The organism is Methanoculleus sp., assembly GCF_035363275.1.
In the GTDB taxonomy this organism is placed as follows: Archaea; Halobacteriota; Methanomicrobia; order Methanomicrobiales; family Methanoculleaceae; genus Methanoculleus.
The window spans coordinates 1-49,637 of sequence record NZ_DAOSET010000016.1; the positions used below are offsets into that span (position 1 = coordinate 1).

The following is a 49,637-nucleotide window of genomic DNA, read 5'->3' on the forward strand; positions in this document are numbered from 1 at the left end:
GCCGGAGTGGAGGCGTAACCGATGCCTGGAGAGATCATCCAGTTTGAGGAGATGGGGCGGCGATGACGGCGCAGAAGAAGACGCCGACGCCCCAGCAGCGTCTCAGAGAGCTGGCTGCATTCCTTCCCCAGTTCGAACAGCCCGGCTTCTGCTTCGGCGATTGGGACTATCCCGAAGGGTCATCCCTCCCCTGGTATTCGTTCTCCCGGGTTACTAACGAGTACATAGAAGCAGCCTACGATCTCGAATGGGTCCGTCTTGACTTCGACTGGCCTACCTGGATGGAGACGCCTGAGGCAATACAACTCCGTGACGACGCCGGGGCCCTGAGCAGAGCAACTCCAGAACAGTTGTCCCGGTTGCTTACCGTACTCATCCGTCAGGATCGATACTGTGATGGAGCATTCGCCGATGCCTTTGAATCCGGTTTGCTTACTGCGATCTGTCGTCGTGCCGCTCAGTTAGAATCTGAAATAAAAGGCTGATGCAGTTCATGCGCCTCCATGAAGAGCGTGGTAGCGGCATTGACAAGATCGTATCCCGGACCTGAGTTCTAAGCTCCCGGCTCCTTTCTTCGAAGTTGCGGGAGAGGCCACCCGGTCAATCCTCTTTGCACCCCGGCCGCTCGCCAGGATGGACAAGGCCGACCGTGTGCGGGCCTGTTACCTCCATGCCTGCCTGAAATATGTCAACCGGGAATACCTGACAAACAGTTCTCTGCGTGAGCGATTCGGTATCTCCTCGAAGAATAGTGCAACAGTTTCACGGTTTATCAAAGAGGCAGTGGAGATGGGAGAGATTGTCCCCTACGATCCAGACGCAGCTCCAAAGATGATGAAATATGTCCCGTGGTGGGCGGCACCGGATGGGAGGAATACTTGATGAGCTGTATTCAGAGCGCCTGCTTCCGGAAATTAACGTCAGCGGTATTGCTGGCGATCTGTATATGTCCAGATATCTGCCGGTTTTTCCGTACTTGATGGGTACTTGATCCCGGCCCATGAAATCACCCGCATTCAGTTTCCGGTAAACGTTGCCGAGCGATAGAACAAGGGCATCGCTGTTCTCCTCAGCATGGTGAAATCGTATGCCTCGTGTCTCCCGACGTTACACAGATCCGGATGTCGAATCTTACCTATCACTCACATGTTCCCCCTTCGGGGGTCCGGCCGCCCAGACCCCGGACATCGTAGAGGCTGGTTTCCGAAAGAATGAGTTCCCGGTTGGCGATGATGTGCCGGTAGTCCCCGGTGTAGAGCACCGTGCCGTCGATCGCCACAGCAACGTCGTGGGCGTCGAGGAGCACCTCGCAGTCGTCGTAGTCGTCGATGACCGCACTGAACCGGTTCCAGATATCGCGGTAGGGCTCCGTTCGTGCATGGATGGCCAGAATTTTCCGATCCTCAAGAACCAAACGCCGCCGCCGGCAGAGTTCTTCATACCGCTCTTTCACCGCGAGGAGCGTCTTGTGGGCCGCTGCTGGCTGCTCGCTGCACGCGAGATCGCGGGAGATGCGCACTGCCATATCGACGAGCCAAGACCTTGCCGCCGGAATCCGGGGGAGAGAAGGTGGATTATGCGCCCCAGGAAACCAGGGTGTGTCGATAGTATACCCAACAGATAATGGACATTTATCAGACATATATCGGACATATCGGACACCCAATACTAAGAGGAATTTTTCAGATATACGGGCAGGCTACAAAGACAGGAACAGAAATCGTGGTTAGAGAAGAGAAATGCATGATTCCCGGAAGCCCGGGTGAACGCACCGGCGTGCTACCCCCTCCCTCACAGGATCGCCCCCTCCGGGAGTTCCTCCGGCTCCGGCGGCGGGGGAAGATCAGTCTCCACCGACCAGCCGGGGTGTAGCAGCGCCTCCGTATAGGCACACTCGGCAATCCAGTAGAGGTCGCGGTCACCATACATCCGGCCGAGCAGATGCACCTCCACCCCGCCCCGGATCCGGTCCAGCAACGCCCGGTATACCCCGCCGGGGCTGCCGCGGACCTCGTAGTTGATCCTGTCGGGAGCGTGGGGGTCGTCGCCCTCGCCCCGGACGACGATCGCGGCTCCCTCACGTTTCAGGGTTATCGTCCAGTGCGCCATAGGTGACTATGGCGCTGACGGACCCATAAGCGTATGCAAATCCGGCTAAACCGGTCGATGTGAATACGAACCGTGCCGGAGCATTACATCGTCTTAATAGATAGCGAAGGCCGGCCTAACATCGGATCGAGAGGCCCTCGCGTAATGTGCCCAAATGTTCGGAGCTTGCGATCAAATGTTCGAAGCTCCCCGGCAAATGTTCGGAGATCGGCTTCGAACAGATCCCGGGAACTCCGAACATCCACCCGCCATCGGGTGGCGGCCAGAACGGTAGGAGAACGTGCTCCGGCCCGGCCCCTTACTCATCGGAAGCCCTTTCCCGACCGGGCCGCCAAGAGCCACGGTGATGTCGTGCCGGTGCTCTTTCGTCACCTCTTTGAGCCTGCCTTCACGCATCCTCGGGAAGGAGGTGACGACCCGCTCCTACGTGAGATGCTCACGCTCGCCGAAGGTGCTCATAGCGCACCGGCGCCTGCGGGCCGGCCTCGCGAGTCCCGACCGAGAGGGCGATCTTGCCGAGGACGAAGTCCACCGCCGCGTCCACGAGGTCGAAGACCGTGCCCTTGTAGACCCGGTAGGACGGGATCGGTTTGGCGACCCCGGTGCCGTGGAAATTGGCGCACTTGATCTCGGAAGAGATCAGGAACCGTTGCGGCTGCTTCCCGAAGAGGAGGACCGCGGCGTTCGTCAGGTGCCCGTTATCAAGCAGGTTCAGGTGCTCCAGCAATTCAGTGGGAGAGGCATCGGGGGCGAGGGGGAACCGGCGGGTTGTCCTGGCCGTGCGGAGGAACCACGCCATCTGCTCCGGATCAAGGTCTTCGGATATACAGCGGGAATTTCTTCGTGCATATCCATAGAATCGAGACAAGTATATATAGAGGTTCGACCTTCCTCCGCCCACTCTGGGGGGAGAGTTTACGTCAACCTTGGATGCCGCCTCGAGCACAATGGGGGTTAAAACCACAATCTGGAGAATATTTACCGATATTTCTGCTCTTCTTTCTCATCCTCATTTTGCACTAAATTGGATCAACCATACCTTCTGGTATAAAAATTACCAGATAGACAGATTCATAGGACAAACCTGGTCAGGTATCTGGCAATGGATAAATAAACCCGTTGTGTGGCTGTTCGCAACTGCGGGGCTTGTTGTTGTTGCTGAACTTGCATATTGTTCCCTGGATCCGGGGAGCGCAACATTCGTTACATTGAATTATGCAACACTGGGCACATGCCTGAATAGAATATTCTCCCTAAACGAACTTGTGAAGATCCTTCTGGTATATTTGATTTTTGTGGCATTGTATGGGCTCGCGTCTCTTATGTATAATGACAGATTTTACGTGAAAAATTTTGTAGATCATGCTGGAACCGGTTCAACAGCCGGAATTCTCAATAATCTGCTCCTTGCGGAGTTCGACCGTATCGGAAGCCTTTATCAAGATGTCAGCGAACGACAGAAAGTAGTCTCTGAAAGGAGACAACCTGTGAGCTCTTTAGGGGATGTCTTCACGCGTCCTGACGGTATCAAGGCGGTCCCCCCACAAATAAGGCAAGAAGGATTTGTCGATTCTTCCGCCTTCATTGCCGCTCCTTCAGGATCTGCCTGTAGCATGTCCACCACGGTATCTCCGGATTATTTCCCGACAATCCGGTGTTCGGCGGTCACTTCCCCGACCTCTGCAAACATCGCGGCGATGGGGCAGAAGCGGGTTATCGTCTGATCGATGATTCCCGAGATCACCTCGTCGTCCACGGCGGCGCGGAGGGTGATCGTCAGGTGGACGCGATCGAAGAGCGCCGGCATGGTCTGTCGCCGTGTCGCATGGATCGCAATGGCCATCTCGTCGGGGACGATATCGTGATCCGAGAGAGCAAGAAGGATCTTGATGCCGACGCATCCACCGAGCGACGCGATGAGGTAGTCGATGGGGTTGGGCGTCTTCCCGCCTCCGCCCAGGTGACGGTGCGCATCGATTCGAATGCTCTCGCCGGACGGGAGGGCGGCGGAGAACCGCATTCCGCCGTCGTACGATATCGTCATATCGACCGGGTTGAACTCCATCCGGGACCTGTCCCAGGGGATCTCTGCGTTCATCATACAACCATTGCATTCCGGCCATATAATACGGAAAGCCGCACAGCTGCCATCGCAGCCAGAACGGGCTTTCCGGACGTGGATCGCGCCCGGGCATCTTCTCGGCCGATACGCGATCCGCCAGGCGATGTTCCATAGGAGTAGAACTTAAGCACCGGAGGTGCAACCCCAGGGTAAAAGCCGTTTCCCCATTCAGATCTCAGTAATGTCGGTCAGGGTATTTCCGATGCAGGGGTCATCCCAAAAGGGCCTGCAAACCATTGCTGCATGTTGATCGGAACATCTACCCACGAGATTTATACCTCCCGGACCATACTCAGTGCCGCCAGGGGGACAGTATCCACCACCCTCACGCCAGCTCGTGCTTCCGGAGGAACTCCCGGACCTGCCTCGACTCGATCCAGCCCCGGTCGAGTTCCCGGACGTAGTTGTTGATCCGCTCGACCTGCTCCCGGATCCGCTCCACGGCCACCCCTTCCTCGAGCACCTCGGTCATGCCGAGGATCACCTGGAGCGGCTGGCGGATGTGGTCGCCAAGGATTGCGAACTGCTCGATGTTCCGCTCGATCTGCTCGAACGCCTGCTGCCGGAGGTGCTCGTTCTGTTTCCGCTCCGTGATGTCCCGGCCGACCACGTGGACCCCGACCACCGATCGATCGCGGACGATCGGGGACTCGTTCAACTCTAAAAATGCTGCCGACCCGTCTTTTCGGCGAAACTCGATCCCGAGCCCCTCGACCGGCTCGCCTGCGGCTATCTTCGTTCGCCCCTTCTCCCACTCGGGGAGCGACGACGGAACAACGTAATCGCGGCACTTGCAGCCGATGAGTTCGTCGGGGGTGTAGCCGAGGATCCGCATGACAGCCGGGGATATGTAGGAGATCCCCCCTTCGTGATAACAGGTGTAGATCAGGTCGAAACTCTGCTGCATAATCTCCTGAAACTGTGATTCGCTCTTCTGAAGGTCCTCTGCCGCCTGGACGCGCTCGATCGCCCTTCCCAGGCGTCCTGCAATGGTATCTATCAGCGACCGTTCGTCGGCGAGGAACGGGCCGTCGTCCATCTCCGGTTTCTCGTGGAGGTAACAGACCTCCACCGTGCCGACCGTCTCGGCGTAGGCGACGATCGGCGACGTCTGCCGCCAGGGGGTCTCGCGGAACCCCTCCGTCTCAAACTTGCGGCCGCGCAGCGTGATCCTGGCGACGAGATCCTCCGGGAACTGCCAGCCGGAAGGGAGCGCCCGGGTTACTTCAGAGAAGATCTCGTCGAGCGACCTTCCCGGCTGCTCAACGATGCGGGAGACCGCATACAGGATTGAGAGTTCTTTCACCCGCTCGTTCAGTTCGTGCGTCCGCTTCCGCAGGGCCTCCTCCCCCTGCTTCTTTCCGGTGATATCCCGGACGACGACCGCGACCCGGGTGACGGCACCCGACGCATCCCTGACCGGGTAGAGAACGGTGCTGTACCACCTCCCCTGCCGCATCTCTTCGAACCGCATGAACTTGCCCGAGCCGGAGACCGCCTGCAGGCGTGACCTATATAACCCGACCATATCTTCGGAGAACAACTCGATAGCGTTCATGCCGATGAGGCCCTCGCGACTCATCGATACCCGCCGGAGCAGCCTATCGTTGGCGTCGATAAAGCGACAGTCCATATCCACGAGAGCGATCATATCCGCCGGGGCATTGAGGAGAGCGCGGGCGGTCGCCTCGCTCTCCCTGCGTTCATCCTCGGCGCGCTTCCGATCCGTGATGTCGTAGAGCTGCTCGATAACGAACGCCACCTCCCCCCCGGGACCAAGGATCGGGCTCGAGCGGCACTCCAGGTACCGCCCGAGTTCGGGGACGAACTTCTCGACGACCTCTCGCTTTTTGCTCGCGAGCGCACGGTCCGTCGCACAGATCGTGCAGGGTCCGGTCCGCCCGATGAGTCCGTAGCATGTCCTCCCTTTCACCTCCTCCGGCGTCATCCCGAGCATCTCGTAGCCGGCACGGTTGTAGCGCAGGATAGTATGGTCCGGCAGCTGGACGCCGACGATGTCGCCGAGGTTCTCGAAGAGCCCCTCAAGCAGGGTGTTCACCTCCTCCAGGCGGCGCCGGGTCTTCTCTTCCCGGGTGATGTCCTGCCAGGTGACGACGGCGCCGGATATCCTCTCCCCGGTTATGACGGGTGAAGCGGATACGGCTATGTGGATCTCCTCGTCGCCGGCCGCGGGGATGACGAACCGGCAGGACGTGAGCGTCTCTCCCCTGAGTGCCCGGTGCCCGGGAAGGTCCCGGGATTGGACCGGCCTGCCGTCGAGATAACGGAGCGGTGCGTCCTGCATCCCCGAGAGTGACCGGGTTATCGGGTTCTCGTCTCCCGGACCCGCCACGACCGGCCTGCCGTCGGCACCGTAGACAATCCCCTGCCTGCCGATGGCGGCGAAGAGTGCATCGCGCTCCAGATTTACCCGGGCATTCCGGGCGGCAAAGTCCCGGTTCTCAGCGAGCAGGGCTTCGATGCCGGCTCTCAGCCTCTGCCGCGACCGGTGGTCGAGAGCACCATCGACGTCCTGCAGCATATCCAGAAGGTCGGCCGGCGACGCGTTACAGAGATCCTCCATCTATCCTCCCTCTCCCTGGTGCCGCCGGAACTTCACGCATCTGCGCCCACGCCAATCTTCGTCCGGCAGAGAAAGACGGCAGGCTCCCGGAGCAGCAGAAGAGAAACCCAGGGCAGGAGCGCCCCGGCACGGCGATCGCTTGCAGAGACTACGTCATCAGGTTCGTCGAGCTGCCGGTGCATCGCCGGCGGTTCTGCAGATATGGACGTGAGATACTGAAACATCATCGGCTCCGGCAGATAAACCACCATAAATATAATTCAACTATAATAAAAATGACTGGGATCGGGGCCCTCACCCCAGAAGGCGATGACCGGGACTACCCGGCTGACCGGCCTGGAAGGCCCGATACGGTCCCGGCACGGAGAAGGCCGCCGGCCGCTGCACTATCGCCCACGCGGTTCCGGTGGTCGGGGCGTCGCGGAAACTTCCGGGGCCGGTCGGGAGGGTCCGTCGGCCCGGGCACGGCCGGAGAGCACCAACAACTATATACCAGAGAGAGCGATCTCTCCGTCCTGCGGCCGCCGATCCCTGCGATCCGCACCGGGTGCGATAATGGACCGTCGCAAAAACCGTCTCCTCCCGGCACTCTCCGGGATGGGAGTATTCTCGGCGACAAACAGCCAGTTTGTGGCCATCGCCCCCGAACTCGGGCTCATATTCCTCTTCATCGCGCTGGTATCCTGCGCACCGTTCCTGGTCGGTCTCTGGTACGGCGAGACCGGGCTCCTCCTCCCGATGGCCTCGGCGCCGGCGGGGTTCGGCATCATCGGGATCTGGCTCGCCGGCATCCCGAAGGTGGAGGGAGAGGCCCGTCTCTCCGCCGCACTCTCTGCGGTCGCCCTGATCTGGTTCGCCGCCGCCCTGATCGGTGCCCTCCCCTACACGTTCGGTCTCGGGCTTCCCTACACCGACAGCGTCTTTGAGGCGATGTCGGGATGGACCGGCACGGGGTTCTCCCTTCTCCCGTCGGTCGATACCACGCCGAAGATGCTCCTCTTCTGGCGGTCCCTGACCCAGTGGATGGGCGGGCTCGGGATCGTCGCGTTCAGCATCGCCCTCGCGGGGAGATCAGGCCTGACCCGGTTCCGGCTCTACCGCGCGGAAGGACGGTCAGAGACGTTCATGCCGAGCGTCGTTGCCACAGGCTTTGAGATGTGGCGGATATACCTGGTGCTCACGGCCCTCGGTGTCGGGCTCGTCCTCCTCTCGGGCATACCCCTCTGGGACGCCGTGAACATCGTCATGACGGCGATATCGACCGGCGGGTTTGCGGTGCATACGGCCGGTATCCTCTACTACAATAGCCCGCTCCTCGAGATGCTCATCGTCCCGGTCATGATTGCCGGGGCTCTGCCGTTCAAACTCTATTTCCTCCTCTACTACAAAAGGAGATTCGGGTTTCTCACCGACCGGCAGGCGATCCTCCTCTTTGCGCTCATCCTTGCCGGGTGCGCCGTCGTCACGTTCGACCTCGCGACCATCTCCTCTCTCGCCCCCGCCGAGGCCCTCCGGCAGGGCATCTTCATGACGGTAAGCGGCATCACCTGCACCGGGTTCCAGAACGCCGACCCCCGGAGTTGGTACGCCACCACGGTGATGGCCCTCACCGTGCTGATGCTGATCGGCGGGTCGGCGGGAAGCACCGCCGGCGGCATCAAACTCGGCAGGGTCATCCTCGGCCTCGAACTGCTCAGATGGTGGTTCCTGAGGCTTCAGGCCGGCCGGCGGGCAATCACCCCGCTCCGACACGACGGGCGGGCGATCCTCGAGCACCTCCCGGAGTACGAGGTCTCAAAGAGCATGCTCGTCGCCGTGCTCTTCATCCTGGTGGTCGCGGTCGCCACCCTCCTCCTGCTCCACCTTGCGCCGCAGGGGGGGTTCGACTCCGCCGACGTCGTCTTCGAGGTCGTCTCCGCCGTCTCCAACGTCGGGATCAGCACCGGGTTCGTGAACCCCGGCATGAGCCCCGCGGCGAAGTGGCTTTTCATCATCGTTATGTGGGCAGGGAGGCTCGAGATCGTGCCCGTCATCGCCCTGGCGGCCGGGGCGTCGCGGAGGCTGGAACACGCCGTGTTCCGGTGAAGACATTCATCGGCAGGAGAGGGGAGACACATATCAGACCGGAGATCCGGCCGAAAAAAAGAAAACGTGAAGGTGAGAGGCCTGATGCTCCTGAAGGCCTAGTTCTTCTTAGCCTTGTCCTGCTTCTCCGCCTTCTTATCCTGCTTCTTGTCCTGGGACTTGTTCTCCTTTGCCATAAATGACACACCTCCTTCCCGAGGTGGGATATTACTGATGTTAGCGATTCAAGATATATATTTTACGCTCGAACAGCCAGTTTCCCCTCAAATTACGGCAAAATTCGGCGATTTTAACCACCGCGGACCGTGGGGGAGATCGGGGGTCGCGCCGGAGCGCCGTTGCAGCACGGGATCGCAAAAATTGAGTGAGAATGGGAGCAGGAATGGGGCCTTTTATGCCCCGCGCCTGACACTGGAGAGCATGTAGAGCGCAATCAGGGAGAGCCCTCCGACCACCTCGACGCCTACCACGATGGCCACGGCCGGGACGGCCCCGGCGGCCGAGAGGATCTCCGATATCGGGCCGAGCTCGACCGGCGTCCCCACGGGCGCCGATCCCGGCTCGGCGAGCCAGTCGTAGAAGAGCCCGGCACCGACCGCAAGCATGACGGCCGCCATGAGGACGAAGATGAGCAGCCCCAGGACCTCGGTCTTTCGCAACGGTCTTCCCGCAACACGCATTGATGCCAATTTGACACCCCCGTTCTCATGCATTCGTCTCACCCCATGCCGCCCGTCGGAAAGACGGGGCTGAGAGGCTCTTGCCGAAAGTAGTCTTCTGAAGGATGCACGCTGCGTGAGTCCGCTTATCGAGCAATGCGGCGCAGGGGACCCCCCAGCCGGTGATCACGAGTCCGGGCGGGGCTCTATAGTCAATCGTCATAACAGGGAGGCCTGCTGCTATACCTGCGGTCTGTACAGCCGGCAGACGGGGGGTCACGGAATCACCCGGTACATGCGGTATCTCTCCATTCATCAGAGTAGGATCGTGGGCAGGCCGATGCCGGAGTCGCGGGCACGATTCTACATGATTGAACATGACAATACTATGAGACAGAGGATGTATTTAATGGTATGCACCCAACCCCGATGCACCCGGAGGGTCGGACCCCCGGGGGATCAGGATACGCACCGGGGATTTGACCGCCGATACGGCGATGCGCCGCCGCCTGGAGATCGGGGCGGCTGCCATCAAGGTAAAACTGCTGTTTCCGGAAGTTTGTTGCTGAAACAGTTCAGAATACACCAAGACTTTTATCCGTTTCTCCCCAACGAATATGAGAATGCCTCGCCTTTACCTCGGGAAGATCCTGCTTCGCTGGTGCGACGCCTGCCACGCTCCCGTGCTCTCCGGGGTCTGCGCCTGCGGCGCCCCGACCCACCCGGTAGCCGTCACGCCGCCGGGAGACGCACGGCCCGCGTTCCCCGACGACATCGAGCGGATCAACAGCATATTCAGCGATCACTTCGGAGCGCCGCTGATACCGGAAGGCCATATCGCACTCCTGAACAAAGTTCCTGCCGAGGACCGCATGGACGAGATCGTCCTCGGCGGCGCGGTCGTGGGCGCGGTCCGCTACATCCCCGACGAGCAGCGCTGGGAGCCCCTCCCGCGCCCGGGCGCCGCGGCGTACCTGCGGCCGACGAAGCGCTACGTCGTCGCCGACGACGGGGCGGTCCCGTCCATCCGTGACGGGGGAGCAAGCCTCCTCGCACCGGGCCTCGTCTCGATCGACCCCGCCGTCCACGAGGGCGACGAGGTCTTCATCCTGACGGGGGCCGGCGAGTGCATCGGCGTCGGCAGGGCAAAGGTCGACGCCGCTACCGCCGCGACGATGGAGCGGGGGCTTGTCGTCCGGACACGGAAGAACACACCCTCGGTCCCGGTCCCCGGCAAGGCGACCTGGGAGGATGCGATCCGGGCAAACGAAACTCTCCTCGCAGACTACGAGGCCGCGAGCATCAAGTTCGTCCGGGACGTGGCGGAACGGAACCCCGAGCGGCCCACGGTCTCCTACTCCGGCGGAAAAGACAGCCTTGCGACCCTGCTCATCGTCTTAAAAGCGCTCGGCCCGGTGCCGCTCCTCTTTGCCGATACGGGGCTCGAGTTCCCGGAGACCTGCGAGAACGTGGATGCGGTGGCGGAACGCTACGGGCTTGAAGTCTTCCGGGTCTGCGATGAAGAGACCTTCTGGCATGAGTTCGAGAAGAACGGCCCGCCGGCGGTCGACAACCGCTGGTGTTGCAAGGTCTGCAAACTCCACCCCGTCGGCCGTCTGATCGGCGAAAACTGGGGAGAGTGCCTCTCGTTCATCGGGCAACGGAAGTACGAGTCGGTGAAGCGGATGCAGAGCCGGCGGGTCTGGCGGAACTCCCACGTCCCGCAGCAGCTCTCGGCGGCTCCCATCCAGCAGTGGACGGCGATGCATGTCTGGCTCTACATCTTCCGCGAGAAGGCCCCCTACAACCGCCTCTATGCGCGGGGGCTCGACCGTATCGGGTGTTTCATGTGCCCCTCGAGCGACCTTGCGACGTTCGAGATCATCAAGGAGTCCTGCCCCGATCTCTGGGAGATGTGGCTTGGGAGACTCACCGGGTGGCAGGAGAAGCAGGGCCTCTCCTGCGACTGGATCGAGCGCGGGTTGTGGCGCAAACAGGGAGATGCGGATGAAGAAGAGGATAGTTATAATTGATTACGGTCTGGGCAACCTGCGGAGCGTCCTCCGCGGGCTCGAGCGGGCAGGAGCCGTACCGGCGATCACCGCAGACCCGGAGCTGATTGCGGCGGCCGACGGCATCATCCTCCCCGGCGTGGGGGCGTTCCGCGAAGGAATGGAGATGCTCGGCAGCCTCAAGGACACGGTCCTTACCACCGCAAACGATACGCCGCTCCTCGGCATCTGTCTCGGGATGCAGATGCTGATGGACTCAAGCGAGGAGCACGGCATCCACCGGGGGCTCGGCCTCGTGCCGGGAGACGTGAAGCGTTTTATCCCGGCCGCCGGGGAGAAGGTCCCCCACATGGGGTGGAACACCATAACGATCGAGCAGGAGACCCCGCTCTTTGACGGGCTCCGCGAGGAGGAGTACGTCTACTTCGTCCACTCCTACTACGCGGCGGCCGCACCGGCCCACACCCTCGCGAGCACCGCCTACATCCACCCCTTCGCCTCCGCCGTCGGAAACGCTCTCACCTACGGCGTCCAGTTCCATCCCGAGAAGAGCGGTGCGGTCGGTCTCCGTATTCTTGAGAACTTCATCGAGCGGGTCTGTTGAGCGGGGCCTGCAGACAGGTTTTTCGGCCGCCGATGGGGGCGGTGCTATGTTGGTGTGCTTGTGTAGCGGCGGGGTTGATAGTTATCGCATTTACTGTTAGGAGCATTTCAGAATAGCTCAGGCGCCGCGAGGCGCGGCAAACAGAGCGACCAAAACGAGGAAAACATCACGGTACAGTGGACCGTGGAGATATCGCCTCTGGGGGAACGACTGTCGAAACGGCAGGAGTTCGAGCACCGTCAGGTGCGAGTTGCGCACCATCAAACCCATAAAAAAAGGAACGGGCGGTTCAGTTCCCGTTCGCGTGTTTCCGCAGTTCCTGGTCTCGGAGGATGTTCCGCTGGATCTTCCCGGAGATGGTCTTGGGGAGCTCCGAAACAAACTCGATCGCCCGCGGATACTTGTACGGAGCGGTGCTGTTCCGGACGTGCTTCTGGATATCCTTGACCAGCGACTCGGACGGCTGGTAGCCGGGCTTCAGCACGATGAACGCCTTGACGATCATCCCCCGGATCAGGTCCGGCGACCCGACGACCGCCGACTCCTGGACGGCCGGGTGCTCCATGAGGGCGCTCTCTACCTCGAACGGTCCGATGCGGTACCCCGAGGACTTGATGACGTCGTCGTTGCGCCCGATGAACCAGAAGTAGCCGTCCTCGTCCATACATGCCTTGTCGCCGGTGTAGTAGAATCCGTTCTGGAACGATTCCCGGTTTGCTTCGAGGTTATCCAGGTACTCCACGAAGAGCCCGACCGGCCGGGGATCGAGTTTGACCGCGATCTTCCCTTCCTCCCCGACGCCGACCGGGTTGCCGTCGTCGTCGTGGAGTTCGATATGCCAGCCCGGCACAGGTCTTCCCATGGAGCCGGGCTTATGCTTCATGCAGGGGAGCGTGGCGATGCAGCAGACGGTCTCCGTCTGGCCGTATCCCTCGTAGATTGGCTGCCCGGCGCCGTCCTGCCAGACGCGGGTCACCTCGGGGTTGAGCGGCTCACCGGCGCTGCAGCAGTGCCGGAGGTCCCGGAAGTCGAACTTGTCGAGGTCGGCAAGGATCAACATCCGGTAGACCGTCGGCGGTGCACAGAACGTGGTGACCTCGTACTTCTCTATCAGCGGGAGCAGTTCGGTCGCACCGAACTTCCCCCGGGTATCGTAGACGAAGATACACGCCCCCGCAATCCACTGCCCGAAGATCTTGCCCCAGGCGCACTTCGCCCACCCGGTGTCCGAGAAGGTCAGGTGAAGATCGTTCGGCTTGAGGTCCTGCCAGAGTGAGGCGGTGATGATGTGGCCGAGCGGGTAACTCTGGTTGTGCAGCACCATCTTGGCCTCCCCGGTGGTGCCCGAGGTGAAGTAGATCATCATCGGGTCGGTCGACTTCGTCTTCTTTGCGACCGGCATGCTGACCATATGGTGCGAGACACGTGCAGGGTACTCGAGTTCGTGCGGGTAACTCGCCCAGCCCTCCCGCTCTCCGTCCGCGAGGAAGAGGGTATCGAGCAGCGGGCAGGCATCGGCGACCTCGTCGACCTTCTCGGCGTTCTCCCTGTTCGTGATGATCATCCGGAACTTGCCGGCCTGCACCCGGTATTTGATGTCCTTGGGGGTCAGCATCGTCGGGCAGGGGCAGAAGACCGCCCCGAGCTTGACGAGCGCGACGACGAAGATCCACCATTCCGGGATCCTCGGGAGCATCAGCATGACCCGGTCGCCCTTCTTGATCCCGTACTTCAAGAGGATGTTCGCGGCACCGTTGGAGAGGTTCCGGAGGTCGCGGAAGGAGTATTTCTTCTCGTTGCCCTCCTGGTCCACCCAGATCATCGCCAGTTTGTTCCGGTCGGTCTCGGCCCACCGGTCGATCACGTCGTACCCGAAGTTGAAGTGCTCGGGGATGTTGATCGTGAAATTCACGCATGCGGCCTCGTAATCGGTTATATTGGGCCCGGAACTGTTTACCGGCGGCATGCCCGCCGGAGCCGCGTCCTGCACGGCGCTGCCGTCTGATGCACCGTCGAGGTGGTTCATGCAGAGTTCATTGAGCCATTCGGACCGGGATATTCCCCGGAATTCACACATCCCGTCGATCTTCTTCACCAGGTCATCCTGCATCGTGACCGAGTATCGCACCATACATACAATTTTGTGGTGCGGTATATCATTATTTTCTTTTGTTACGCACCGGTTTTTCAGGAAGTTGACCAATCTGCGGTGCGTTTGACCCGGATACGGGCTTAACATCGATCAGATCTGCCGCCCGGGGTGGAGGAGCGCACCGGTACCAAACATTCAAGTGAGAGAGGGTGCATCCGGACCGCATATGGCGGAGCAGACCATCCTCGTTACGGGCTCAACAGACGGTATTGGAAAAGCGACCGCACGCGCCCTCCTCTCGCAGGGTCACCGCGTCCTGCTCCACGGCAGGAACCTGGGGAAGGGCCGTGCCGTCCTCGCGGAACTGGAGGCTGCCACCGGTTCCGACCGGTTGAGCCTTTTTGTCGCCGACCTCTCGGTACAGGAGCGGGTCCGGGACCTCGCCCGGGAGGTCGGCAGGGCGGTCGACCGGCTCGACGTGCTCGTCAACAACGCCGGGGTCTTCATGCCGGAGCGGGAGGTTCTACCCGGCGGGATCGAGATGACGTTTGCCGTGAACTACCTCGCCCCCTTCCTGCTCACCCATGAACTCCTCCCGCTCCTCGAGCGAAGCGTGCCCGCGCGAATCGTCAACGTCGCGTCGATCGCCCACCGGAGCGCGCAGGCACCCGACCTGGCGAACGCGCCCGGCTTCGAGGATTACGACGGCTACAAAGCCTATGCCGTATCGAAACTCGGAATCGTCGCCTTCACCACCCGCCTCGCCCGGACCCTCGAGGGGACGGGGGTGACGGCAAACTCCCTCCACCCCGGGGTGATCGATACCAGGCTCCTCCGGGCCTATATGGGGGGGCGGAGCGGCGGCGCCCCCCGGAGAAGGGGGGGGAGGTGGAGGCGCGCCTCGCCGTCTCGCCGGACGCCGGCAGGATGAACGGCGGGTACTTCGAAGAGACACGGTGGGCACGCCCGTCGTCCCTCGCCCTCGATCCCGATGTCCAGGAGAGGTTCTGGGAGATGGGGCTCAACCTCACCGGATGAGACAGGGGTGATCCGGGGGGAAAGCATATGCCGGATGAAGGAGAGCGATAGCCCATGCCCGGTGACGGGCAGCGAGCACACAGGGGGAGATCGCATGAAGCGTGACATGAAAGGCGACGAGAAAGAAGAGACGAAAGAGTACTGGTGCGAGATATGCGGAGCGGCCTGCGACGAGATCACCGAAGAGACGTTCCCCGACCTGAGAAAGGCTCGGACGCTCTGCCCGGACTGCCGGAAGTCCTACGAGGAGTCCTGTAACCTGCAGTGACGGGCAGGGATGCACGACGTGTGAATCGGGACGCACCGCCGTCCGTCCACCCGGGATGGTTCAGGAAGGACCTTTTGTAGGGCCCGAGGAGAACAGGTGCGGAGCCTTCCCGGAAGAAGGCCCGGCCAAGCCGCGCGACCGTGCTATTCATGACGCTCACGACGTATTCCGGCGGGCGCACGACCACGCTCCCGGCCCTGGCCCAGGGCGACGGGATCCTCATCGTCGACGCCGATCAGAAGATAGTGCAGGCCAATGCACCGCTGCAGGCCCTTCTCTCTGCAGCGCGGGAGGAACTTATCGGAGCGGATGCTCTCGATACCATCCGGGGCCGCCTCTCTCCCCTCCTCGCGGAGGGCGAGTCAGGTGAGCGGGTCGTCGCCCTCCTCCGGGACGGGCCGTACCCGCCGCCGATAACCATCGGCATCCTGGTCCCCGGTTCCGGTATCCGGCGGGTATCCATCACATCGAGCGTGATCGAGGGCGCGAAACCCGTGCTCCGGCTCCTCGTCTTCCACGACACCGGCAAAGGAGGTGCCGAGCCGGTCCCGGGGCCTTACCGAGACCTCCCCCCGGTCTTCTTCGGCCAGGACCGCGACCTCCGCTACACGGGGGTCTTCATCCCCGGTGACGCCGGCCCCCTCTCGACCCTCACTCCCGGAACTACGGACGCGGACCTCTTCTGTCCGGAAGAGACCGCACGGCTAACCAGACTCAAACGCCGTGTTCTGGAGGCAGGGGAGGCGGTACGGGAAGAGATCCCCCTCACCATCAACAAAACCACCTACACCATCGACCTGATCCTGGTGTCGTTGAGCGACAGTGAAGGAGAGGTGACGGGGCTCATGGGAGCCATGCTCGATGTCACGGGTCAGCGTCGGCCCAGTGAAGCACTCTTAACGAGCGAGCGGCAGCTTGCCACCCTGATGAGCAACCTCCGGGGCATGGCCTACCGGTGCAGGGCAGACCGCAAGTGGGCAATGGAGTTCGTCAGCGAGGGAGCAAAGAGGATCACCGGCTACGCACCGGACGATCTCGTCGGCAACCGGCGGGTCGCTTACGCCGACCTCATCCACCCCGACGACCGGGAACGGGTCCGGGAAGAGGTCACCGCCGGGCTCGCCGAGGGGAAAGGTTTCCAGATGACCTACCGCCTCATCACCGCCTCCGGCCAGGAGCGATGGGTCTGGGAGCAGGGGCGGGGAGTTCCCGATTCGCAGGGCGGCGCCGGGGTGATCGAGGGCTACATCACCGATATCACCGATCGGGTCAGGGCCGAGGCCGCCCTTGCAGAGAGCGAGGAGCGGTTCCGCACGATATTCGAGGAGGCCGGGATCGGCATCATCCTGACCGATACGCAAGGGAGAGTCGTCAAAGTCAACCCGGCACTCCAGCAGATCCTCGGCTACAGCGCCGACGAGTTCCAGGAGATGACGGTCGCCGGGCTGACCCACCCCGACGACGTGGAGGAGAGCAGCAGATGCCTTGCGGAGCTGGTTACAGGAGAGCGCGATCTCTACCGGCTGCAGAAACGCTACGTCACCCGTTCCGGAGGGGTCGTCTGGGCCCGAGCGACCGTGACGGCTCTTCGCGACGCCGACGGAACCGTCCGGTATACGCTCGGTATGGTGGAGGATATCACCGCACGGAAGCAGGCCGAAGAGGACCTCGCCGAGAGTGAAGAGCGGTTCCGGAGTATCTTTACCACCAGCCACGCAGTCATGCTGATCATCGACCCGGAGACAGGGGCCATCGTCGATGCGAACCCTGCAGCGAGCGCTTACTACGGCTACCCCCGCGAGGTCTTCACCACGATGCGGATCAGCGACATCAACACGCTCAGTTACGAGGAGATACTCCAGGAGATCCAGAAAGCGGAACCAGATGGCGAGCGGCACTTCTCGTTCCGGCACCGGCTGGCGGACGGCCGGGTCCGCGACGTGAACGTCTTCAGCGGCCGGGTGGTCGTCCACGGGCGGGTGCTCCTGCACTCCATCGTCCACGACATCACCGAGCAGCGACGGGCGGAGGAGCAGTTCCGGGCGCTCCTCGACGCCATACCCGATGCAGCCCTGCTCATCGACCGTAGCGGAACGGTCCTCGCCTTGAACGAGGTGATGGCGGCACGGCTCGAAAAAAGTGTCGCGGAACTCCTCAGGACGAACATCTACGATCTCTTCCCACCCGAACTGGCGCCGGTACGGCGGGAGGCGGTTGAGCGGGCGGTCCGTACAGGTAGCCCCCTCCGGCACGTCGATGAGCGCTCGGGAATGGTCCTGGAAGGCATCCTCTTCCCGATCCCGGGCAGCAGTGAGGAGGCGGAGAGGGTGGCGATCATATCCCGCGACATCACCCGCCAGCAAGAACTCGAACGAGCCCGAAAAGAGGCATTCTCCCAGATCGAGCAGAACATCGAGCAGTTTGCCGTCCTCGCCGACCATATCCGCCAGCCGCTCCAGGTGATCCTCGGCATGGCCTGCCTGGGCGAGGACGAACGGGTGACCGGAACCATTCGGGACGAGGTCGAACGGATCAACGGGTATATCCGGCAGCTCGACAGGGGCTGGATCGAGTCGAGGAAGATCCGGGAGTTCCTCCGCCGGTATGAACTGGTGTAGGCACGCCGTCGGGCTGCCGGCTCACCGGCTCCCTCCAGTACGTTCCCGGATCCTCTCCACCGCATCCCCTGCAGCCCTCCGGACGTACCAGTCCTCATCGTTGAGGATGCCTCTAAGAGCCTCGACCGCCCCTGCGTCCCCGATCTCAGCCAGCACGTCCGCGGCACGTTTTCTGACGTCGCCGTCGGGGTCGCCGAGTGCGGAGACGACCCGAACCGCGGCCGGGGCCCCTATCGCGACGAGCGCCGCCGCGGCCTCCCGCCGGATGCTGTAGTAATCGTCGTGGAGGAGGTCCATGAGCGCCGGGACCGCACGCGGGTCGCGCACCTCGCCGAGGACCCTTGCCGCCCGCCGTCGGATGCTGTCATCGCGGTCGTTGAGGACCGCGACAAGCGGCCCGACCGCCGTCTCGCCCATCCGGGCCAGATCGCTCCACTGCTCCTTCGCGATCAGGTAGAGGGCCGTCTCCTCCCCCGGCCCCGGCGGCCGGCCCAGGCGGTCGAGAGCGTCCGCAACCCCGGCGCGAACGCGGAAATGCCCGTTCGTGAGCGCGCCGGGGAGCTGTCGGGCCGCCGGCTCCCCGATCAACACAAGAGCCGCCACCGCACCCTTCCGGGCCGTATCGTTCCCCTCCGCAAGGACCGAGAGGAGCGGTTCGACCCCCGCCTCGCCCATCATGCCGAGCGCCCGCACCACAACCCGTCCCACACGCCAGTCCCCGTGCAGGAGCGTATCGGTGAGCGGGGTGATGGCAGCCGGGTTGCCGACCTTGCCGAGCGTCGCGGCCGCTCCCATCTGGATCGCCGGGGAGCCGCCGTGGAGAGCCCGGACCAGCGGCTCGACGGCGGCATCCCCGATAGCGACAAGCGCCCGCGCCGTCCCGAGGCGGATATGCCAGTCACGGTCCTGGAGGGCATCGATGAGCGGCGCGACCGCCGGCTCCCCGATCATCTTGAGCGCCTCGACCGCCTTCCTCTGCCCGCCGTCCTGCTCGACGCGGAGCTCGTCGATCAGCCTTGCGACCGCAGGGGCGCCGATCATGCCGAGCGCCCGCGCCGCCCCCATCTGGATTGCGGTGTCCGGGTCGTTGAGCGTCCGGATCAGCGGCTCGACGGCCCCGGCCCCAACCTCCCCGACAGAGGCCCACTGCTCCTTTGCAATCAGGTAGCGGACGGTCTCGCCCTCGGTCTCCGGCGTCCACCCGGCTCTTCCGAGGATCTCCGCCGCACCCAGCCGTACGCGGTAACGCTCGTCCGAGAGCGCTTCCGTCAGATCGGCAACGACCGGGCTGCCGATTCGGGTGAGCGTGTCGGTCGCTTCCAGGCGGACAGCGTCGTCCGGGTGCCCCAGCGCCTCAATCAACGGGGCGACAGCCGGGTCCCCTAGATCGATGAGCACATCACCGACCCGCTGCCGGATCCGGGCGTCGCCGTTCCCGAGCGCCTCGATCAAGAGATCGATGGAAGACTCGCCTATCGTCGCCAGGACCTCCGCCGCAGCCTCACCCGTATCGGGAAGCACGAGGGCCGGGATGAGCGCATCCGCGGCAGGCCTCCCGATCCGCACCAGCACCCCGGCAGCCGCCGGGCGGAGCGTCTCCTCGCCCAGGGCATGGATCAGGGGTTCTACGGCCGCCCCCCCGATCCGAACCAGCGTATCGCCTGCGAACTCGGAGCGGCCCCCCTCCCCGAGCAGGCGGACCAGGGGGAGAACCGCAGGTTTCCCGAGCAGGACAAGCGACTCCGCCGCTCCCGCCCGGACACCGGCATCCGCGTCCCCGAGCCGCGCAACCAGAGGATCGACGGCGGCGACTCCGAGATCCACGACCTCCAGCCATCGCTGCAGCGCAATCAGGTAGACGACCTGCTCCTCTATCCCCGCGGGAACCCGGTCGAGTCTCCTGAGGACCAGGCCGGCCCCCATGCGCGTCCGGGCGTTCAGATCGCCGAGCGCTTCGACAAGCGGCCGGAGGGCGGCGTCGCCAATCCCGGTGAGCGCGGTCACCGCTCCGGTGTGGCCGTCGCCGTCCTCGCCGAGGAGAGGAATGAGGGGACCCGCCGCAGGGGCACCGATGCCGATCAGGGCGTCGACGGCTTTCCGGTGAAGACGGTCCCCGCCGCTCCTGACGAGTTCGACAAGGGCCGGGACAGCCTCATGCGCCCCGAGCCTGCCCAGAACCTCGACGGCGCTCTCCCGGACTGCGCCGGTTGCCCTCTCGAGCAGCGTAAGAACCGGGGTTACGGCCGGCCTCCCGATGGCGATGAGCGCATCTGCCGCCGCCGGAGCAACGGCATCGTCAGCGAGGGCATCCACGAGCGGACCTACGGCCGCAGGGAGGCCGATCTCGCCGAGCGTCGCCGCAGCCTCCCCGCGTAGGCGGTCGTCGTCGCCGTTGAGGATCCGGATCAGCGGCTCGACGGCCGGCTCGCCCATCAGGGCAAGTTCTATCCACTCCTCCCGGGCGATCAGGTACCACGCCCGCTCAGTGTCGTTCCAGGGTTCCCAGCCCATCTCGTCAAGGACCCCGGCGGCAAGACGCGACCTGCCGGAGGTCAGCGCCAGGATCAGGGGCGGGACCGCCGCCTCCCCGAGCGCACCGAGGACTCTCCCGAGCGTCTCCTGCACCCCTCCGTCCGTCTCGTCCAGGGCCCGGACGCATCCCTCCGCTGCCGGCTCCCCGATCTTTACCAGGGCCGCCGCCGCCGTCTCGCGGAGAGAGAGGTCGGAGAGCAGCCCGATGAGCGGATCAACTGCAGGGAGACCGATTTCGGCGAGCGCCATACCCACCAGCGGTCGGATCTCATCGTCCGCCTCGGGGAGGAGATCGACCAGGGGGCCGACCGCAGCCTCACCGACCTCCCCGAGGGTCCGGGCGGCGTTCCACCATGCCTCCCGGTCCGGGGATCTCAGGATGCGGATGAGGGGATCGACTGCAGCCATGCCATAGTCCGCAACATCGAGCCACGCCTCTTCGGCGATGTGGTACCGGATCGCCGCGGCGTCATCGGACGGCTCCCATCCGAGTTCCCGGAGGATAGAGGCGGTGGATCGCCGGATGCTCCCCTGAGGCGCGTCAAGCGCCTCGACGAGGTGGGGGGCCGCCGCATCGCCGATCTCCCGGAGCGCGTAACGAGCGCCGAACTGCACCTCGTCGTCATCCCCGGCGAGCGCTGCGATGAGGGGGGGCACGGCAGGCTCTCCGATGCGGACAAGCGTAGCGGCCGCCCCGGTCTGCACCACACCGTCCCCGAGTGCGGCGATCAGCGCCGGGATTGCATCTTCGCCTATCAGGGCGAGGGCTTCGGCGACGCACCACCGCCTTCTGTCATCTGCACGAGCGAGCGCTTCGATCAGGGGAGCCACGGCATCGGCTCCGCGCTCCGTGACGGCTCTCGCGGCGCGTCCGCGGACCCCGGCATCCGGACTGCCGAGGTCATCGACGAGCGACTCCACCGGGCGGTCCCGGTCCGGGAGAACGGGTGCAACCGCCGGCTCATCCTCCACCGAAAAGGCAGCGTAACCAGGAGCCCCCGGCGAGGAGTCATCGTCGTCGAGCCCGAGCATTCGCATGAGTTCCTCATCGGTGAGCGGAACAGGCAGGTCATCCGGGACGGGTCCGGGAAGGTCATCCGGATCGCCGGAGACACCGTCGTCCGGGCTGTGGTCGAGGGGGAGGTCAGGGAGCGGATCCGTCTCATCCGGGGAGGCGGGATCCTCGAACCAGTAGAAATCACCCGAGACCTCTTCGACCTCCTCGTCCGAACCGCCGGGGGAGAGGTCGTCTGCATCTTCACCCGGGGAGGCGGGCTTGTCGATCGGCTGGAGGAGGACCACGGGGACCGTTTCAAACCCTTCCTCGACGCCCGTCTCATCGTCGGTTCGAGCGTGCTCGCCCGGGAGCGGATCGAACGGGAACTCCGGGCGGAGGGTTCCCGGGTCAGGGCCGCCCTCCTCGTCGTTCTCTCCAGCGCGTCTCTTCATCCAGCGCCTGAAGAAGGACTGCTTCTCCGGCCCCAGTATACCAGGAAGACCCACAAGAGGGCAGAAGGTTTCAACTGTCTGAAATTCCTGGAGTCCCGGCGTCCCCACCCAGAACAGAAGGAGGGCAAGAACTGCAATGCCAGAGGCCGCGAACGCCAGAGTCTGCAAGGCCCGCCTGTGGCCCTCGCCGGAGACGCACGCCATTCGTCCCGTCATATGACCGATTCCCGCTACGGCATCAACGGAGGAGGCATTCCGGAATGCTCGCGGGGTCTCGATGCACATGAGGAGAACTCTACGTCTGAAAATTAAATAGGTTTGTTTTCTGTGCCCCGCAATGAGATACTGCCTGAATATAATTGACTCCAGGGACACAGGCCGGGGAGGCACGAGTCCGGTCGGTCCGGGCCGGCAGCCATCCCGTATGAGCGGATCAGAAACCTTCGTTCATGATCCGTTCGAGTTCCGAACGCTTGATCCGCCAGGACCCCCCGCACTTGACCGCCGGGATCCGCTCTTCCCGGATGAACTCCCGGATCCGGCCGGGGGTGAAACTCAGAGTCGAGGCGACATCATCGACGGTGAGCATCCGCTCGCCCGGGCTGTTATGACCGTACCCGATCGTCTCCCAGTCCTCGTCCGGCATCATGATGGTGATGACCGGCTCGCCGTCATCTCCCGGGGAGACCGTGGCCTTGAAGGTGAGGGTAGGGACGAACCCGTTCTGGTAGAGGCTGACCTGGAACTCGAACTCCTCCTCGGTCGTCGTGCAGGCTTTATCCCTGAATGCGTGAAGGGTGTCCCAGAGATTCTCCGTGACGGTCTCCTGCGGAATATTCGGGAACGGCACCATGCTCTCTGCAGCCCGTGCCGAGACCGCGAGAGGGAGTGTGATTCCGATATCCCTTCCCATCCGGGTGATCTCGATCAGGTCCCCGTCGTCGATAGCATCCTGCCGGGTCGTTCTCTGTCGATCCGGGTCCGCCAGCCCCCAGGTCTCGTCCGGTGTCTTTAATCGTACTCTTCGCATCTCCATGAACCATATCTCTCCGGGATATTTTCGCGCCTTTCTATACCACTATAGGATATCGACCATAAAAGATTTACCAAATATTTCACGAGATTTTGCGATTTGTTTCACGCTAAAGGCTTATTTTGAGAGCCCCGGGAGCGAATTCCCACCGCGATCCGGCAGGATACCGAACATGGGTTCAAAAAAGACCATTAACAGACAGAATATCCAGAAAAAACGGATGATATGCCCCAATTTACCAACCCGGAACCCCAATCCTGAGGGCAGGTTCCCAACAAAGGCTATATAGCAGCAGGACGAGTCTTGAGCAGTGATCTCTCCCGTGACATCCGCCGGTGGCGATGCATACATTACACTTCTGGGACGTTCAACGTGGGCGCTCGTCAACGCTTATCATGCAGTCCTGCGGGAGAAGGGGTTGCGCCCCGAACGGGTCTCTATCGTCACCGAGGAGCCGTACGCAGAAGATGCATCGACCGCAGCCGAGGCTGTCCGGATAGTCTCGGGACGCTACGGGGTTCTTCCCGTGATCGAAGTGATAGTCCTGCCTGAAGCGGACTTCGTCCGGGCCGGGCAGACGATCCGCTCGCTTGCAAACGATTTTATCCGGCAGGGGTTCGACGTGGCGATCGATATCACCTCGGGGAGGAAGGTCACGGTCGCCGGAGCGCTCATCGCGGTCTCCGTTGCGGGGCTCGACCTCCGGCACATCTACTACCTCGCCATGAAGAGCACCGACGACGTCGCAAAGCCGTACATGATGATCCCGCATCAGATCCAGAGGATCCGCGACATCATGGAGGATGCGGGGGCACGGCCGTGAACGACGTGGTCATCCGGGAGGACGAGGTGCAGGTCTTCCTCAACAGCCTCGATACGGTTCGTGTCTCCTACCCGCTCTACGAGGGGGACCTCCTCGTCGCACGCCCCGAGGGGACCGGTTTTCGGCTCGAACTGCCTGCAACGCGTGAGACGTTCCAGGACTGGCTCTCGGCGTACGGACCGATCGCGGGCGAACTTCCCTCGTACGGCGACCTCCAGGAGTGCATGTTTGCAAGCGGGATCGCGCGTTACGTGAACCAGGCCGCCTTTGAATCGATGCTGATATCCTACGGGCAGTTGAAGAAGACCGTCTTCTTCGGCCTGGATACGAACCTCTTCTACCACGGGTTTGTATCGAACAACCCGGGCATCAACCCCGCTTCCTACCTGATCGTCGAGACCGTCCGGGACGAGATCACCTACGCCATCAACCGCAAGTACCCGGCGAAGATGATCGAGGAGATGGCGGCGCACGCGCCCCGCTGCCGTGAGTTCATCAGAGAACTCGAGAACAAGCGGATGAAACGGTCCCGGAAAGCGGCATACCTCGCGCTGAAAGAGTACCGCACCATCCGCGACCGGGCGATGGAGATAACGTCACCGGAGAAGCATACGCATCTTTCGGAGGAGAACGACCGAAACATCGTCTCAGCGCTCCGGAAGTTTGAGGAGGAGCGCTACGCCTTCCCGGTTCTCCTCACCGCCGACATCTATATGGCGGACCTCTGCATGGCCGAAGGGCTTGAGTACTTCTACTTTGACCGCCCATACCTACTGGAGGCAACGACCTGCACGGCGCCGGAGTTCCGGCGGCTGCTCTTCAACCTCGCGGCCGTCTTCGGGTTCGTGCGGTGCAACGGCGTCACCCTCTTCGGGGAATACGGCGGAAAGGGCAACGACCTGGACGAACTGAAGGCGCGGTTCGAGGACGATGGGGCCTACCGTGAATTCACAAAGGATGTAGAAGTATGCAGGAGACTCGCGGCACTCGGCATAACACGGTAGAGGCGGTCCTCTGCGACATGGACAACACCCTCTTCGACCTCGTCGGAGCGAAGCGGGAGGCATGCCGGTGCGTGGTCGATTACCTCGGGACCGGAGATCCCGAGGCACTCTTCTTAACGTTCCTCCGGGGGGTCTACGGGTTCGAGGACCCGAGAAACATACGCGACTACCTTGAAGACCTCGGGGTGTACGAGCCCGGGGTGCTCGAGGTCTGCTGCCGCACCTACGACGACGTCAAACTCGATACGGTCGAGGCGTATCCGGGTGTCGAAGAGACGCTCGGGTGCCTCGCGGACGCCGGGATCGGGCTCGCGGTCGTCACCGACGCGGAGGCGTTCCAGGCACGCCGGCGGCTCGATAAGACCGGACTCATCGATTACTTTGAGATCGTGGTGACCCCGGAGGTCTCGGGAAGGCGGAAGCCGGAGCCCGACTCCCTCCTCTGCGCCCTCCGGCAGCTCGATACGGCTCCGGCGGAGGCGATGATGGTCGGGGATAGCCTGGTCCGCGACATCGCCCCGGGGAGACAGCTGGGCATGACAACCGCGTTTGCCGCCTACGGCGACTGGCGTGCAGACCGGCCGGCGGCGATCGAGGCGGATATCGTTCTCGCTGCGTTCTCCGAACTCCCGGGCCACGTGGGGATTTTCGGCCGGTAGAGCGTCAGCAGAGCGGTTCGGGAGACTGCGACCCCGGCACCGGAAGGCGCGCGCCGTGGATGATGAACGGCTGGTCGGTCTCTGCAACCTTGCCGAGGACGATCGCTTTTCCCGCCCGGGTCATCGCGAAGACCGGGATCGACGTCCCCGCCTGCAGGAGCGCGGTCTTCGCCGCCTCACGGATATGCTGTGAAGCGCATGCGGTGACCAGGTCTGCCGCGCCGGCCATCAGGACCGCGTCCTCCTGCGAGACACCGGTCGTGTGGACGGCGACGATCACGGTCTCCGGGAACCGTTCGCGGATAGCCGCCGCCTCGGCGGCAATGGCGGTGGTGACGGCGATCCGCCGGTGGCCGAGCGTTCGCGCCAGGGCGACGCCGGCGATCTGGTCGATGACGGCAGTCCCTGGGTCGAGGACCACACCTCCGTTCTCCTCGATCCGTGCGATCACCGCCGGGATCGGGCATGTCTTCACGAGGCCCGACATCCGGCCGCCGATCCCCTGGATGAGGGCGGGGTTTGCTGCAACCAGCGTCCCGGCCCCGTCGGAGGCGATCACTACGGCGTCGAGGTCCCCTCGCCGGACAGCGCTGCTCAGGAGTTCCGACGCCCCGAAGGGGACGAAGTCCGGTCCGGCAAGGACCTCGCGCTCCGGCGTGCACATCCCGAAGGACCGGATACGCGCCTCGATGTTTCTCTGTATCGCCTCGGGCGTCATCTCCTCGACCGGGCAGGCAAATCGCCGTGCCAGCGGGCAGTCCCGGATCTGCGGCGTCCCGACCTCGACCACCCGGCCGTTCCGGATCACGACCCGGCACCTGCCGGCGGCTTCTATGATATGCTCGTCACGGCCGCTCATGGTTGCACGTCCTGCATACTACCGGGTATGATGGGTATGAGGAATAATTCTGTCCCTTCCGGCCCCGGGTAACGCTTATCCGGTAGTCCTTCCTTGTGAGTGTGGGAGATCTGGTGATACAGACACAGCAGATAGATGGGATGAGGGAGGAAGATGGGTCGGATCTGTAGTCCGTTCGTCGTGATCGAGTGCAGCCGGCAGTGCGGATTTACCCGGATCTACAACGAACCCACCGAAGAGCAGAGCGAGGAGATCGCCGGGATGAAGATCTGTCCCGCCTGCGGCGCCCCTGTCCGGAGAAGGACTTTCTGACGGCAACCATGCCGGGAGAGCGTTACTGGGAGATCGATCTCGCCCGGGGCGTCGCCGTCGTGACGATGATCGTCTTTCACTCCGCCTTCGACCTCAACTTCTTCGGGGTCCTACCGCTCGACGTCTCCGGCGGGTTCCTCCGGATGCTCGCCTACCTGACCGCATCGACGTTCATCTTCCTCGTCGGGGTCTCCTTCACGATCAGTTACGCCCGGGCGGAGCGGCGGCTCACCGGGCGCGACCTCGCGCTCAAATACGCCCGGCGCGGCCTCTCGATATTCGCCCTCGGCCTCGTCATCACCACCGTCACCTGGCTCTTCCTGCCGTCCGTCTACATCGTCTTCGGTATTCTGCACTTCATCGGCATCGCCGTCCTGCTCGCGCCGCTCTTTGCACGGTTCGGCACGACAAACCTCATCATCGCGAGTATCGCCTGCCTCCTCGCCGGCTACGCCACGAACGCCGTCACGGGCCCCTGGGGCCTCCTCTGGCTCGGCATCCACCCGGCGTCGTTTGCGAGCCTCGACTACGTGCCGCTCCTCCCCTGGTTCGGCCTCGTCCTCGCCGGGATGGCCTGCGGGTCGCTCTTCTACCCGGACGGCGTGCGAGGGTTCACGCTCCGGACGGCGGAGCCGGCGGCAGCCCGTCCTCTCTCGATCCTCGGCCGTCACTCGCTCGCCATCTACTTCCTGCACCAGCCCCTCATCCTGCTCCTGATCGCGGTCCTCGCGCCCGACGCGGTGACGGGGCTCCCATGAGGGGTGCGAGGACCGCCGGGAAGCGCAACTCTGCGAGGAGTGAGTCAGCGACAGAAAGCATTTGACGGTAGAGCGGGAAATAATATGGAGGGAAGATAGGGCGCTCGGAAGTTCAACACAGGCTATTGCACGTTCTTCTCCCGCCCCGCCTACCGGGCATCCCGGCACGATCGAGACGATGCCCGGAACGCTCATGAACAACGTGAGCCCGGAATACCCGGATTGGGTGAGCCTATGACAGACGCAGCATGGATCATATTCATTATTAGCATAGTGGCGCTCCTGGCATTGGACCTCGGCGTCTTCAACCGCAAGGCCCATATCATAAAACCGAGGGAGGCGCTCCTGCAGGTCGCCGTCTTCATCGCCGCCGCGGTGATCTTCAATATCGGGATATACATCTGGATGGGGCCTCAGGCCGGACTGGAGTTCACCACCGGCTACATCATGGAGCTGATGCTCTCCGTCGACAACCTCTTCGTCTTCGTCATCGTCTTCGCCTCATTCTGCGTGCCGGCAGAGGACCAGCACAAGGTGCTCTTCTACGGCATCTTAGGGGCCCTGGTCTTCCGGTTTGCATTCATCACGGCAGGTGTGGCGCTGGTGGAGACGTTCTCCTGGATGCTCTACCTCTTCGGTGCCTTCCTGATCTTCACCGCCATCAGGATGGTGACCAAGAAGGAGGAGGCAGCGGTCGAACCGGACAAGAACATCCTGGTCCGCGCGTTCCGCAAGATCATGCCGGTCACAAAGGGTTACGAAGGCGACAAATTTTTCGTCAAGAAGCGGGATGCAACCGGCAACCTGGTGACCTGGGCCACTCCCATGTTCGTGACCCTGCTGGTGGTGGAGACCACCGACATCATGTTCGCCGTGGACTCCATCCCCGCCATCCTCGGCATCACCACCAACTCGTTCATCGTCTTCAGTTCCAATGCCTTCGCCATTCTCGGCCTGAGGTCGATGTACTTCGCGCTGGCGCACGTCATGAACGCTTTCTGTTACCTGAAGTACGGTCTGGCCGGTATCCTCAGCTTTGTCGGTGTCAAGATGCTCTTCGCCGACCTCTACCATGTCCCGGTGACGAACTCGCTCGCCGTCATCATCCTGATCCTGGCAGTGGCCATCGTCGCGTCGTTGATCAGGACCCGCCGCACCGGGACCTGTCCGGTGATGGAGGAGGTGCAGGCCGCGGCCTGCCCTGCCCTCCGGAGCCTCGATGCAGATGATTCGCCGGCCACCCGGGCAGAGACGGCCTGTCCCGCATTGGAGGAACTCAGGGAGACCGGGAACGACAATAAGTGACCCGCCGTGTCGGTTCACAATCGGGAAGGACAGAGCTGTTCTCTCTGCTGCATCACCGTCCCTCCCCTTTTTTTCTGCCCGCATCTCACCGGTACCACGCTCCCTTCGTATTCTAAACGAACCGCCGGGCTTGAAGACCGGAGCCTTTCCGCTCCGCTCCCTTCGTCTCGCAAGATAAACGCCGCCCGGCGCAGGAGGCCGGACGCGAAGAGCAATCGACCTCTAAAAGACGAACGGGAGAAAGAGCGCCGTCGGCGTCCTACTCCTCAAGCAGCGGCACGTCGGCAAATGCCAGAACGTCAAAGACCCCGCGCTCCGTGACCCGGATCTCGGGGATGACGGTCAGGGCGAGGAACGAGAGATACATGAAGGGGTTCTCGATAGACCCCAGCCGCCGGGCATGCTCCTCAAGGGTACCAAGGCGCTGCACGACCTCCCCGTAGGGGAGCGCCGACATCAGCCCGGCACACTCGAGGGGGAGCGCGGTCACCTCACGGCTGGATACCACCGCGAGCCCCCCGCCGAGCCGAACCACCTCGCCGATGGCCCGGACGATATCGGGGTCGTCGACCCCGACGGCGACGATGTTGTGGGAGTCGTGGGAGACCGAGCCTGCGATCGCCCCCTCCTGCAGGCCGAATCCATGGACGAGTCCGATGCCGGATCCCCCGGCCCGGTAACGGTCGGTGACGACCGCTTTGAGGATGTCCCGGCCGGTGTCCGGGATACCGGCGGCGTCCACCGGGCAGCGAAGGTCGCGAGTCGTGATCTGCCCGGGCACGATCCCGATCACCCGCGCCTCTCCTTTCCCGGCGATCCGTATATCCCGGGGTTCCGGCACGCGGGCGTTCAGGGTGGCCGCAGGGCAGACCGGCAGCCGGTAGCCGGCGTCGATCACCTCGACGCCGCGCTTGAACGTCTGCAGGACGTGGAAGCGCTCCGGGTCGTCGACGACGCAGAAGTCGGCGAGCCTCCCGGGAGCGAGGGCGCCCCGGTCGTGGAGACCGAACCGCCCGGCAGCCGAGAGGGTGGCCATACGGAGCGCCATTTCGACCTTGAGGCCGGAGGCGACCGCTTTCCGGATGCAATCATCGATATGCCCCTCACCGGCGAGCATATCGGCATGCCGGTCGTCGGTGGCAAAGCAGCACCGCGGCGCCGTGCAGGCGTCGACGAGCGGTAGGAGATCTTTCAGGTTCTTCTCCGTCGAGCCTTCCCGGACCAGGATGTACATTCCCCGGAGGAGTTTCTCCCGTGCCTCCGCGAGGGTCGTACACTCGTGGTCGCTTCCCGTCCCCGCATAGATGTAAGCGTTCAGGTCCTTCCCGGAGAGGAACGGCGCATGACCGTCCACGACCTCGAAGAGGTTCATCTTCGCCCGGAGGTCCTCGTCGCCGGCGAGGACACCGGGGACGTTCATCACCTCGGCAAGCCCGATGACGCCCTCCCGCCCCCGGAACCCGGCGAGGTCGGTTGCGGCAAGCACGGCGCCGCCCACATCGAGGGGGGTTGCCGGGACGCAGGAGGGGAGCATGACCAGGATATCGAGCGATGTCCGCGCTCCCTCGGCAAGCATGTATTCGATCCCCGACGCTCCGCAGACGTTCGCTATCTCGTGGGGATCGGCGATCACCGTCGTTGTGCCGTGGGCAAGGACGAGCCGGGCATACTCCGACGGCGCGAGGAGCGAACTCTCGATGTGGACGTGGGCGTCGATCAGCCCGGGCACTACGTAGGTCCCCGTAAGGTCGTAATCCTTCCTCCCCCGGTAGTCTCCAAAGCCAACGACGCGACCGTCCTTGACCGCAAAGTCCACGCGCTCCCAGGCGCACGCGAACGGGTTGAAGACCTCGCCGCCGGAGAAGACGGCATCAGCCGGTTCGAGCCCCCGCGCCGCCGCAAGCCCGGAGAGCGTCAGGCTGCCACCTCAAGGTCGCGGATGACGGACGTCCTCCGCTCCTGCCCGACGAATATGGTCAGGAAGACCCTGTACGACCCGGGCTCGAGGTCGACCGAGATTGCGTAATCGTTCTCCCCCTGGTCGAGGTTTATGTATCGCGCCCCGGAGAAGACTTCGTGCTGTTCAAGTGCCCCCACCTCCACGACCGTCACCTGGAGCACGGCATCCTCAACGGGCCCGGCAGTGTTCTCCACGTGTACCTGCAGGGCGCCGTCGCCGTAGGTCACCTCGCCAAACGATGTGGAGACGCACCCCGAAGCCCCGATGAGGACGGTAAGAGCCAGTATCAGAAAACCCACGTATTTGCTGGACATTCGCTGGGAGGACCGAAGAAGCGCGCTACGCCGGGACGGCGTAGTGCGGGCCATTGAACCTTCCGGTATTCTCCCGTTCACCTCTCTTATTCACAATTTTGGCTGCTATTATTAATATATTGTCAACTACCTCCCTAGCGGAGTGGGCTTGCAATCGGGGTCTGAAGACCACACGGTTGCAAGTCAACTACCCCGCCCTTCAGGGCGGGGTAGTTGACATAGTTTAGAGCATCATTGACATCAGCGTTGATCAGGGTGTCCAGAGCACTCCGATACAACCCCCGCTTGACCCGCCGTTTCCTTCCGTAGGGAGGTTTGCAGATCGGGTCAAGGTTCAGAGCATCGACCCGCGAGGTGTAGGCTTCAGAATGCGAGTCATCGAACCGGATCCCAAGCAACTCGCACTTGCTCTTCAGTTTCTGCCGGAACTTGTGATACGGCACCTGCACGAAGTTCTGGTTGCCCCGCTTGCGCAGGGGGCCTTCTTGCCCACTGAGGTGAAAAAGCAGGCATTCCGAACCGTTCCGATTCCAGGCTTTACCGGTGATTGAGCGTACTGTCCTTCCGGCGGGACCCGGTGTCCGGACTTCGGGCCGCAACGAGGGTGATAAAGCGACCGCTCCCACCTGCCAGGCACGGCGCCCCCCATTCCACCAGGCTCCAGGGATCTGCTGGCCTGGACCGGGATATGACAGCCGGAAATCACCCGAAAATAATACATTGCTGAATCTCTGCCTCTTCGTGGCATGGAAATTTTTAATATAATTAACTAAATATATTCATAAAGTGATTAAATGGCCGATGACAACCCCCGCCTCTACCGAATATTCCGGGAACTCCAGGAGAAAGGGTTGATCGACCGCAAGAGGAAGCTGGTGCAGTGCCCGCTTGTACTCTCCATACGGGGCTGCCCGGCGCTCAACTGCATCCGATACCAGGCTGCATTCTACGAAAAAACCCTTTCCCGGGTCAGCGACGACGCACTCAGGTTCGTGCTCCTCCACGAAGAGGGGCACATCAAGGAGGGTTCCCCCCTCATCTCCGTCCTTCCGGCCCTCCCTCTTCTCCCATGTCTCCTTCTCCTCTGGCACCCGCCCCTGGATTCACTGTTGCCGGGAGTCCTGCCGTACCTGCAGGTGACGGGCCTCCCCATCGTAAAACTAGCATTCCTTCTCCCTCTCCTCCTGCTCGTATTCTTCGCCTACCGGGCATACTATTGCCGCATGTGCGACGAGGAGTTCACCGCCGACCGGTACGCGGCAGATGCCATGCGACGCTGCTACCGGACCAGAGACCCGGGAGCTCTCCTCCAGAACATCCTCTCCGGATTGCTGGCCGGGGTCCCGGCATCGCGCCGCAGGCGGGTCTCTGGTCCGGCGCAGACGAACCCCGGGCCCCTCCGTTCCAGACCCGACTACCGGCCATCTATCGCCGAACGCGTAGAACGAGTCCGGGATAGAGCAGACCTCCCGACCTGAGACCCCGCGGCACGCCGCAGGGGCAGGGGCCTCTCCTGCTGACGCCTGTTCGTCCGCGAGATGCGAGCACCCCAAAACCTGGCGCAACCGCTACCTGCCGCGCCCCCGAAGAGGTTCACTTGCAGGGGGTTTGGGTGCAGGCACAACCCGAACCTACCAACAAGGACTGCCGATCAGATATAATCGAAAGCGTACCCCAGGGACACGCGACACTATAAAAGTAAGTTTAATAGCCCCCATTTCAAATAGAGGTATTGAGGGGTGCTGGATATCACAATTGTAGCGTTCGCCCACCACAAAGGTGGCACAGGAAAGACGACATCGTGCCTCAATGTCGCAGGATATCTCCAGAAAGACGGAAAAAGTGTTCTGGTAGTGGACTGCGACCCGCAGGCCAATGCCACCGCGGGGCTCGGGGTCAACCCCGAAACCCTCGAACTGAGTATGTATGACGTCTTCATGAGCGCGTTCGAAGGGTTTCCGGACGTCGTGATCAACGATATCATTGTCCCTACGGCATCGGGGGTCGACCTGGCTCCGGCAACCCTGGACCTCGTGGGGGTTGAGCCCTACCTCTACGGTATCGAAGACAGGGCAGGACTGCTCAAGGAGGCGCTTGCCCGGGTGAGGGGCAACTATGACTTCATCCTGATCGACACACCTCCGAGCATGGGGCAGTTCGTCATAAACGGCCTCATCGCTGCAGACCATACCGTCGTCACCCTCGATCCCGGCACCTTCGCCTTGAGAGGTATGGAAGCCCTGTCAACGGTCTTCGGCGACATCAGGGAGATGCTTGGGGAGGACGTCGCCGCAGACTTCGCCATCCTGACCCGCTGGAAGGGTTCGGGTGACCGGGCAGCCGGAACGAGCGGCCTTGCGCTCTTCCTGAAACGGATCTTCTCACCCGGCCCCTCCGTGGAAGAGGAGAAGGAGAGAGAACGGCTGAAGGTCTTTGAGGCCGAGGTCCGGAGATCGTTCAAACAGGTATTCGCAGTCCCCTACTCACCTGCTATCTACGAAACGCAGCAGAAAGGGCTTCCGATATCCCACTACGCACCCGAGAGCGAGGCGGGCCGAGAATACCGGGCAATAACAACTGCGCTCCTGGCACTGGATGAGGACCATGATGAGGTGTGATGATGATCGATAAACCTGGAAGAAAAGCACTCTTTACCGGCCCGGTTGTGCCGGGTACTGCAGGACAGACACGGGAACACGGAGCAGTGGTACTGCCCGAGGGGATCGAGGCTGCGCTCCACGCGGGGCTTGGCGGCGACGATTCCGCAAGGATCGACCCAGCCGGTGTGCCGGAAGAGTTCCGGCCCCTGGCGGTCTCGCTCAATGCGCTGCTCGATAAGAAGCAGGAGGAGAAGCAGACCCTCAAGAGCCGGCTGGTGGAGGCGAGGGCGCTTCTGAAGAGCTCCGATACGATCATCCAGCAGAACCCGATGCCCATCCTTGTCGTCGACCCGCAGTTCAAGATAACCGTGGCAAACAGCGCCTATGCCGAGATGAGCGGGATCCCGATGGACCAGGTGCTCGGCAGGAGCCTCAAGGACTTCAAGATAACGTCGCAGAAGGGTTCGGGTCTCCGGCAGGCAATCCAGGAGAAGAAGCGCGTCTCCGGGGAAGTCATCGTCGAACTACCCTCGGGGACTCATACGCTCGAACAGTACGGCATCCCGCTTCTCGACAAAAATAATGCGGTCGAGAACGTCCTCATCGTCTATAACGACGTCACCCGACAGCGGGAGGGAGAAGAGGAGATCAAGGTCCAGATGGAGAATATTGCCGAATTGCAACGGCAGTCCGAGACGATCGTCCAGAAGAACCCGATGCCCATCCTGGTCGTCGACACCGGGATGAAGATCCTCACGGCCAACGAGGCATACCTCCAGCTGACCGGCATCGATCGGTCTCGTATCGCAACGATGACCCTGCGGGACTTCAAAGTACATAGCCAGAAAGGAGACGGGATCAAGAAGGTGCTCACCGAGAAGGTGCGGGTGTACGGCGAAGTGACGGTCGAGTTTCCCACCGGCACCTACATCCTGGAGCAGTACGGGATCCCGCTCACAAACGAGAAGAACGAACTGACGGGGATCCTGATCGTCTACAACGACGTCACCGAAAAACGGCAAGAAGAGGACGAGATCCGGAGGATGCAGCACCGCATCGACACGATGATCAAGTTAAACCCGCTTGCGATCGCGACGCTTCGTCCCGACAAGAGCCGGATCGACATCAACGACGAGTACGCCCGGATGTGGCGGGGGACCCGGGAAGAGACCCTTGCAAAGAAGCTCTACGACTACGACATCACCATCCTCGATGGCGACCACTTCTACGCCTGCTACGAGTCGAAGAAGCCCGCACGAACCGATGTCATGGTCAAGTGGCCCGACGGCGTGAAGAAGTACCTCACCCTGAACGCCATTCCGATCCTGGACGCGAAGGGCGATATCGAGATGGCCTTCTACGTCTGGAACGACTGGACCGACCTCCAGAAGGAGAAGGAGGAGGTCGAGAAGACCGAGCACCGGGTGGATGCGATGATCAAGCAGAACCCGCTCGCGATCGCGACGCTTCGTCCCGACAAGAGCCGGATCGACATCAACGACGAGTACGCCCGGATGTGGCGGGGGACCCGGGAAGAGACCCTTGCAAAGAAGCTCTACGACTACGACATCACCATCCTCGATGGCGACCACTTCTACGCCTGCTACGAGTCGAAGAAACTCGCCCGGACCGACGTCATGGTCAAGTGGCCCGACGGCGTGAAGAAGTATCTCACCCTGAACGCCATTCCGATCCTGGATGCGAAAGGCGATATCGAGATGGCCTTCTACGTCTGGAACGACTGGACCGAGCAGCGGGAGAGAGAAGACCAGATCCGGGACCTGATGGAGACCGCGAAGCAGGAGAGCGAGAGACTCGCAGGGAGCGCCCGCGAACTCGGAGGCGCACTCGCCGCCATGGCAAAGGGCGACCTGACGGCGTTCGTGGACGCAGAGACAGGCGACCCGCTTCATGAAGTCAAGAGCGATTACAACGCCTCGCTGACTGCCATCCGCACCCTCCTCGGGGAAGTGGCAAAAGCGGCGCACCAGGTGGATATGACCACAAAAGAGGTCAGCAAGAGCACCGACGAGATTATCCGGGCCACGGAGCAGGTCGCCGTCTCGACACAGCAGTCTTCGGAGGATGCACGGCGGCAGCTTGAGAAGATCGAGGAGATCGGGACGGACATCAACGATCTTTCGGCATCCATCGAGGAGATTGCAAGCACGTCGCAGGAGGTCATGGAGCAGGCCTCGAAGGCGTCGAAGGAGGGGAACGATGCGGCCTCGCTCGGCGAAGTCGCGGCAAAGAAGATGCAGCTCGTCGAGGAGATCTCCACGCAGACGGTGGACGAGATCAGCACCCTCAACAACCAGATGCGGGAGATCAACAATATCGTCAAGTTGATCACGGATATCGCCAACCAGACCAATCTCCTTGCACTGAACGCAGCCATCGAGGCCGCCCGTGCCGGGGAGCATGGCCGCGGGTTCGCCGTCGTCGCAGGCGAGATCAGAAACCTTGCCGGGGAGTCCAAGCGGGCGAGCCAGGACATCGAGGACCTGATCAGGACGATTCAGGCGAGCACCGACAAGACCGCAGGCTCGATGCAGGCGTCTCACCAGGAGATCCAGGCAGGCATCGAGAGCGTCAACAAGGTCATCGTGGGCTTAAACCGGATCGTCAAAGGCGTGGAAGTGGTCGCCCATGGTATCACCGAGATCACGAAGGCCACCGAAGATCAGGCGAGTTCCACCAACAACGTCATGCAGAAGATGGATGAGTCCACCCACATGACCAAGGAAAGCCTGGACCGCACCGAGGATATGGCGGCACTCGCAGAGGAAGTCAGCGCGTCGACAGAGGAGGTCGGGAGCGCATCGCACGAACTGGCAGGCATGGCCGAACAACTCGAGAAGGTAATGAAACAGTTCAAACTCACCTGAGGGAGGAGACGATGGCAGCACCCGTAGACGTAGTAGAGTTCCAGCTCGGGGAAGAGCACTACGCTCTGGATATCCAGATTGCACGCGAGATCGTGGAGATGATGCCGATCACTCCCCTTCCTCGTGCTCCCGAATACCTTGCGGGCATCATCAACCTGCGGGGCGAGATCACGAATATCATCGACCTCAGAGACCTCCTCGGGCTCCCCGAATCCGGAGAGGCTGAGAACCGGAAGATCGTCGTGTTGATGCCGGATGTGGCGGGCGGATCGAACGTGGGGATCATCGTCGATGATGTTTACAGCGTCATCTCGGTTCGAGATGAGCAGATTGAGCGGATCAACGATGGCATCACCTCGTCGATCAGCGATTATGTCAAGGCGATCATCAAGATGGGGGCCGAAGATGACGAGAAACCCAAGACCCTCATCATCTGGCTCGACGTCCAGAAGGTGATCAGTGATCTCGGGCACTACCAGACCACAGCATAACGGGATCCCTCGCCCGGCAAGAGCAGAGTATCACATGGATGCATTTCTATCGCTCCAGACGAGCATCGAGAAACTGGTCCGGATCAAGTGCTCGAATTACAAAGAGGACTACATCAAGCGGCGCATCCTCTCCCGGATGCGCCTGACGAACACTGCGGACTACGAAGCCTACCACAAATACCTCCTCGCAACCCCCCAGGAGATCGACCTGCTCCGCAACGCCCTCACTATCAACGTCACCAAATTCTTCCGGGACCCGGAGGTCTTTGAGGTGATGCGGCGGGAAGTGCTGCCGGATCTCGCTCGTCGCAAGGGAACGATCAGGATCTGGTGCGCCGGATGCGCCACGGGTGAAGAGCCCTACTCGATCGCCATCCTCGCGCACGACCTGATGGCGCTTCATCCGGGTGTCAGCGTAACGATATACGCGACCGATATCGACGCCGTGGTGCTGCAGAAAGCCACGGCCGGGATCTATGACAGAAAGGCGCTTGAGAATGTGGATGAGCGCCAGCTCCGGAAGCATTTCGTCAGCCGCGATGACGACACGTTCGAAGTCCGTCCCCACGTCAAAAACCTCGTCAAGTTCCGGAAACACGACCTGATGTCGGGAGTTCCCATCACACGATACCTTGACGCCGTCATCTGCCGGAACGTCACCATCTACTTCACCGAGAAGCAGAAGAACGACTTGACACACCTTTTTTACTCCGCACTCGCGAGCGACGGCTACTATGTCATCGGTAAAACTGAGTACCTGGGAAGAGAGGTGGAGCACCTCTTCACGCCGTATAATACCATGCAGAAGATACTCAAGAAGGCCGCGTAGTGCGGGTATACCGGGCGAATATTACCGGCGGCCGGAAAGGTCCCTCTCCGTCACGGTTTCGTCGAACTGCGACATCCGGTGCATGAAGGCCTTCCGGGCCCGGTAGCGCTTCAGTTCGGCGAAGAGCAGGAAGAAGTTCACGCCGACGATGACGATGACGAGCATGAGGCTGATCCAGAGCCGGCTGTCGTTCTGGGTTGTGATGAAGAGCGCGACAAGAAGCACCACGAACGAGAGCAGATAAAATATCACCCACGTGCGAACCTCTGTGACGTCCATGCTCTCATCAGGACAATGGTATCGTCTCCTTATTAACGGTTCTTTTTTGAAACGCCGATTGTGAGAGTAACCATGAGGAATCCGGGATTATTCGGCACCGAATACCACCCTGTAGGCAAGGATGCAGAGCAGGAATCAAAAGGTCTTTTGCCTCGCACTTCCCTCTACACCTGTGGATAAAGGCGACGTCTTCAGCATTGTTGCCGCCCTGATCATCGTCGTTGCAGTAGCGGTGGTGTTTCGCCCGCCCGGAGCGGATGCAGGGACGGAGGTTCCGGAAGGCCCCGCACCGGAGATCACCCCGACGCCGTCCATCACCGCTCCCCCTGCGCCGGAACCCACCAGAATCTCCTACACGAGCGGGATCTGGAGTTACCCCCTCGTTCACCTCCCTGATAACCTCACCCGTTATGGCGGGTCCGATCCGCCCTGGAAAGAGACCGCAGATATCATTCCGTTCGCATACCTCGAGGAGGCAAGAGGAGGCATCACCGAGACGTTTCACGTACCGTATGCTGTCTGGAGGCTGAACTGCAGCGTCTCTGCAATAGTACGGCCTGAAGCGGCGCATTTCCGGATGGCACTGATCGAACGGGAGAGGGGGACGATCGTAGAAGGGGTCGACCTGCACTATCCGGGCAGCATCATCAAAAATGTCGAAAGAGGAGGGAAAGACTTTTACCTGATCGTCAGCGTGGATGATGTGGAGTCATACCGTATCACCCTGGAGACGCTCCCCGCATACCGCTGATTCAGATCTTCTCGACGGTGATCCGGACCCGATCTCCGGCCCGCACACCGTGCCCCTTCGGGACGTCGATGTTGAACCAGAGCACTTCCGGATTCTCGTGGCTCTTGTCCTGGGACATGAGGCAATCCTTGTGGTCGTTGATGTTGGCCACAAACTCGACGGGTGCTTCGAACTCAATGATCTTCATGCCGTAGAATAGAGTGTCCCGGGATAAAATCATGCTGGACGAGGAGTAACCCGCCACGTCGTACTGTTCGAGTAACTCCAGCGCCTGATATCCAGCTCGTCGCAGATCTCTGAGAGGATGGCAAGGTTGATGCCGACCTCTTTTGGAGAGAGGCCCAGATCAGTTGCGATATACTTTGATTTGAAGTAGGATTTGCCTGCTTTCAACCCTGACTTGAGGTGATACAGGATCTTTCTCTGGGTATCGCTGTATCGCTCTTTAATGCGGTCCTTTGTCGACATCCACTCATTCCCTCGTGAGGAAGACCTTTTGTGCCAAACATTATATATACTTATTCATTTGATCTCGTTGAATCTCACTACCGCTATACAAATAGGTGTATATAATTGAGCATCGTCGCACCGATCGGCGGCGCGAGGTGTAGGATCTGTAACCGGAACCGGATGCCCGGGCGGCACAGGCGCGGGTGGCGGAGGAGGAGGACGGGGTCCCACCCTTCATGCCGCAACCAGGAGCCCACCAGCGGCGAGGCTCCCGGCGCCGCGGTTTATTCGGGGCGGGCCGTCTCTGATCGTACTTCCCGCCACGACGCCGCTCGCGACGGGAACCCCTGCCGAACGGCATCGGCCGGGGCAGGAACGCATTTGCAATACGTGTTCTGCCGTTACCTTCTGTTCCTCAACATCACGACAAGGAGCCCGGCGATTGCAACGCCGACAACGACGGCAATGAGCGAGAGGGAGGCCGTCGGCGTCGGGCTGGGATTAACCTGCGCTGCCTGCATCGGTGTGAACGTCGGCATCTCAACCGTGGAAGTCTCCGCCGGTGTCGCCCCGGTCGCCGCATCCGTCGCAATTATGATGGGCGCTCCCGTCTCCATGGTGGTCTCAGCGAAGGTCTCGTAGGCGGTCGCATTGGAGGTCCCATTGACGGATTCGTTCTCCAGAGTCTCGTTGGTGGTCTCGTTATCCAGCGTCTCCTCCGGGGTCTCCGTCAGGGTTTCTTCCAGGGCCAGGGTGTCCAGCGTCTCTACCGGGGTCTCTGTCAGGGTTTCTTCCAGGGCCAGGGTGTCCAGCGTCTCCTCCGGGGTTTCCGTCAGGGTTTCTTCAGGAATCTCAGTCAGAGTCTCTTCCGGGGTCTCCTCCGGAGTCGCTGTCTGGGTCTCTACCGGGGTTTCGGCAGGTGTTGGAGAGAGAGTCCAGGTCAACGGGGTCGTGGGTGCCTCGGTCTGGGCTGCCACCGGGAACACAAACGTCGTTGCTGCCACAAGCAGCACAACCAGGAACCCGCTCCATGTCCATTGGTATCCTGTCATGGAGACTTCTGTTTGGTATAACCATATTTTTATATTTCGGTCTCCATCAAAATCACCCCAACGGGTAACTATCCCTTGCCGCCCCATAACGTGGTGCTACACATCGCCGCACCGCAGCGAACCCCCGGAGAAAAACGCGATACCGGCACAGGATGGACCTCCCGACGTGGTCGGCCCTGCTGCTACCCACCTGAAACCCTCCGCCACTCATGGCGTCCAGACGGTAGCCTGCCGACGGCAGCCCTGCAACACTATCGGCGAGACTCCTCGCCGCACAAGCAAGAAATAAATAGCGATCAGATTGGTGCTTCACCAATCTTCCGGATCAGGCTCTCGAGCACCACATCGCGCATCCCTTCCACGAACTTGATGCTCCCGACGACAAGGTGGCCGCCGCCGCTCACGCCCCCGCCGGAGATCTCGCTATGGAGCTCACGCACCATCCGGGGGATGTTCATCATGACGCCACGGGAGCGCAGGACGGCGAAATCCGGCCCGAACCCGAGTGTGACGATCGGTTCTCCCGGGTGCGCCCGGACCAGCCGGTCGTGCACCTCTCCCGAGGTCTTGCCGGGCGGCGGGAACGTGAACCGGTGGGCAAACATCTCCACATCGAGCATGAAGAGGTGAGCACCGCTCGGCAGCATCCGGCTCTCGACATGGGGCATGATAGCCTCGAGCTGCTCCGCGATCGCGTGATTCGCTTCTTCGACAAGCAGGTTGACGAACTGCTCGTGGCGTTCGGGGTTCCCGGAGAGGTTCAGGATATCCTTGACGATCTCTCTCCCGTCGCTGAACCGGAGCCAGAACTGCTCATAGTCGAGTGCCAGCGCGATATCGCGGCAATCATCCTCCGAGTACTCAGGCGCGGCCACCGCGAGGTAGCGGGCACGCTCCGGCGCTTCGCTCCGGTCGCCGACCCCCGCGATCGCCGGCAGGTGCCGGATCTGGCCCTCGACCGCCGGGTTGACCATACGGGCGACCTCTGTGCCCAGCATCCCTGCTGTCACCCCGTAATCGCCGCCCACGTGGTAGGGGTTGACGTGCCCGATCAGGTAATCATCTACGATCTCGTCGGGGTGGTGGTGGTCGACGACCATCACCGGGAGCTCGAAGATCCGGGTCACCTTCAGCGACGGCATGTCCTCCTCGGTCGACCCGTTGTCCATCAGGAGGATCATCGGCATCTTCTGCCCATAGCGGACGTTGTCCTTGAGGGCGAAGTCAAGATCCCGCGTGATATCTTCAATCTCATAGAACGGGGCCTTGGACGGAGACCGCTTGAAGAGGAAGTACTCCGCGTCGAAGTCCCCGCCGCTCTCCCGGATCAGCGCGGTCACCGCCTGTTCGATCGCGACGGCGGCGCATATGCCGTCCGCGTCCGCGTGGTGCCTGAGGATGATCGGCCGCGCGGTCAGGACCGCTCTTCGGATCTCCTTTGCCACCTGGCGCATCTGCGGCCGAAGAGCATCGAGGACCTCGCTCTCGATGAGGAACGGGAGGTCGACCGGTTCCGCACGCTCGTCGAGCGCCGCATCGATACGCCCCCGGACCTGTGCCGCATCCTCCGGCGCGAGGACCTCCATGGACCGGATCTCGATCTGGAGCTGGTTGTTGCGCTGCATCACCTCACCCGTGAGGGCGACGATATCCCCGAGGTTCACCTCAGGGTAGGCGCGGACGCCCGCTTCGATGAACGCAGCAGCGTTCGCGGTGCCGGACTCATCCACAACAGTGAAGATCGTCGGCCCCGATGTCTGCTTGATCTGGGCGACCTCGCCCTCGATCAGCACCGTCCTGCCGATCTTCGTCCCGATATCCGCGAGAAGCACACTCGTCATCTTGCGGGTCACGGTCTCCGTCTGGTAGACAGTCGGCGTGACCTCCTCGAGGTCGATGTTGCCGTTGCTCCGGATCTGAAGGACGTAGACGAGGATCGGATCGCGTTCCTCGTGCTGCACCTTCACGTTGCTCTTATGAACGAGCCCTTTGACCCGGTCGTTTAACTGGACAAAGACGCCGAACGGGGCGAAACCCTGCACCCGCCCCAGGTATATCTTCCCTTCCTCCACCTCGTCGAGCGTACAGTTCGCTCCGAGGCGGTAGACAATCGTATCTTTCGTATCTTCCATGATACTTCACCAAATCATTCTTCGGGCACCTCAACGGTGTGCCCTGCGAGTTCATACAGCCGGCACTCACCGTCTCGTCTGCCTTTTGCGATGATAATATCACCGCTCTCCAGTCGAACGCCCTTCCCCGGGCGGTAGACCCACCGGTCGGCGTGCTTGATGGCGAGCACGACCATCCCGGTCACCGTCCCGAGCGACACTTCTTTGAGGGTTCTCCCCACGAGCGGCGACGACTCCGCTACAGGCATCCGCGTGATGATCTCGTCCGACTCGCGAACGATCTTCTTAAAGACCGGCGGGATCTCGATATCGCGCAGGAGCACATCGACGATGGCATGGGCCGAATCGCTGATCGCCTGCGCAAACGAGGACATATATAGGAGTCCCCGGAGGTAGCGCACGTCGTCGATCTTTCGTGCCGCTTCGAGGATCCAGAGGTCCAGGTCGTAGCGCATGTCGTCGAGCGCCGTATCGAGAGCGACCACCTCGTGCGCCACCTCCTTATTGTTGAAGAGCAGGGAGGTGTACGCGAGCCCCACAGAGAGTTCCGAGAGATTCTTCATCTCGATGATCAGTTGAACCGCCCGGTCGAGGTCGTCGACCTCGCCCGCACGCGAGGGTTCGCTTACGGGGAACTCCACTGCCCCCGCCATCCGGGAGAGGATATCCGCCCCGGCTTCCGGACCCCGCGAGAGCAGGATATCGTCCTTCTCCACCCGGGTAGTCTTGTCGGGGTCGTATATCCACCCCTTACCACGCCGGATGGCGATGACCTGCATACCGGTCGTGCTCTGGACCTTGAGGTCGCCGAGGGTGCGGCCGGCAAGGTCGCTTCCCAGACTGACGATTACCCGGGTGACGATCTCTTCCGCCTCGGGAAAGACGCGCTTGAGTTTTGCCGGAAACCGGATATCCTTCAGGATGAGTTTTGCTATGTCCGAAGCCGAGTTCGCGATCCTCTCCGCCGCCTCGGCCACCTGGAGCATGCCGCTCATCGCTTCTGCCTCTTCGAGCCTTCTAGCGCCGAGGACGCTCTGAATCCTGGCCTGATAGACCAGTTTATTCATACCTTCCTCGAGATTGATCACTTCGAGCGCTATCTCTTTGCCGTCGAAGAGTATCGCGGAGTAAGCGAGATCAACCATCAGTTCAGAGACATCCTTCATCTCGATCAGGACGTCTTTGAAGCTGATCGGCTGGTATTCACGTTCCGTCATGGGTCTGTTAACCGTTTTTTGTTATCTTTCACTACAACAGCAGGTCTATCGCTGCCACGAGGGTAGCTGCACCGATCAGGTCGATAAGGCTTGTGATGACAGGGATTCCGAAGTTATCGGGATCAAGGCCGTACCGGAACGAAAGGCTCGCCGTGGCGTATGCCACGGCGTTCACCAGTGTCATGACGGCCAGACCTGCTACAAGGCTGATAATGACCAGCATCCCGAGACCGGGGCTGTTCAACCCCATGAGCACCGCCGCACTATGCGCGATGAGCGCCAGCAGTGGAAGCAGTATCAACGTATAGAGGTAGGAAATAATAAAATGATGCACTACGCCGCGCTCGGGGAGGAACGAGGGGTTGACCTCGCCGGTATGCATCTCCGTCGATAGGCGCGATCCGAGGATGCCGCCTATCGACCCGAGACCGCCCATGAACGGCGGTATCAGGATGAGGAAGACCGCGAGCGCGAGTAGGTTGTCGAGGTTGAGCGAGTAGGTCAGTCCCGCCAGGGTGCCGAAGGTGCTGAGCGGGACGAGGAGGAAGAGATTCTCCCGGACGATAGCGCCCATGCCCTCCAGGCGGCGCCGGGTGTAGAGGATGATGACGATGGCGGTTGCGACCGCGACGGCCACGAGCACCAGGCGTGTCGGGGGGGAGAGGAGCATGACGAACGTCGCGGAGAGCACCAGGATCGGGAGCGTGACGATATCGCCCGAGGTGGTGACGGTCGGTGCGGCGATCATGTCGAGGTCGAGACCGTAGCGGTAACTTGTCAGCGCAACGACCAGGGTGATCCCCATCACCACCAACCCCGAGACAACGCCGCAGACGACCGAGATCAGCACGAGGTCGGTGACGCCCACCACGGGAAACCCGCAAAGAGTGCTTAACGCGTAGGCGAAGATGCCGAGGGCGAACGCTATGAGGATAGTCACCACAAGCGAGGCGCGGATGTTGTCGCCGAGGACGGAGCCTTCCTGAAAGTCGATGGAGAACTCCCCGAGGTGCATCGACGACGAAAGGCGGGATGCGAAGACCCCGGCGATGCTCCCCCGCATGTTGATGATCGACGGCAGGAGCACCATCAGGCCGGGTATCAGCCCGAGGACTTCACGGACGGAACCAAGATAGATGCCTGCAATGCTCAAGGCGGCGGCGCTGGCAAGCAGAGCGCCAAGACCGGTCAGTATCAGGCGGCTCTGGCTGAATAGGCCCTGCCACATCACCATCACCGTCCATCACAATCAACCCCGGTACGGGATCTCCAGCACCGTCAGATCGGCCGGGAGGATCACGTCTCCTTCATAATTTCGCTTTGCATCGCGTATATGGTTTGCTGTGCTGGTATAGCGGGAACTTATGTGCATCAGGGCGAGCATACGAGCGCTTGTGGCTGCTGCCGCCTCACCGGCCTCGCCGGCGGTGGAGTGCATGACCTCCCGGGCGCGGTCGCTCTCCTGGTCGTCGAATGTGGCGTCGTGGATCAGGAGATCGGCGTTCCGGAGCATCGCGGCGATCTCGGGCTGGTGCTGGAGCGGCCGCGTGTCCCCGGTGTAGGCAATCTTCCGCCCCGGGCGTGGTTCACCCATAATATCGGCAGGCCGGACGACAGCCTCGACGCCGTCGCGGACGATGCGGACTTCCTCACCGCGCTGCAGCCGCCCGAAGAGCGGGCCCGGCGGGACGCCGAGCGCGATCGCCTGTTCGCGGTTGAACCGACCGGGCCGCTCGTCCTCCTCCATAACGTAGCCGAGGCCGGGGATGCCGTGGTGCGTTGCAAACGCCCGGACAGTGTAGCCGTTGAAAGGCACGACCGAACCGTGGCTGAGGGTATGAGCGGTGACCGTGAACCCCCGGGCGTGGCGGTTGATCCTCTGGACGAGATCGACGAACTCCTCGACCCAGGACGGACCGTAGATCGGGAGCGACTCGGTTCGTCCCATGAACGCAAGCGTCTCGACAAGCCCGAAGATGCCAAGGAAGTGGTCGGCATGCCAGTGGGTGACGAAGACGGCGTCAACGGTGAACCCGGTCCGGGCACGCATCATCTGCTGCTGGGTGCCCTCCCCGCAGTCGAAGAGCAGGGTGTCGGAGCCGCGCCGGATCAGGATGCAGGAGGGGTTCCTCTGCGGGGACGGGAGCGCTCCCGCCGTGCCGAGGAAGTGGACGTGCAGGGTCTCGCCGGCTATACGAACCACTTCCTGAATGCTACAAGGCTCCGTTCGGCCTCTTCGAGCGTCCGGCCCTCGATCACGACCCGGCCGGAGTAGTCACGGGCGACGACCCGCCCGACCTTCTCCCACCTGACGGTCCCGTCACCGAGGGCAAGGTGCTCGTCCGATTGTCCATGGTTGTCGTGAATGTGCAGGTGACTTACCTCACGGACGTGCGTGAGGAACGCATCGACAAGACCGTTGGTGTTGGCGTGCCCGATATCGAGTGTGACCCCGATCCCGGGGATCCCTTCCGTGAGGCCGAGGATCTCCTCGGGGTAGCGACAGAGAAAGTCCTTGATGCTGATCATGTTCTCGACGCACGCGAGGACGCCGTGGTCCTCCGCATACTTCCCTATCTCGACCAGTGCAGTCTTCTGCATCTCCCAGACCTTCTCGGGGACGAGTTTTCCCACGGGGGATACAAACCCGGGGTGGATCGTCACCCGGTCGGTCAGTTCGGCTGCGTGGTGGATGCAGCAGCAGGTCTGGCGGATGGACTCGCGCCAGATGGGGTAGTTTACCGACGCGAGGTTCAAGTCGCTGAAGGGAGCGTGAACGGTCGCGAGAAGGCCGGTGCTCTCGAGAATCTCCCGGACAGCGGCAAAATTCTCGGGGTTATCCAGGCGGTATTTCCCGTCGGCGGCGATCTCCCAGCCGGTATACCCGATATCCTCAAGCCCATAGATCCAGTCCCGGGACTCCCAGACTTTAGATGAAGATGCAAAATACGGAGTAAGGCTCATGGCATCTCCCCCAGACGGCGGAGCAGGGAGCGGGCCTCTCGAGCAAACTCATCGAGCGTTCCCTCGTTCACGATCCGGTAGTCTGCTCCTTCCAGGGCCCGGCCGAGCCCCCACCCGAGTTCACGCTCGTCGCGGGCCTGGAGTTCTTCAGCGGTGAGGGAGTCGTCGGACCGGCCGCGGTTCGTGAGCCTCGTATAGCGCTTCGCAAACGACGATTCTATCCCGATGAGCGTGAAGTCGGGGAAGTGCTCCCGAAACGCCGCCACCTCGTAATCACCCCTGATCCCATCCACCAGGACCACCGGAGCGGCCGTTGCCTCGATGGCCGGGATGGTGATCCGGGCGATGGCATCCATGCCGAGGTCCGCGCGCAATCTCCCCGCGACCGCACCGAGGTTCGCGTCCGTCAGGGGGAGCCCGACCTCCTTCACCCGTTCCCGTATCGCATCCCCCATGACCACAACCGGGATCCCGAGGTCCCGGGCGATCCTCGACACCTCACCCTTCCCGCTTGCCGGCATACCAACGATTCCAATGACCTTCATCAGGGTTTCTCCATCAAATTATGCTATTGTATCCAGAACAGCGGGCCGTACCGGTGAGAGACCGGCTGCAGGGTCCCGGCGGTGCAGGTTGTGGCGGCCGCCACAATCATCCCCATAATGTGCGTTTCCGACGATATTATGTTTAGCGTCACGAAAACGGCTTCTGTTCCGGATCGTACCCGACCTCGCCGTCCTCCCGGGTCCGTATCAGGACGCTCCGGCGAAGAGGCGCCGCTGCCGCCTCGAGTTCCTGCCGGGTCAGGGGGACGAACCCCGCGGCCACCCCCTGCTGGAGCACGAGGTCCAGGTCCCCGGCCGCCTCCGCGATGGAGGGGAGGTTGTCCTCGCGGCCCCGGAAGAGGGTGACCACGATCTGGCAGGAGACAAGGCTGCCGTCGGTCTTCGCCCGCCTGCAGGCGGCGAGCGACCGTTTCACGGCATCGGCGGCGGCAAGTCCCAGGAGGTCGTCGTAGCGCTCCCACGTTGTCTTGATATCGAGCGCGACCATATCCACGAGGTGCCGGTCGAGCAGGTCTTCGAGCACGCCGGGGAAGATGCCGTTCGTGTGCAGGCCGACGGATAACCCCATCGTGCGAGCGGCGGCGGCGAGGTGGAGGAGTGCCGGCCCCTGCAGGGTAGGTTCCCCGCCGGAGAAGACCACGGCGCCGGCGACCGTGCGGGAACTGCGGATCATCGCGATGATCTCGTCTGCGTCGCGGAGATCCTCGCCGCCCTGGAGGTCGACGTTGTGGCAGTAGAAGCAACGCGCGGGGCATCCCCGGAGAAAGACGGTGCAGGCCGCCCGCCCCCGCCAATCAACGGTGCTGATCGGGACAAAACCTCCGAAATTGATGTACACAGGATCACCAGGCGATATAGAGGTGCTTCCTTATTTCTTGTAAGCCTTGGCTTTCCGGCTACGAAAAAAGATCTGCATAAGAGTAAGTCAAGTTTACTTGTTGAGAGAACAACTCAATTTTAACCGGAATTTTAAAAACAAGCCTTTATCAATTCTTTTCCTCAAATATACACTCATGGGTCTCATAGAAGACGCCCGGCGAGGCGTCATCACCGAGGAGATGCGGATCGTCGCAGCAGCAGAGGGTGTAACCGAAGAGTTTGTCAGGCGCGGCGTGGCCGAAGGTCACATCGTCATTCCGGTCTCTCCCTACCGGAAGGTGAAGATCTGCGGTATCGGCGAAGGGCTCCGCACGAAGGTCAACGCGAGCATCGGGACGTCGACGGATATCGTCGACGTCGATATGGAGATCGAGAAGGTCCGGCAGGCCGAACGCGCCGGTGCCGATACGCTGATGGAACTCTCCACCGGCGGCGACTTTGCAGAGATCCGGCGCCGGGTCGTCGAGGCGACCAACCTCTCGGTCGGGTCGGTCCCGCTCTACCAGGCGTTCATCGAGGCCGCCCGGAAGCACGGGGCGGTCGTCCACATGGAAGAGGACGATCTCTTCCGGATCACGGCGGAGCAGGCGAAGCTCGGGACCAACTTCATGGCGATCCACACCGGGATCAACTACGAGACGATGAAGCGCCTGCAGAACCAGGGGCGGCACGGCGGGCTCGTCTCCCGGGGCGGGGCCTTCATGACCGCGTGGATGCTTCACAACGAGAAGGAGAACCCGCTGTATTCGGAGTTCGATTACCTTGTCGAGATCTTGAAAGAGCACGAGGTCACCCTCTCGTTCGGCAACGGGATGCGGGCGGGCGCGGTCCACGATGCGACCGACCGTGCACAGATCCAGGAACTGCTCATCAACGCCGAACTCGCCGACAAGGCACACGAGCAGGGCGTGCAGGCGATCATCGAGGGGCCGGGACATATCCCGATCGACGAGATCCAGACCAACGTCGTCCTGCAGAAGCGCGTCACGAACCGGAAACCGTTCTACATGCTCGGGCCCCTGGTCACCGATATCGCGCCCGGCTACGACGACAGGGTCGCCGCTATCGGCGCCGCGCTCTCCTCCTCCTACGGCGCCGATTTCATCTGCTACGTGACGCCGGCAGAGCACCTGGCGCTCCCCACCCCCGAGGAGGTCTACGAGGGCGTCATCAGTTCGAGGATCGCCGCCCACGTCGGGGATATGATCAAGCTCAAGAAGCGCGACGCCGATCTCGAGATGGGCCACGCCCGCCGCGACCTCGACTGGGAGCGGCAGTTTGCGGTCGCGATGAACCCCGAGCGCGCCCGGGCGATCCGGGCCGAGCGGATGCCGGCCGAC

At 62.1% G+C, this 49,637-nt stretch carries 48 protein-coding genes; 23 read left to right on the forward strand and 25 right to left on the reverse strand.

Going from position 1 to position 49,637, the window contains the following annotated elements; all coding sequences use genetic code 11:
- Window positions 1–62: 62 nt before the first annotated feature.
- Both PLN84_RS04765 and PLN84_RS04770 read left to right on the forward strand, forming a co-directional pair.
- Complete coding sequence (locus PLN84_RS04765; protein ID WP_348531945.1) at window positions 63–485, forward strand: DUF6508 domain-containing protein; 423 nt, start codon at window positions 63–65, stop codon at window positions 483–485.
- Window positions 486–633: 148 nt separating this feature from the next.
- Window positions 634–882 carry a hypothetical protein gene (locus PLN84_RS04770; protein WP_348531946.1) on the forward strand — a complete coding sequence of 83 codons (249 nt, stop codon included), beginning with the start codon at window positions 634–636 and terminating at the stop codon, window positions 880–882.
- 256 nt (window positions 883–1,138) lie between these two features.
- On the opposite strand, the gene PLN84_RS04775 is transcribed toward PLN84_RS04770, so the two are convergent.
- The 3 genes from PLN84_RS04775 to PLN84_RS04785 all read right to left on the reverse strand — a co-directional run bounded on the left by PLN84_RS04775 (window position 1,139) and on the right by PLN84_RS04785 (window position 2,908).
- Entirely contained in the window at window positions 1,139–1,525 is a 387-nt protein-coding gene (locus PLN84_RS04775; RefSeq protein ID WP_300020140.1) for a hypothetical protein, read from the reverse strand.
- A gap of 266 nt (window positions 1,526–1,791) precedes the next feature.
- Complete coding sequence (locus PLN84_RS04780; RefSeq protein WP_348531947.1) at window positions 1,792–2,109, reverse strand: hypothetical protein; 318 nt, start codon at window positions 2,107–2,109, stop codon at window positions 1,792–1,794.
- Between the two features lie 436 nt (window positions 2,110–2,545).
- The gene (locus PLN84_RS04785; RefSeq protein ID WP_292558623.1) at window positions 2,546–2,908 is read right to left on the reverse strand and encodes a hypothetical protein; all 363 of its coding nucleotides are present in this window, start codon (window positions 2,906–2,908) and stop codon (window positions 2,546–2,548) included.
- Window positions 2,909–3,035: 127 nt separating this feature from the next.
- Here PLN84_RS04785 and PLN84_RS04790 point away from each other — a divergent pair, with 127 nt between their 5' ends.
- Complete coding sequence (locus tag PLN84_RS04790; RefSeq protein WP_292384465.1) at window positions 3,036–3,833, forward strand: hypothetical protein; 798 nt, start codon at window positions 3,036–3,038, stop codon at window positions 3,831–3,833.
- Here the strand turns inward: PLN84_RS04790 and PLN84_RS04795 are convergent.
- The 3 genes from PLN84_RS04795 to PLN84_RS04805 form a co-directional block, all read right to left on the reverse strand.
- On the reverse strand, window positions 3,746–4,210 hold the full coding sequence (locus tag PLN84_RS04795; protein WP_292558625.1) for an OsmC family protein: 465 nt from the start codon (window positions 4,208–4,210) through the stop codon (window positions 3,746–3,748). The genes PLN84_RS04790 and PLN84_RS04795 overlap by 88 nt on opposite strands.
- Before the next feature lie 346 nt (window positions 4,211–4,556).
- Window positions 4,557–6,815: a PAS domain S-box protein gene (locus tag PLN84_RS04800; RefSeq protein ID WP_292558626.1), complete on the reverse strand. Its 2,259-nt coding sequence runs from the start codon at window positions 6,813–6,815 to the stop codon at window positions 4,557–4,559.
- Between the two features lie 32 nt (window positions 6,816–6,847).
- Window positions 6,848–7,042 (reverse strand): hypothetical protein, encoded by a 195-nt coding sequence (locus PLN84_RS04805; RefSeq protein WP_292558627.1) that lies wholly within the window; start codon window positions 7,040–7,042, stop codon window positions 6,848–6,850.
- Between the two features lie 328 nt (window positions 7,043–7,370).
- Here PLN84_RS04805 and PLN84_RS04810 point away from each other — a divergent pair, with 328 nt between their 5' ends.
- Window positions 7,371–8,900, forward strand: a complete 1,530-nt coding sequence (locus PLN84_RS04810) for a TrkH family potassium uptake protein (RefSeq protein WP_348531948.1) — start codon at window positions 7,371–7,373, stop codon at window positions 8,898–8,900.
- A 392-nt stretch (window positions 8,901–9,292) separates the two neighbouring features.
- Here PLN84_RS04810 and PLN84_RS04815 read toward each other — a convergent pair whose 3' ends face one another.
- Window positions 9,293–9,613, reverse strand: coding sequence for a hypothetical protein (locus PLN84_RS04815; RefSeq protein ID WP_292384472.1), 321 nt, complete (start codon window positions 9,611–9,613; stop codon window positions 9,293–9,295).
- Window positions 9,614–10,182: 569 nt separating this feature from the next.
- Here PLN84_RS04815 and PLN84_RS04820 point away from each other — a divergent pair.
- Entirely contained in the window at window positions 10,183–11,592 is a 1,410-nt protein-coding gene (locus PLN84_RS04820) for a phosphoadenosine phosphosulfate reductase family protein (protein ID WP_292384473.1), read from the forward strand.
- The gene (gene hisH / locus PLN84_RS04825) at window positions 11,567–12,175 is read left to right on the forward strand and encodes an imidazole glycerol phosphate synthase subunit HisH (RefSeq protein ID WP_292384475.1); all 609 of its coding nucleotides are present in this window, start codon (window positions 11,567–11,569) and stop codon (window positions 12,173–12,175) included. The genes PLN84_RS04820 and hisH overlap by 26 nt, the downstream gene beginning before the upstream one ends.
- A 289-nt stretch (window positions 12,176–12,464) precedes the next feature.
- On the opposite strand, the gene PLN84_RS04830 is transcribed toward hisH, so the two are convergent.
- On the reverse strand, window positions 12,465–14,306 hold the full coding sequence (locus PLN84_RS04830; RefSeq protein ID WP_292384477.1) for an AMP-binding protein: 1,842 nt from the start codon (window positions 14,304–14,306) through the stop codon (window positions 12,465–12,467).
- A 187-nt stretch (window positions 14,307–14,493) separates the two neighbouring features.
- Between PLN84_RS04830 and PLN84_RS04835 the strand changes: the two genes are divergently transcribed.
- The 4 genes from PLN84_RS04835 to PLN84_RS04850 all read left to right on the forward strand — a co-directional run bounded on the left by PLN84_RS04835 (window position 14,494) and on the right by PLN84_RS04850 (window position 18,191).
- The gene (locus PLN84_RS04835; protein WP_292384479.1) at window positions 14,494–15,198 is read left to right on the forward strand and encodes an SDR family NAD(P)-dependent oxidoreductase; all 705 of its coding nucleotides are present in this window, start codon (window positions 14,494–14,496) and stop codon (window positions 15,196–15,198) included.
- Complete coding sequence (locus PLN84_RS04840) at window positions 15,156–15,305, forward strand: hypothetical protein (protein WP_292384481.1); 150 nt, start codon at window positions 15,156–15,158, stop codon at window positions 15,303–15,305. The genes PLN84_RS04835 and PLN84_RS04840 overlap by 43 nt, the downstream gene beginning before the upstream one ends.
- A gap of 94 nt (window positions 15,306–15,399) precedes the next feature.
- Window positions 15,400–15,573, forward strand: coding sequence for a hypothetical protein (locus PLN84_RS04845; RefSeq protein ID WP_292384483.1), 174 nt, complete (start codon window positions 15,400–15,402; stop codon window positions 15,571–15,573).
- A gap of 149 nt (window positions 15,574–15,722) precedes the next feature.
- Entirely contained in the window at window positions 15,723–18,191 is a 2,469-nt protein-coding gene (locus PLN84_RS04850) for a PAS domain S-box protein (protein WP_292384485.1), read from the forward strand.
- A gap of 21 nt (window positions 18,192–18,212) precedes the next feature.
- On the opposite strand, the gene PLN84_RS04855 is transcribed toward PLN84_RS04850, so the two are convergent.
- The gene (locus PLN84_RS04855) at window positions 18,213–22,172 is read right to left on the reverse strand and encodes a HEAT repeat domain-containing protein (protein WP_348531949.1); all 3,960 of its coding nucleotides are present in this window, start codon (window positions 22,170–22,172) and stop codon (window positions 18,213–18,215) included.
- Window positions 22,173–22,605: 433 nt separating this feature from the next.
- A complete protein-coding gene (locus PLN84_RS04860; RefSeq protein ID WP_300020341.1) occupies window positions 22,606–23,202 on the reverse strand; it encodes a helix-turn-helix domain-containing protein in 597 nt (198 codons plus the stop codon).
- A 313-nt stretch (window positions 23,203–23,515) separates the two neighbouring features.
- On the opposite strand from PLN84_RS04860, the gene PLN84_RS04865 reads away from it, so the two are divergent.
- Genes PLN84_RS04865 through PLN84_RS04875 form a run of 3 tightly spaced genes read left to right on the forward strand, consistent with a single transcriptional unit; the run spans window position 23,516 to window position 25,691 of the window.
- Window positions 23,516–24,028: a hypothetical protein gene (locus PLN84_RS04865; protein ID WP_292558628.1), complete on the forward strand. Its 513-nt coding sequence runs from the start codon at window positions 23,516–23,518 to the stop codon at window positions 24,026–24,028.
- Complete coding sequence (locus PLN84_RS04870) at window positions 24,025–25,032, forward strand: hypothetical protein (RefSeq protein WP_292384492.1); 1,008 nt, start codon at window positions 24,025–24,027, stop codon at window positions 25,030–25,032. Before PLN84_RS04865 ends, PLN84_RS04870 begins: the two co-directional genes overlap by 4 nt.
- A complete protein-coding gene (locus PLN84_RS04875) occupies window positions 24,996–25,691 on the forward strand; it encodes an HAD family hydrolase (RefSeq protein ID WP_292384493.1) in 696 nt (231 codons plus the stop codon). Before PLN84_RS04870 ends, PLN84_RS04875 begins: the two co-directional genes overlap by 37 nt.
- Window positions 25,692–25,695: 4 nt before the next feature.
- On the opposite strand, the gene PLN84_RS04880 is transcribed toward PLN84_RS04875, so the two are convergent.
- Entirely contained in the window at window positions 25,696–26,550 is an 855-nt protein-coding gene (locus PLN84_RS04880; protein ID WP_292384494.1) for a methanogenesis marker 8 protein, read from the reverse strand.
- Window positions 26,551–26,703: 153 nt separating this feature from the next.
- On the opposite strand from PLN84_RS04880, the gene PLN84_RS04885 reads away from it, so the two are divergent.
- The 3 genes from PLN84_RS04885 (at window position 26,704) to PLN84_RS04895 (ending at window position 28,925) form a co-directional block, all read left to right on the forward strand.
- Window positions 26,704–26,862, forward strand: a complete 159-nt coding sequence (locus PLN84_RS04885; RefSeq protein WP_292384496.1) for a hypothetical protein — start codon at window positions 26,704–26,706, stop codon at window positions 26,860–26,862.
- 8 nt (window positions 26,863–26,870) lie between these two features.
- Window positions 26,871–27,620: a heparan-alpha-glucosaminide N-acetyltransferase gene (locus PLN84_RS04890; protein WP_292384498.1), complete on the forward strand. Its 750-nt coding sequence runs from the start codon at window positions 26,871–26,873 to the stop codon at window positions 27,618–27,620.
- Window positions 27,621–27,854: 234 nt separating this feature from the next.
- Window positions 27,855–28,925: a TerC family protein gene (locus PLN84_RS04895; RefSeq protein ID WP_292384500.1), complete on the forward strand. Its 1,071-nt coding sequence runs from the start codon at window positions 27,855–27,857 to the stop codon at window positions 28,923–28,925.
- Window positions 28,926–29,184: 259 nt separating this feature from the next.
- Here PLN84_RS04895 and ade read toward each other — a convergent pair whose 3' ends face one another.
- The 3 genes from ade to PLN84_RS04910 form a co-directional block, all read right to left on the reverse strand.
- Window positions 29,185–30,741, reverse strand: coding sequence for an adenine deaminase (ade, locus tag PLN84_RS04900; RefSeq protein WP_292384502.1), 1,557 nt, complete (start codon window positions 30,739–30,741; stop codon window positions 29,185–29,187).
- Window positions 30,742–30,839: 98 nt separating this feature from the next.
- Window positions 30,840–31,199 (reverse strand): hypothetical protein, encoded by a 360-nt coding sequence (locus PLN84_RS04905; protein ID WP_292384503.1) that lies wholly within the window; start codon window positions 31,197–31,199, stop codon window positions 30,840–30,842.
- A gap of 134 nt (window positions 31,200–31,333) precedes the next feature.
- Window positions 31,334–31,648 carry a hypothetical protein gene (locus tag PLN84_RS04910; RefSeq protein ID WP_292558630.1) on the reverse strand — a complete coding sequence of 105 codons (315 nt, stop codon included), beginning with the start codon at window positions 31,646–31,648 and terminating at the stop codon, window positions 31,334–31,336.
- A gap of 345 nt (window positions 31,649–31,993) precedes the next feature.
- Here PLN84_RS04910 and PLN84_RS04915 point away from each other — a divergent pair, with 345 nt between their 5' ends.
- The 5 genes from PLN84_RS04915 to PLN84_RS04935 all read left to right on the forward strand — a co-directional run bounded on the left by PLN84_RS04915 (window position 31,994) and on the right by PLN84_RS04935 (window position 38,007).
- Window positions 31,994–32,677: a M48 family metalloprotease gene (locus PLN84_RS04915; protein WP_292384505.1), complete on the forward strand. Its 684-nt coding sequence runs from the start codon at window positions 31,994–31,996 to the stop codon at window positions 32,675–32,677.
- Between the two features lie 261 nt (window positions 32,678–32,938).
- Window positions 32,939–33,817, forward strand: coding sequence for an AAA family ATPase (locus tag PLN84_RS04920; RefSeq protein WP_292384508.1), 879 nt, complete (start codon window positions 32,939–32,941; stop codon window positions 33,815–33,817).
- Between the two features lie 86 nt (window positions 33,818–33,903).
- The gene (locus PLN84_RS04925) at window positions 33,904–36,687 is read left to right on the forward strand and encodes a methyl-accepting chemotaxis protein (RefSeq protein ID WP_348531950.1); all 2,784 of its coding nucleotides are present in this window, start codon (window positions 33,904–33,906) and stop codon (window positions 36,685–36,687) included.
- Between the two features lie 11 nt (window positions 36,688–36,698).
- Window positions 36,699–37,178: a chemotaxis protein CheW gene (locus PLN84_RS04930; RefSeq protein WP_292384511.1), complete on the forward strand. Its 480-nt coding sequence runs from the start codon at window positions 36,699–36,701 to the stop codon at window positions 37,176–37,178.
- A gap of 34 nt (window positions 37,179–37,212) precedes the next feature.
- Window positions 37,213–38,007 carry a protein-glutamate O-methyltransferase CheR gene (locus PLN84_RS04935; protein ID WP_292384513.1) on the forward strand — a complete coding sequence of 265 codons (795 nt, stop codon included), beginning with the start codon at window positions 37,213–37,215 and terminating at the stop codon, window positions 38,005–38,007.
- Between the two features lie 21 nt (window positions 38,008–38,028).
- Here the strand turns inward: PLN84_RS04935 and PLN84_RS04940 are convergent, their stop codons facing one another.
- Window positions 38,029–38,286 (reverse strand): hypothetical protein, encoded by a 258-nt coding sequence (locus PLN84_RS04940; protein WP_292384514.1) that lies wholly within the window; start codon window positions 38,284–38,286, stop codon window positions 38,029–38,031.
- A gap of 172 nt (window positions 38,287–38,458) precedes the next feature.
- On the opposite strand from PLN84_RS04940, the gene PLN84_RS04945 reads away from it, so the two are divergent.
- Window positions 38,459–39,037, forward strand: a complete 579-nt coding sequence (locus tag PLN84_RS04945; protein ID WP_292384516.1) for a hypothetical protein — start codon at window positions 38,459–38,461, stop codon at window positions 39,035–39,037.
- A gap of 1 nt (window position 39,038) precedes the next feature.
- Here the strand turns inward: PLN84_RS04945 and PLN84_RS04950 are convergent, their stop codons facing one another.
- The 10 genes from PLN84_RS04950 to PLN84_RS04995 form a co-directional block, all read right to left on the reverse strand.
- Window positions 39,039–39,224 (reverse strand): hypothetical protein, encoded by a 186-nt coding sequence (locus tag PLN84_RS04950; protein ID WP_292384518.1) that lies wholly within the window; start codon window positions 39,222–39,224, stop codon window positions 39,039–39,041.
- Between the two features lie 29 nt (window positions 39,225–39,253).
- Window positions 39,254–39,505: a hypothetical protein gene (locus PLN84_RS04955; RefSeq protein ID WP_292384520.1), complete on the reverse strand. Its 252-nt coding sequence runs from the start codon at window positions 39,503–39,505 to the stop codon at window positions 39,254–39,256.
- A gap of 383 nt (window positions 39,506–39,888) precedes the next feature.
- Window positions 39,889–40,539, reverse strand: a complete 651-nt coding sequence (locus PLN84_RS04960) for a hypothetical protein (protein WP_292384521.1) — start codon at window positions 40,537–40,539, stop codon at window positions 39,889–39,891.
- Between the two features lie 296 nt (window positions 40,540–40,835).
- Window positions 40,836–42,671, reverse strand: coding sequence for a DHH family phosphoesterase (locus PLN84_RS04965; RefSeq protein WP_292384523.1), 1,836 nt, complete (start codon window positions 42,669–42,671; stop codon window positions 40,836–40,838).
- 14 nt (window positions 42,672–42,685) lie between these two features.
- Entirely contained in the window at window positions 42,686–43,888 is a 1,203-nt protein-coding gene (locus PLN84_RS04970) for a TrkA C-terminal domain-containing protein (RefSeq protein WP_292384524.1), read from the reverse strand.
- A 31-nt stretch (window positions 43,889–43,919) separates the two neighbouring features.
- Entirely contained in the window at window positions 43,920–45,116 is a 1,197-nt protein-coding gene (locus PLN84_RS04975) for a magnesium transporter (protein ID WP_292384526.1), read from the reverse strand.
- A 21-nt stretch (window positions 45,117–45,137) separates the two neighbouring features.
- Window positions 45,138–46,091, reverse strand: coding sequence for a ribonuclease Z (gene rnz / locus PLN84_RS04980; protein WP_292558632.1), 954 nt, complete (start codon window positions 46,089–46,091; stop codon window positions 45,138–45,140).
- Window positions 46,079–46,852, reverse strand: coding sequence for a sugar phosphate isomerase/epimerase family protein (locus PLN84_RS04985; protein ID WP_292384529.1), 774 nt, complete (start codon window positions 46,850–46,852; stop codon window positions 46,079–46,081). The genes rnz and PLN84_RS04985 overlap by 13 nt, the downstream gene beginning before the upstream one ends.
- Window positions 46,849–47,397 (reverse strand): dephospho-CoA kinase, encoded by a 549-nt coding sequence (locus PLN84_RS04990; RefSeq protein WP_292384530.1) that lies wholly within the window; start codon window positions 47,395–47,397, stop codon window positions 46,849–46,851. Before PLN84_RS04990 ends, PLN84_RS04985 begins: the two co-directional genes overlap by 4 nt.
- Before the next feature lie 148 nt (window positions 47,398–47,545).
- Window positions 47,546–48,256: an anaerobic ribonucleoside-triphosphate reductase activating protein gene (locus tag PLN84_RS04995; protein ID WP_292384532.1), complete on the reverse strand. Its 711-nt coding sequence runs from the start codon at window positions 48,254–48,256 to the stop codon at window positions 47,546–47,548.
- Window positions 48,257–48,431: 175 nt separating this feature from the next.
- Between PLN84_RS04995 and thiC the strand changes: the two genes are divergently transcribed.
- On the forward strand, window positions 48,432–49,637 hold a 1,206-nt coding region (gene thiC, locus PLN84_RS05000), incomplete at its 3' end, for a phosphomethylpyrimidine synthase ThiC (protein WP_348531951.1).

Bases quoted from the DNA above. Each gene is read 5' to 3' on its own strand.
- PLN84_RS04765 (WP_348531945.1), top strand. From the start codon at position 63: ATGACGGCGCAGAAGAAGACGCCGACGCCCCAGCAGCGTCTCAGAGAG.
- PLN84_RS04770 (WP_348531946.1), top strand. From the start codon at position 634: ATGGACAAGGCCGACCGTGTGCGGGCCTGTTACCTCCATGCCTGCCTG.
- PLN84_RS04775 (WP_300020140.1), bottom strand. From the start codon at position 1,525: ATGGCAGTGCGCATCTCCCGCGATCTCGCGTGCAGCGAGCAGCCAGCA.
- PLN84_RS04780 (WP_348531947.1), bottom strand. From the start codon at position 2,109: ATGGCGCACTGGACGATAACCCTGAAACGTGAGGGAGCCGCGATCGTC.
- PLN84_RS04785 (WP_292558623.1), bottom strand. From the start codon at position 2,908: ATGGCGTGGTTCCTCCGCACGGCCAGGACAACCCGCCGGTTCCCCCTC.
- PLN84_RS04795 (WP_292558625.1), bottom strand. From the start codon at position 4,210: ATGATGAACGCAGAGATCCCCTGGGACAGGTCCCGGATGGAGTTCAAC.
- PLN84_RS04800 (WP_292558626.1), bottom strand. From the start codon at position 6,815: ATGGAGGATCTCTGTAACGCGTCGCCGGCCGACCTTCTGGATATGCTG.
- PLN84_RS04805 (WP_292558627.1), bottom strand. From the start codon at position 7,042: ATGATGTTTCAGTATCTCACGTCCATATCTGCAGAACCGCCGGCGATG.
- PLN84_RS04810 (WP_348531948.1), top strand. From the start codon at position 7,371: ATGGACCGTCGCAAAAACCGTCTCCTCCCGGCACTCTCCGGGATGGGA.
- PLN84_RS04815 (WP_292384472.1), bottom strand. From the start codon at position 9,613: ATGCATGAGAACGGGGGTGTCAAATTGGCATCAATGCGTGTTGCGGGA.
- PLN84_RS04820 (WP_292384473.1), top strand. From the start codon at position 10,183: ATGCCTCGCCTTTACCTCGGGAAGATCCTGCTTCGCTGGTGCGACGCC.
- hisH (WP_292384475.1), top strand. From the start codon at position 11,567: ATGAAGAAGAGGATAGTTATAATTGATTACGGTCTGGGCAACCTGCGG.
- PLN84_RS04830 (WP_292384477.1), bottom strand. From the start codon at position 14,306: ATGGTGCGATACTCGGTCACGATGCAGGATGACCTGGTGAAGAAGATC.
- PLN84_RS04835 (WP_292384479.1), top strand. From the start codon at position 14,494: ATGGCGGAGCAGACCATCCTCGTTACGGGCTCAACAGACGGTATTGGA.
- PLN84_RS04845 (WP_292384483.1), top strand. From the start codon at position 15,400: ATGAAGCGTGACATGAAAGGCGACGAGAAAGAAGAGACGAAAGAGTAC.
- PLN84_RS04850 (WP_292384485.1), top strand. From the start codon at position 15,723: ATGACGCTCACGACGTATTCCGGCGGGCGCACGACCACGCTCCCGGCC.
- PLN84_RS04855 (WP_348531949.1), bottom strand. From the start codon at position 22,172: ATGAAGAGACGCGCTGGAGAGAACGACGAGGAGGGCGGCCCTGACCCG.
- PLN84_RS04860 (WP_300020341.1), bottom strand. From the start codon at position 23,202: ATGCGAAGAGTACGATTAAAGACACCGGACGAGACCTGGGGGCTGGCG.
- PLN84_RS04875 (WP_292384493.1), top strand. From the start codon at position 24,996: ATGCAGGAGACTCGCGGCACTCGGCATAACACGGTAGAGGCGGTCCTC.
- PLN84_RS04880 (WP_292384494.1), bottom strand. From the start codon at position 26,550: ATGAGCGGCCGTGACGAGCATATCATAGAAGCCGCCGGCAGGTGCCGG.
- PLN84_RS04885 (WP_292384496.1), top strand. From the start codon at position 26,704: ATGGGTCGGATCTGTAGTCCGTTCGTCGTGATCGAGTGCAGCCGGCAG.
- PLN84_RS04890 (WP_292384498.1), top strand. From the start codon at position 26,871: ATGCCGGGAGAGCGTTACTGGGAGATCGATCTCGCCCGGGGCGTCGCC.
- PLN84_RS04895 (WP_292384500.1), top strand. From the start codon at position 27,855: ATGACAGACGCAGCATGGATCATATTCATTATTAGCATAGTGGCGCTC.
- PLN84_RS04905 (WP_292384503.1), bottom strand. From the start codon at position 31,199: ATGTCCAGCAAATACGTGGGTTTTCTGATACTGGCTCTTACCGTCCTC.
- PLN84_RS04915 (WP_292384505.1), top strand. From the start codon at position 31,994: ATGGCCGATGACAACCCCCGCCTCTACCGAATATTCCGGGAACTCCAG.
- PLN84_RS04930 (WP_292384511.1), top strand. From the start codon at position 36,699: ATGGCAGCACCCGTAGACGTAGTAGAGTTCCAGCTCGGGGAAGAGCAC.
- PLN84_RS04935 (WP_292384513.1), top strand. From the start codon at position 37,213: ATGGATGCATTTCTATCGCTCCAGACGAGCATCGAGAAACTGGTCCGG.
- PLN84_RS04940 (WP_292384514.1), bottom strand. From the start codon at position 38,286: ATGGACGTCACAGAGGTTCGCACGTGGGTGATATTTTATCTGCTCTCG.
- PLN84_RS04950 (WP_292384518.1), bottom strand. From the start codon at position 39,224: ATGAAGATCATTGAGTTCGAAGCACCCGTCGAGTTTGTGGCCAACATC.
- PLN84_RS04955 (WP_292384520.1), bottom strand. From the start codon at position 39,505: ATGTCGACAAAGGACCGCATTAAAGAGCGATACAGCGATACCCAGAGA.
- PLN84_RS04960 (WP_292384521.1), bottom strand. From the start codon at position 40,539: ATGACAGGATACCAATGGACATGGAGCGGGTTCCTGGTTGTGCTGCTT.
- PLN84_RS04965 (WP_292384523.1), bottom strand. From the start codon at position 42,671: ATGGAAGATACGAAAGATACGATTGTCTACCGCCTCGGAGCGAACTGT.
- PLN84_RS04970 (WP_292384524.1), bottom strand. From the start codon at position 43,888: ATGACGGAACGTGAATACCAGCCGATCAGCTTCAAAGACGTCCTGATC.
- PLN84_RS04975 (WP_292384526.1), bottom strand. From the start codon at position 45,116: ATGTGGCAGGGCCTATTCAGCCAGAGCCGCCTGATACTGACCGGTCTT.
- PLN84_RS04985 (WP_292384529.1), bottom strand. From the start codon at position 46,852: ATGAGCCTTACTCCGTATTTTGCATCTTCATCTAAAGTCTGGGAGTCC.
- PLN84_RS04990 (WP_292384530.1), bottom strand. From the start codon at position 47,397: ATGAAGGTCATTGGAATCGTTGGTATGCCGGCAAGCGGGAAGGGTGAG.